The 56,489-nt window shown below is 71.7% G+C and carries 54 protein-coding genes (1 of these 54 running past the window's edge); 31 read left to right on the top strand and 23 right to left on the bottom strand.

Annotated features, from left to right (window positions below):
• Positions 1 to 457, bottom strand: partial view of a 1,4-dihydroxy-6-naphthoate synthase gene (locus ACGF3C_RS01935; protein WP_357221085.1) — the 5' portion only. Its footprint begins 392 nt before the window's first position; only the first 457 of its 849 coding nucleotides appear in the window; it begins with the start codon at positions 455 to 457; its stop codon lies off the left edge, out of view.
• A gap of 360 nt (positions 458 to 817) precedes the next feature.
• Between ACGF3C_RS01935 and ACGF3C_RS01930 the strand changes: the two genes are divergently transcribed.
• Positions 818 to 1,687 (top strand): helix-turn-helix transcriptional regulator, encoded by an 870-nt coding sequence (locus ACGF3C_RS01930; RefSeq protein ID WP_357221088.1) that lies wholly within the window; start codon positions 818 to 820, stop codon positions 1,685 to 1,687.
• Positions 1,688 to 1,731: 44 nt separating this feature from the next.
• Here ACGF3C_RS01930 and ACGF3C_RS01925 read toward each other — a convergent pair whose 3' ends face one another.
• Together ACGF3C_RS01925 and ACGF3C_RS01920 are read right to left on the bottom strand one after the other, a co-directional pair.
• Positions 1,732 to 2,382 (bottom strand): futalosine hydrolase, encoded by a 651-nt coding sequence (locus ACGF3C_RS01925; protein ID WP_357221091.1) that lies wholly within the window; start codon positions 2,380 to 2,382, stop codon positions 1,732 to 1,734.
• Positions 2,379 to 3,980, bottom strand: coding sequence for an MFS transporter (locus tag ACGF3C_RS01920; protein WP_357221094.1), 1,602 nt, complete (start codon positions 3,978 to 3,980; stop codon positions 2,379 to 2,381). The genes ACGF3C_RS01925 and ACGF3C_RS01920 overlap by 4 nt, the downstream gene beginning before the upstream one ends.
• Between ACGF3C_RS01920 and ACGF3C_RS01915 the strand changes: the two genes are divergently transcribed.
• On the top strand, positions 3,979 to 4,908 hold the full coding sequence (locus ACGF3C_RS01915; protein WP_393217828.1) for a DUF3027 domain-containing protein: 930 nt from the start codon (positions 3,979 to 3,981) through the stop codon (positions 4,906 to 4,908). The genes ACGF3C_RS01920 and ACGF3C_RS01915 overlap by 2 nt on opposite strands.
• 36 nt (positions 4,909 to 4,944) lie before the next feature.
• Here ACGF3C_RS01915 and ACGF3C_RS01910 read toward each other — a convergent pair whose 3' ends face one another.
• Positions 4,945 to 5,190, bottom strand: a complete 246-nt coding sequence (locus ACGF3C_RS01910; RefSeq protein ID WP_091395273.1) for a DUF2530 domain-containing protein — start codon at positions 5,188 to 5,190, stop codon at positions 4,945 to 4,947.
• Between the two features lie 88 nt (positions 5,191 to 5,278).
• Here ACGF3C_RS01910 and ACGF3C_RS01905 point away from each other — a divergent pair, with 88 nt between their 5' ends.
• The 4 genes from ACGF3C_RS01905 to ACGF3C_RS01890 all read left to right on the top strand — a co-directional run bounded on the left by ACGF3C_RS01905 (position 5,279) and on the right by ACGF3C_RS01890 (position 9,282).
• Positions 5,279 to 6,757 (top strand): NCS2 family permease, encoded by a 1,479-nt coding sequence (locus ACGF3C_RS01905; RefSeq protein WP_357221100.1) that lies wholly within the window; start codon positions 5,279 to 5,281, stop codon positions 6,755 to 6,757.
• Between the two features lie 114 nt (positions 6,758 to 6,871).
• The gene (locus ACGF3C_RS01900) at positions 6,872 to 7,321 is read left to right on the top strand and encodes a MarR family transcriptional regulator (protein WP_355004963.1); all 450 of its coding nucleotides are present in this window, start codon (positions 6,872 to 6,874) and stop codon (positions 7,319 to 7,321) included.
• A 71-nt stretch (positions 7,322 to 7,392) separates the two neighbouring features.
• Positions 7,393 to 8,676 carry an MFS transporter gene (locus tag ACGF3C_RS01895; protein ID WP_357206212.1) on the top strand — a complete coding sequence of 428 codons (1,284 nt, stop codon included), beginning with the start codon at positions 7,393 to 7,395 and terminating at the stop codon, positions 8,674 to 8,676.
• 96 nt (positions 8,677 to 8,772) lie between these two features.
• Positions 8,773 to 9,282: a hypothetical protein gene (locus ACGF3C_RS01890; protein WP_355004965.1), complete on the top strand. Its 510-nt coding sequence runs from the start codon at positions 8,773 to 8,775 to the stop codon at positions 9,280 to 9,282.
• A gap of 16 nt (positions 9,283 to 9,298) precedes the next feature.
• Here ACGF3C_RS01890 and ACGF3C_RS01885 read toward each other — a convergent pair whose 3' ends face one another.
• A complete protein-coding gene (locus tag ACGF3C_RS01885) occupies positions 9,299 to 10,048 on the bottom strand; it encodes a helix-turn-helix domain-containing protein (RefSeq protein ID WP_357221104.1) in 750 nt (249 codons plus the stop codon).
• A 236-nt stretch (positions 10,049 to 10,284) separates the two neighbouring features.
• On the opposite strand from ACGF3C_RS01885, the gene ACGF3C_RS01880 reads away from it, so the two are divergent.
• Both ACGF3C_RS01880 and ACGF3C_RS01875 read left to right on the top strand, forming a co-directional pair.
• A complete protein-coding gene (locus ACGF3C_RS01880) occupies positions 10,285 to 10,950 on the top strand; it encodes a DUF4097 family beta strand repeat-containing protein (RefSeq protein WP_393217822.1) in 666 nt (221 codons plus the stop codon).
• Between the two features lie 32 nt (positions 10,951 to 10,982).
• The gene (locus ACGF3C_RS01875) at positions 10,983 to 11,810 is read left to right on the top strand and encodes an alpha/beta fold hydrolase (protein ID WP_393217819.1); all 828 of its coding nucleotides are present in this window, start codon (positions 10,983 to 10,985) and stop codon (positions 11,808 to 11,810) included.
• 171 nt (positions 11,811 to 11,981) lie between these two features.
• On the opposite strand, the gene sepH is transcribed toward ACGF3C_RS01875, so the two are convergent.
• From sepH to ACGF3C_RS01860, 3 genes are all read right to left on the bottom strand, one after another.
• Positions 11,982 to 13,061 carry a septation protein SepH gene (sepH, locus tag ACGF3C_RS01870; protein ID WP_393217816.1) on the bottom strand — a complete coding sequence of 360 codons (1,080 nt, stop codon included), beginning with the start codon at positions 13,059 to 13,061 and terminating at the stop codon, positions 11,982 to 11,984.
• Positions 13,062 to 13,246: 185 nt separating this feature from the next.
• A complete protein-coding gene (gene serC / locus ACGF3C_RS01865; RefSeq protein WP_393217813.1) occupies positions 13,247 to 14,374 on the bottom strand; it encodes a phosphoserine transaminase in 1,128 nt (375 codons plus the stop codon).
• 228 nt (positions 14,375 to 14,602) lie between these two features.
• Positions 14,603 to 15,709, bottom strand: coding sequence for a citrate synthase 2 (locus ACGF3C_RS01860; RefSeq protein ID WP_091395245.1), 1,107 nt, complete (start codon positions 15,707 to 15,709; stop codon positions 14,603 to 14,605).
• Between the two features lie 279 nt (positions 15,710 to 15,988).
• Between ACGF3C_RS01860 and pdxH the strand changes: the two genes are divergently transcribed.
• The 7 genes from pdxH (at position 15,989) to ACGF3C_RS01825 (ending at position 22,109) form a co-directional block, all read left to right on the top strand.
• Positions 15,989 to 16,618 carry a pyridoxamine 5'-phosphate oxidase gene (pdxH, locus tag ACGF3C_RS01855; RefSeq protein WP_393219040.1) on the top strand — a complete coding sequence of 210 codons (630 nt, stop codon included), beginning with the start codon at positions 15,989 to 15,991 and terminating at the stop codon, positions 16,616 to 16,618.
• Positions 16,615 to 17,913, top strand: a complete 1,299-nt coding sequence (locus ACGF3C_RS01850; RefSeq protein ID WP_393217810.1) for an MFS transporter — start codon at positions 16,615 to 16,617, stop codon at positions 17,911 to 17,913. The genes pdxH and ACGF3C_RS01850 overlap by 4 nt, the downstream gene beginning before the upstream one ends.
• A gap of 18 nt (positions 17,914 to 17,931) precedes the next feature.
• The gene (locus ACGF3C_RS01845) at positions 17,932 to 18,861 is read left to right on the top strand and encodes an aldose 1-epimerase family protein (RefSeq protein WP_393217807.1); all 930 of its coding nucleotides are present in this window, start codon (positions 17,932 to 17,934) and stop codon (positions 18,859 to 18,861) included.
• A complete protein-coding gene (locus ACGF3C_RS01840) occupies positions 18,861 to 19,463 on the top strand; it encodes a nitroreductase family protein (protein WP_393217804.1) in 603 nt (200 codons plus the stop codon). The genes ACGF3C_RS01845 and ACGF3C_RS01840 overlap by 1 nt, the downstream gene beginning before the upstream one ends.
• A 187-nt stretch (positions 19,464 to 19,650) precedes the next feature.
• Positions 19,651 to 19,956, top strand: coding sequence for a type II toxin-antitoxin system VapB family antitoxin (locus ACGF3C_RS01835; protein ID WP_030329612.1), 306 nt, complete (start codon positions 19,651 to 19,653; stop codon positions 19,954 to 19,956).
• Between the two features lie 44 nt (positions 19,957 to 20,000).
• A complete protein-coding gene (locus tag ACGF3C_RS01830; RefSeq protein WP_393217801.1) occupies positions 20,001 to 21,164 on the top strand; it encodes an acyl-CoA dehydrogenase family protein in 1,164 nt (387 codons plus the stop codon).
• A 99-nt stretch (positions 21,165 to 21,263) separates the two neighbouring features.
• A complete protein-coding gene (locus ACGF3C_RS01825) occupies positions 21,264 to 22,109 on the top strand; it encodes a DUF4230 domain-containing protein (protein ID WP_357221129.1) in 846 nt (281 codons plus the stop codon).
• A 123-nt stretch (positions 22,110 to 22,232) separates the two neighbouring features.
• Here ACGF3C_RS01825 and ACGF3C_RS01820 read toward each other — a convergent pair whose 3' ends face one another.
• Positions 22,233 to 22,442, bottom strand: a complete 210-nt coding sequence (locus ACGF3C_RS01820) for a PspC domain-containing protein (protein WP_030486383.1) — start codon at positions 22,440 to 22,442, stop codon at positions 22,233 to 22,235.
• Positions 22,443 to 22,813: 371 nt separating this feature from the next.
• Here ACGF3C_RS01820 and ACGF3C_RS01815 point away from each other — a divergent pair, with 371 nt between their 5' ends.
• The 9 genes from ACGF3C_RS01815 (at position 22,814) to ACGF3C_RS01775 (ending at position 35,321) form a co-directional block, all read left to right on the top strand.
• A complete protein-coding gene (locus ACGF3C_RS01815; RefSeq protein ID WP_393217797.1) occupies positions 22,814 to 24,184 on the top strand; it encodes an L-serine ammonia-lyase in 1,371 nt (456 codons plus the stop codon).
• Between the two features lie 71 nt (positions 24,185 to 24,255).
• Positions 24,256 to 25,083 (top strand): ABC transporter permease, encoded by an 828-nt coding sequence (locus ACGF3C_RS01810; protein WP_112581809.1) that lies wholly within the window; start codon positions 24,256 to 24,258, stop codon positions 25,081 to 25,083.
• A 1-nt stretch (position 25,084) separates the two neighbouring features.
• Positions 25,085 to 25,831: an ABC transporter ATP-binding protein gene (locus ACGF3C_RS01805; protein WP_334507643.1), complete on the top strand. Its 747-nt coding sequence runs from the start codon at positions 25,085 to 25,087 to the stop codon at positions 25,829 to 25,831.
• Positions 25,828 to 27,903 (top strand): DUF5941 domain-containing protein, encoded by a 2,076-nt coding sequence (locus ACGF3C_RS01800; RefSeq protein ID WP_393217792.1) that lies wholly within the window; start codon positions 25,828 to 25,830, stop codon positions 27,901 to 27,903. Before ACGF3C_RS01805 ends, ACGF3C_RS01800 begins: the two co-directional genes overlap by 4 nt.
• A 14-nt stretch (positions 27,904 to 27,917) precedes the next feature.
• Positions 27,918 to 30,128, top strand: a complete 2,211-nt coding sequence (locus ACGF3C_RS01795; protein WP_393217789.1) for a CDP-glycerol glycerophosphotransferase family protein — start codon at positions 27,918 to 27,920, stop codon at positions 30,126 to 30,128.
• Positions 30,129 to 30,254: 126 nt separating this feature from the next.
• Entirely contained in the window at positions 30,255 to 31,553 is a 1,299-nt protein-coding gene (locus ACGF3C_RS01790; RefSeq protein ID WP_357232405.1) for an ABC transporter ATP-binding protein, read from the top strand.
• A 71-nt stretch (positions 31,554 to 31,624) separates the two neighbouring features.
• Entirely contained in the window at positions 31,625 to 32,089 is a 465-nt protein-coding gene (locus tag ACGF3C_RS01785) for a DUF4442 domain-containing protein (protein ID WP_357232408.1), read from the top strand.
• Between the two features lie 59 nt (positions 32,090 to 32,148).
• Positions 32,149 to 32,952, top strand: a complete 804-nt coding sequence (locus tag ACGF3C_RS01780) for an HAD family hydrolase (protein WP_393217785.1) — start codon at positions 32,149 to 32,151, stop codon at positions 32,950 to 32,952.
• On the top strand, positions 32,949 to 35,321 hold the full coding sequence (locus ACGF3C_RS01775; RefSeq protein ID WP_357232414.1) for a glycoside hydrolase family 65 protein: 2,373 nt from the start codon (positions 32,949 to 32,951) through the stop codon (positions 35,319 to 35,321). The genes ACGF3C_RS01780 and ACGF3C_RS01775 overlap by 4 nt, the downstream gene beginning before the upstream one ends.
• 326 nt (positions 35,322 to 35,647) lie before the next feature.
• On the opposite strand, the gene ACGF3C_RS01770 is transcribed toward ACGF3C_RS01775, so the two are convergent.
• Entirely contained in the window at positions 35,648 to 35,842 is a 195-nt protein-coding gene (locus ACGF3C_RS01770) for a hypothetical protein (protein WP_091395197.1), read from the bottom strand.
• Between the two features lie 191 nt (positions 35,843 to 36,033).
• On the opposite strand from ACGF3C_RS01770, the gene ACGF3C_RS01765 reads away from it, so the two are divergent.
• Positions 36,034 to 36,684 (top strand): dienelactone hydrolase family protein, encoded by a 651-nt coding sequence (locus ACGF3C_RS01765; RefSeq protein WP_393217781.1) that lies wholly within the window; start codon positions 36,034 to 36,036, stop codon positions 36,682 to 36,684.
• Between the two features lie 3 nt (positions 36,685 to 36,687).
• On the opposite strand, the gene ACGF3C_RS01760 is transcribed toward ACGF3C_RS01765, so the two are convergent.
• On the bottom strand, positions 36,688 to 37,788 hold the full coding sequence (locus tag ACGF3C_RS01760) for an AI-2E family transporter (RefSeq protein ID WP_357200046.1): 1,101 nt from the start codon (positions 37,786 to 37,788) through the stop codon (positions 36,688 to 36,690).
• Between the two features lie 201 nt (positions 37,789 to 37,989).
• Here ACGF3C_RS01760 and ACGF3C_RS01755 point away from each other — a divergent pair, with 201 nt between their 5' ends.
• Positions 37,990 to 38,172 carry an antitoxin gene (locus tag ACGF3C_RS01755; RefSeq protein WP_091395189.1) on the top strand — a complete coding sequence of 61 codons (183 nt, stop codon included), beginning with the start codon at positions 37,990 to 37,992 and terminating at the stop codon, positions 38,170 to 38,172.
• Positions 38,173 to 38,239: 67 nt separating this feature from the next.
• Here ACGF3C_RS01755 and ACGF3C_RS01750 read toward each other — a convergent pair whose 3' ends face one another.
• Positions 38,240 to 38,839, bottom strand: a complete 600-nt coding sequence (locus tag ACGF3C_RS01750) for a hemerythrin domain-containing protein (RefSeq protein WP_393217778.1) — start codon at positions 38,837 to 38,839, stop codon at positions 38,240 to 38,242.
• 97 nt (positions 38,840 to 38,936) lie between these two features.
• Here ACGF3C_RS01750 and ACGF3C_RS01745 point away from each other — a divergent pair, with 97 nt between their 5' ends.
• Positions 38,937 to 40,328 carry an aromatic acid exporter family protein gene (locus tag ACGF3C_RS01745; protein WP_393217776.1) on the top strand — a complete coding sequence of 464 codons (1,392 nt, stop codon included), beginning with the start codon at positions 38,937 to 38,939 and terminating at the stop codon, positions 40,326 to 40,328.
• Between the two features lie 11 nt (positions 40,329 to 40,339).
• Here ACGF3C_RS01745 and ACGF3C_RS01740 read toward each other — a convergent pair whose 3' ends face one another.
• From ACGF3C_RS01740 to eccB, 8 genes are all read right to left on the bottom strand, one after another.
• Entirely contained in the window at positions 40,340 to 40,984 is a 645-nt protein-coding gene (locus ACGF3C_RS01740; protein WP_393217774.1) for a C39 family peptidase, read from the bottom strand.
• A 224-nt stretch (positions 40,985 to 41,208) separates the two neighbouring features.
• Positions 41,209 to 41,616, bottom strand: a complete 408-nt coding sequence (locus ACGF3C_RS01735; protein ID WP_357227584.1) for a TIGR03618 family F420-dependent PPOX class oxidoreductase — start codon at positions 41,614 to 41,616, stop codon at positions 41,209 to 41,211.
• 31 nt (positions 41,617 to 41,647) lie between these two features.
• Positions 41,648 to 41,989, bottom strand: a complete 342-nt coding sequence (locus tag ACGF3C_RS01730; protein ID WP_357200030.1) for a YkvA family protein — start codon at positions 41,987 to 41,989, stop codon at positions 41,648 to 41,650.
• A gap of 33 nt (positions 41,990 to 42,022) precedes the next feature.
• Positions 42,023 to 42,841, bottom strand: a complete 819-nt coding sequence (locus tag ACGF3C_RS01725) for a hypothetical protein (RefSeq protein WP_393217771.1) — start codon at positions 42,839 to 42,841, stop codon at positions 42,023 to 42,025.
• Between the two features lie 157 nt (positions 42,842 to 42,998).
• Positions 42,999 to 43,298: a hypothetical protein gene (locus ACGF3C_RS01720; protein ID WP_393217769.1), complete on the bottom strand. Its 300-nt coding sequence runs from the start codon at positions 43,296 to 43,298 to the stop codon at positions 42,999 to 43,001.
• A 266-nt stretch (positions 43,299 to 43,564) separates the two neighbouring features.
• A complete protein-coding gene (locus ACGF3C_RS01715) occupies positions 43,565 to 44,860 on the bottom strand; it encodes a WXG100 family type VII secretion target (protein WP_393217767.1) in 1,296 nt (431 codons plus the stop codon).
• A complete protein-coding gene (locus ACGF3C_RS01710; RefSeq protein ID WP_355004994.1) occupies positions 44,853 to 45,263 on the bottom strand; it encodes a hypothetical protein in 411 nt (136 codons plus the stop codon). The genes ACGF3C_RS01715 and ACGF3C_RS01710 overlap by 8 nt, the downstream gene beginning before the upstream one ends.
• A gap of 46 nt (positions 45,264 to 45,309) precedes the next feature.
• Entirely contained in the window at positions 45,310 to 46,917 is a 1,608-nt protein-coding gene (gene eccB / locus ACGF3C_RS01705; RefSeq protein ID WP_393217765.1) for a type VII secretion protein EccB, read from the bottom strand.
• 163 nt (positions 46,918 to 47,080) lie between these two features.
• Here eccB and ACGF3C_RS01700 point away from each other — a divergent pair, with 163 nt between their 5' ends.
• Positions 47,081 to 48,268 (top strand): type VII secretion protein EccE, encoded by a 1,188-nt coding sequence (locus ACGF3C_RS01700; protein WP_393217763.1) that lies wholly within the window; start codon positions 47,081 to 47,083, stop codon positions 48,266 to 48,268.
• Positions 48,269 to 48,287: 19 nt separating this feature from the next.
• Here ACGF3C_RS01700 and eccD read toward each other — a convergent pair whose 3' ends face one another.
• Positions 48,288 to 49,685 carry a type VII secretion integral membrane protein EccD gene (eccD, locus tag ACGF3C_RS01695; protein ID WP_393217761.1) on the bottom strand — a complete coding sequence of 466 codons (1,398 nt, stop codon included), beginning with the start codon at positions 49,683 to 49,685 and terminating at the stop codon, positions 48,288 to 48,290.
• A gap of 166 nt (positions 49,686 to 49,851) precedes the next feature.
• On the opposite strand from eccD, the gene eccCa reads away from it, so the two are divergent.
• From eccCa to ACGF3C_RS01680, 3 genes are all read left to right on the top strand, one after another.
• Entirely contained in the window at positions 49,852 to 53,817 is a 3,966-nt protein-coding gene (gene eccCa / locus ACGF3C_RS01690; RefSeq protein WP_357224406.1) for a type VII secretion protein EccCa, read from the top strand.
• A 205-nt stretch (positions 53,818 to 54,022) separates the two neighbouring features.
• Positions 54,023 to 54,331: a WXG100 family type VII secretion target gene (locus tag ACGF3C_RS01685; RefSeq protein WP_030329557.1), complete on the top strand. Its 309-nt coding sequence runs from the start codon at positions 54,023 to 54,025 to the stop codon at positions 54,329 to 54,331.
• Between the two features lie 25 nt (positions 54,332 to 54,356).
• Complete coding sequence (locus ACGF3C_RS01680; protein WP_030329555.1) at positions 54,357 to 54,635, top strand: WXG100 family type VII secretion target; 279 nt, start codon at positions 54,357 to 54,359, stop codon at positions 54,633 to 54,635.
• Positions 54,636 to 54,731: 96 nt separating this feature from the next.
• Here the strand turns inward: ACGF3C_RS01680 and mycP are convergent, their stop codons facing one another.
• Positions 54,732 to 55,961, bottom strand: coding sequence for a type VII secretion-associated serine protease mycosin (gene mycP / locus ACGF3C_RS01675; RefSeq protein WP_393217757.1), 1,230 nt, complete (start codon positions 55,959 to 55,961; stop codon positions 54,732 to 54,734).
• 50 nt (positions 55,962 to 56,011) lie between these two features.
• Complete coding sequence (locus ACGF3C_RS01670) at positions 56,012 to 56,347, bottom strand: MarR family winged helix-turn-helix transcriptional regulator (protein ID WP_355005000.1); 336 nt, start codon at positions 56,345 to 56,347, stop codon at positions 56,012 to 56,014.
• Positions 56,348 to 56,489: the final 142 nt, after the last annotated feature.

Below are 56,489 nucleotides of genomic sequence, written 5' to 3'. Positions count from 1 at the left end.
GGATGACCAGCCCGGCGTCGTAGCGCCCAGCCGCCACGCCCGGCATGATCTCGTGGAACGGCACCACCTCGATCCGGGCCGGTGGCCGCCCGGCCGACCAGAGCCGGAACAGCAGGTACGCGGTGGTCCGGTCACCCGGCACCGCCACAGTGGCGCCGGTCAGGTCGGTGCGGTCCGGGCCGCCGTCGCGGTCGCCCCGGGTGAGCACCAGCGGACCACAACCGCGACCGAGAGCGCCGCCGCAGGGCAGCAGGTGGTAGTCGTCGAGCAGCCAGGGCAGCGCCGCGAAGCTCACCTTCACCAGGTCGAACGCGCCCCGCTCGGCCGCCGTGTTGGTGACGTCCACGTCGGCGTACGTCACCTCGACCGGCGGTGCGCCGGGCACCCGCCCGTGTACCAGCGCGTGGAAGACGAACGTGTCGTTGGGGCAGGGCGAGATCGCCAGGGAGAGCGCCACACCCTCACGGTAGTCCCGCCCTCCGCCCGGGGCCCGCGCCCACCCCACGACTGTGATCCGCGACCGTGCCGCCGGGTGGAACAACGCGTGCAACGACTGGTCGAGCAGGGTCGACCGCCCATCCCGGTCTCCCTTTGGAGCTGATGTCGTAAACGAATCGCCCAGAGTGGGTGACCGTGCTACGGAACTGGGCGTGGTGTGCACCTCGGCGGGACAGGAGGTCTGGTGATGACGCAAACGATTCAGCTCCAAAGGGATCGCGGGAGTAGTCATCCACCGGTCGGCGAGGTTGTCCACAGCCTTATCCACAGGTTGGCGCAGGGTGTTGATGGCTCGCCGACCGGCCGGGACCATCGGCCGGTGACCGAGGCGAGTGACCACACCGACGAGGCCGGCGGAGCCGACCTCGGGCAGGCGCTCCGCGCGCTGCGTCGGAGAGCCGATCTGAGTCAGCGGCAGTTGGCCGAGAAATCCGGGGTGCCGCAGCCGACGCTGGCCCGGATCGAGTCGGGGCGGGCGCTCGATCCCCGATTTCGGACAGTGGAACGCCTCGTCCAGGCGGCGGGTGGGACGTTGGCCGTTGGCGTCCCACCATCCGTCTCCGGCGTCACCGAACCCACGCCGGTTGCGCACGACGACATGCGGGACGAGGCGGGCCGCCGATACCCGGCTCACCTGGACGTCTGGCCGGTCCACGAGCCTCGGGACTGGCCCGGTGCCTGGTGGGCGGAGTGGTACCGGTTGCCGCCCGAGCGGTATCCGCTCCCGCTGCCACCGGCCGCGTACGAGCTGAACCGGCGCTATCGCGACAACCGGCGGTGGGCTGCCGAGGTCCGGCGGACTGCGCAGGTGCGTCGGGTGATCGGTGGCGACCTGCCGGCCACCTGCTGGCGATACGTCGCCGAGCTTCCCGACGGCACGCTGGTTGGTGAGCTGCGGGCCCATGAGCGGAGCCCATTCCTGGAGTACGGGGAGTGGCATCCGCACCTGCCGGAGCGGGAGATGGTGCTCGACGGCGTGCTTGTCGACGCCCGGTACCGGCGGCTGGGGCTGGGGCGACGGCTGGTCACCGCGCTGGTGACCGGGATGCGCGAGGCGGGTATCGACGACGCAGTCGCTATCGCCGAGGGATCCGGCACCGACCTGCTGCGGGCGTGCGGCTTCGAGATCGAGGCACGCCGCCCGGCCGCGCTGCGCCTGGCCAACCCAGGCAAACGCTGGTTCTCCTGAGCGGAGACCTGGTCAGCGCAATGCCGGGTCAGCGCAATGCCGGGTCAGCGCAGTGCCGGGGCTGCTGCGGTCAGGGCGGCCAGGGCTTCGCGCAGCCGCCAGGCGTCCCGGTCGCGGGGGCCGATCGGGTTGGAGATCGTGCGCAGTTCGGCGAAGGGCACCCCGGCCTGCGCCGCGGCGACCGCCACGCCGTACCCCTCCATGGCTTCGGCGACCGCTTCCGGATGCCTCCGGCGCAGCTCGTCGGTGCCGGCCGTGGTGCCGGTGACGGTGCTGACCGTGAGCACCGGGCCGGCCGTGGCCGTCGGGAGGGCGGCTCGCAGTGCCGCCAGCAGGCCCGGGTCCGCCGGCACCCTGCTGCCCGCACCGAGCAGCGCGAGCGGCATGCCCAGCTCGTCGACAGCGATGAAGCCGTCGGGCGACTCGGCACCCAGGTCGGCGGCGATGCTGGCGGTGCCGAGCACCGTGTCGCCGACCTCGGCCCGCCCGGTGAAGCCGCCGGCCACGCCGGCGCTGACCACCGCACGGTACGGACGACCGGCGGCCTCTGCCAGCGTCAGCAGCCGGGCGGTGGCGGCACCGGCGAGTGCCGGGCCCACACCGATCGGGGTGACGGTCACGCTGGGGTCGGTCAGCCCGGCGCGGACCGCGTCCGCCTCGGCGGGAACCGCCGTCACCACCAGCAGCCCGGTCACGAGAGCGAGCCGGGGGACTCGCGGCGGTTTTCGTCGTCGGCCCCGCCACCCGGGCCGCCAACGGCCGACGACGGGCGGTAGATGTGGTAGCCCGGCGGGGCGAGGCTCGGGTCGTCGTACTGCGGTGAGCTGGTCCGGGCCGGGGCCGGTGAGGTCGGTGTGGGGTCCCCGGGCTCGTCCGCCGGCTCGTCCTCGGTCAGCTCGTCGTCACCGAGCGGTCGGCCGGCCAGCTTCTCACCGCGCAGCCGGGCGGCGGCCAGCACACCCCGGATCGCCGCCAGTACGCCGACCCCGGCGGCCACGGCGATGCCCATCCGGCCGTCGAACGGCACCAGCCCGAGCCCACCGCCGGCGACGAAGGCGAGCATCAGCACCGTCTCGGAGTGGGCGAAGGAACTGGCCCGCAACCGTTCCGGGATGCGCTCCTGGATCGAGGCGTCCACCGCCAGCTTCGCTATCCCGCTGGCCAGCGCGGCGACAAGGCAGAGCAGGGCGACCATCAGCAGCGAGAACTGGATGACGGCGAGCACCGCCACCCCGGCCACGATGATCATGCTGCTGGACTGGATGGCTGTCGGCCGGTGGATGCGCAGCCGGGTGCCGATCGCGGTGGCCAGGAAGGTGCCGACCGCGAGCGCGCCGCCGACCACGCCCAACGCCCACTCGGCGCCCAGATCCCGGCCGAACACCACTGTGGTCAGGTCGCCCTTCTTGATCGCGAAGGCGAGGAAGAGCAGCAGGAAGCCGTAGAGCGCGCGTAGCGTCGCCGCGCCGATCAGGGTGGCGATCACCAGCCGGCCGGACGGTCGGCCCCGGCCCAGCGGCCGGTCGCCACGGCGGCGGCCCAGCGCGCGCAGTGGCCGGGGGACCCGCTCCGGTGGCTCCGAGTCGGCCTTCGGCGGCAGCCGCAGGGAGATCACCATGCCGACCAGGAAGATCACCGACGCGACCCGCAGCGGCCACTGCGGCCCGAACCAGAACGCGGCCAACCCGATCGGCGCCACCAGCGCACCCGCGACGGTGCCGTAGACGCTGGCCCGGGCACCCACCTGGGACAGACCGAGCCCCTCCGGCAGCAACCGGGGCACCGCCGCGGATCGGGCCACGCCGTACGCCCGGGAGAGCGCGAGCACCCCGAACGCGGCCGGATAGAGCCCGAAGCCGTGGATGTAGTCGGAGATCAACCAGGCCAGGAAGGCACGCCCGAGCATCGTCGCCGCCAGGGCGTACCGCCGGCCGTGCCGGAAGTGATCCAGCAGCGGGCCCACCACCGGGGCGAGCATCGCGAACGGCACCATGGTCACCAGCAGGTAGAGCGCGACCTTGCTGCGAGCCTCGCCGAGCGGCACGTTGAAGAAGATCGTGCCGGCCAGACCGATGGCGATCAGGGTGTCACCGGCGCAGGAGAGCGCGTGCAGGTCGAACAGGCGAACCATGCCGACCTCGCCGCCGGCACCCCGGGCGCGTGCCCGACCGGCCCGGCGGGTCACCCAGCGGCCGCTACCCACCGAACCACGCAACAGCAGACGGATGGCGCGAATGCCGGTGCCGACGGTCCGCCCGAGGACGGATCGCCCGGAGCGGGAGTACGACGGCATGTGCACCATCCTCGCCCATCTGATCCGGGTACGCCGCACCACCGCTGGGAAAGGTTCCCCGGGAGTCCCTGTCACCCCTGCGAGGCGCATGGGGAACAATGGTCGGGTGACCAGGCCCGTCTCCACCCGTGCCGCCCGTCTCGACCAGGTCTGCGCCGCCGCCGTCGAGGTGGCCCGCGCCGGCATCACCGAGGTGGGCTCCGACGATGTCGGCGACCACCTGCAGGTCGTCGCCGAGGGCGACCGGCTCGTCACCCACTATTTCGAATGTCGCCTCGCCGGCTACAACGGCTGGCGCTGGGCGGTCACCGTCACCCGGGTGCCGCGTAGCAAGACGGTGACCATCTGCGAGACGGTGTTGCTGCCCGGCCCGGACGCGCTGCTCGCGCCCGGCTGGCTGCCCTGGCAGGAGCGGCTCAAGCCGGGCGACCTGGGTCCGGGGGACCTGCTCCCGACCTCGCCCGACGACGATCGACTGGTCCCCGGTTACCTGCTCTCCGACGACCCGGCGGTCGAGGAGACGGCATGGGAGTTGGGCCTCGGCCGCGCCCGCGTGCTCTCCCGGGAGGGTCGCATCGACACGGCGCAGCGCTGGTACGAAGGTGACCACGGCCCCGCCGCAGCCATCTCGTCCGCCGCTCCGGCCGCCGCCCGCTGCGGCACCTGCGGCTTCTACCTGCCGCTGGCCGGTGCGATGCGGCAGGCATTCGGGGCGTGCGGCAACTTCTACGCTCCCGACGACGGCCGGGTGGTGAGCGCCGACCACGGTTGCGGCGCCCACTCCGAGACGTTGATCGAGGCGGCCGAGACCGCCGTCGACGAGCTGCCCACTGTTTACGACGACAGCGCTGTGGAGGCCATGTCGGTCAGCCGGGCTCCGGGCTCGGTGGAGGCCGCTGAGCCGGCGGAGCCGTACGGGCACTCCTGATCGTCCGCGCCGGAGTGCTCCGGCGCGGCGGCCAGCTCACCTCGCGCGGCGACGGCGTCGGTTGGCGTCGTGCCGCATCATCACGGCGAGGCCCGGGAAACCCCACAGGAAGCCGGCGAGGCAGGTCCAGAGCCAGTTCTGGTGACCGTGGTCGGTCAGCCAGCCCCGGAAGAAGATCAGCAGGACCAGCCCGGCCACGGCCCACGCGATCAACCCGGCGAGGGCGAACGGCACCATCGGCGGATCCAGTGGTGCGGGCCGCGGTGGCTGCTCGTTCGGCATTCGGCAAGCGTACGGGATCTACTTCCCCTGCCCACCGACGATCTGGGACGATGCGCGCGACAACTGGAAGATCACCTGCGAGGACCTGATGGCCGTAGCGCCGCCCGAGAACGGCACACCTTCCAAACTCGCCCCTCCGCGTAACGGTTTCGACCGGTTCTTCGAGATTTCCGCCCGTGGCTCGACGTTGAGCCGTGAGGTACGCGGTGGCCTGGCGACCTTCTTCACGATGGCGTACATCGTGGTGCTCAACCCGCTGATCCTGGGTGGCGCCGTCGACGGTGACGGCAAGAGCCTCCCGATTCCCGCGCTGGCTGCCGCGACCGCGCTGGTCGCCGGTCTGATGACCATCCTGATGGGTGTGGTCGGCCGGTTCCCGCTGGCGCTCGCCGCCGGTCTGGGTGTCAACGCGCTCGTGGCGTACGAGATCGCCCCCGAGATGACCTGGGCAGACGCGATGGGCCTGGTGGTGATCGAGGGTCTGATCATCGCGGTGCTGGTGCTGACCGGTCTGCGGACCGCTGTGTTCCGCTCGGTGCCGACCCAGATGAAGAGTGCGATCGGGGTCGGCATCGGTCTGTTCCTGACCATCATCGGCCTGGTGGACGCGGGCTTCGTCCGGCGCATCCCAGACGATGCCAACACCACCGTTCCGGTCGGCCTGGGCATCGGCGGCAAGCTGGTGAGCTGGCCGATGCTGGTCTTCGTGGTGGGCCTGCTGATCACGCTGGTGCTGGTGGTCCGTCGGGTCAAGGGCGCGATCCTGATCGGCATCCTCGCCTCGACGGTGCTCGCGGTGATCGTGGAGGCGATCGGCAACATCGGCCCGTCGTTCGTCAACGGTCAGCCCAACCCGAAGGGCTGGTCGCTGAACGTGCCGGAGTTGCCGAAGTCGGTGGTCGACCTGCCGGACCTGTCGCTGCTCGGCAAGTTCAACGTGTTGGACTCGTGGGGCCGGGCCGGTTGGCTGGTCGTGCTGATGTTCATCTTCACGCTGTTGATCACGGACTTCTTCGACACCATGGGCACGATGGTCGCGGTCGGCCAGGAGGGTGGCCTTCTCGACGAGCAGGGCACTCCGCCGAAGGCCAAGGAGATCCTGCTGGTCGACTCGATCGCGGCGGCGGCCGGCGGTGCGGCCAGCACCTCCAGCAACACGTCGTACATCGAGAGCGCCGCCGGTGTCGCGGAGGGTGCCCGGACCGGTGTGGCCAACCTGGTCACCGGCGTGCTCTTCCTGCTCGCGATGTTCCTGGCGCCGCTGGTCGTGATCGTGCCGTTCGAGGCGGCGTCGACGGCACTGGTGGTGGTCGGGTTCCTGATGATGACCGCGGTGCGGACGATCGACTGGTCCGACTACGAGATCGCCATTCCGGCCTTCCTCACCATCGTGTTGATGCCGTTCACCTACTCGATCTCCAACGGGATCGGCGCCGGTCTGATCACCTTCGTGGTGGTCAAGCTGGCGCGGGGCAAGGCCCGGGAGATTCACCCGTTGCTGTACGGGGTGGCCGTGCTCTTCGTGCTGTACTTCCTGCGTGGGCCGATCGAGTCCCTGGTGCTCTGAGGCACGTCCGGGCGGGGAATCGATCGGGATTCCCCGCCCGTACCATCTGAATCCCCTCGTGAGCCTGGTCATAACGGATGTCGTTAGCCATGCTCATTAGTTAAGCTAACTACTGTGACGGAGCGGACGGTGACGGCGGAACGCGTGCCACCGGCGCAGCTGGCTCCCCAGCTGCGTGATGCGATCACCCGACTCAACCGGCGGGTCCGACAGGCCCGACCGGTCGGCGACCTCACGGTCACTCAGGTCTCCGCGCTCACCAGCCTGCGGCTGGCGGGCGCGATGACACCCCGTGAGCTGGCCGACGTGGAACGGGTGCAGCCGCCGACGATGACCAAGATCGTCGGGAAGTTGGAGGACCGCGGCCTTGTGCAGCGGACACCCCATCCGACCGACGGGCGGCAGGTCATCCTCGCGGCGACCGAAGGAGCGCAGGCCGTGCTCGACCAGTTCGAGCGGGCCCGCGACGAATGGCTGGCCCACCGGCTGGCCGCGCTCGACGAGGACGAACGGGAGACCCTGCAGAGGGCCGCCCAGATTCTTCAGCAGCTCGCTCGCGCCTGAGCCGCGCCCGCGCCACCGGGTCCGTGCCGTCACCTGTCGATGACGCGTACGTCCGAGGAGGCGCACCAAGAGTGCAGGCCAAGCTGAGCACGATGTTCCAGTCCCTACAGGTCCGCAACTACCGGCTCTTCGCATCCGGGCAACTGATCAAACTGATCGGTGTCTGGATGATGTTCATCGCCCAGGACTGGCTCGTCCTCGACCTCTCCGACAACTCGGCGACCGCGCTCGGTGTGGTGACCGCGTGTCAGTTCACCCCGGTGCTCCTGCTCACCCTGTTCTCCGGCCGGCTCGCCGACCGGTACGACAAGCGGGTGCTGCTCTTCGTCGCCAACGCCTTCTGGAGTGTGCTGGCGCTCGGCATGGCGGTGCTGGTCCTCACCGACCTGGTGCAGCTCTGGCACGTCTTCGCCTTCGCCGCCCTGCTCGGCACGGCCAACGCCGTGGAGACCCCGGTCCGGCAGGCGTTCGTCTCGGAACTCGTCGGCACGCCGCTGCTGCCCAACGCGTTGTCGCTGAACGCCGCCGTGTTCAACTCGGCGCGGATCGTCGGCCCGGCCGTCGCCGGCCTGGCGATCGCCGCGTTCGACGTGGGCCCGGTCTTCCTGTTCACCGCCCTCAGCTCGGTCGCGCCCCTGGTCAACGTGGTCCGGATGCGGACGGCCGACCTGCATCGCGAGGCCCTGCTGCCGCGCGACGAGCGGGCGTCCGCACGGGTCATCGACGGGCTGCGGTACGTGTTCCGTCGCCCCGACCTGCTGCTACCGATGGCTGTCATGTCGGTGATCGGCATGTCGCTGTTCAACTTCCAGCTCACCCTCGCCGCGCTGGCGAAGACGGTCTTCCACACCGGTGCCGCCTCCTTCGGCCTGTTCAGCACGGCGCTGGCCGTGGGCGCGCTCGGCGGCGCGCTCAGCGGCACCGGTCGACGCAGCCGGCCGTCGGTCTGGCTGGTGCTCGGCGCGGCGATCGCCTGCGCCAGCTTCGGCACCCTGGTCGGTCTCGCCTCGACGTACTGGCTGGTCGTGGCCCTGCTGGTGCCGACCGGCTTCTTCATGGTCTTCTTCGCCCAGGCCGCCAACCAGCGGGTCCAGTTGGGCGTGGACGCGGCCTTCCGGGGTCGGGTGATGGCCCTGTGGGTGCTGGTGTTCCTGGGTACCAACCCGGTCGGCGCGCCGCTGATCGGCTGGGTCGCGGAGCACTACGGTGCCGGTGCCAGCATCTGGATGGGTGGGCTCATCTCGCTGGCCGCCGCGGTGATCGCCCTCACCTGGCAGCTCCGCCACTCCGGTGCCCGGCTGCGTTTCCGGGTGCTGCCGATGCCCCGCTTCTACGTCACCTCCACCGACTGCTGAGGTTTACCACCAGCTCCGGCCGCGTCCGGTTGCGCGGATTGCTCGGATGCGGCCAAATCGCTGGCGGGGTGGCACGGTGGGGCTTAGCGTCGATGCGTGGGAGTCGGACACGCGCTGATGCTGGCCCTGGCGTTCCTCGCCGTGGCCACGCTGCCGGCGGCGTTCGCCCTGCTCTTCTGCTACGACGAGATCCTCGACCGGGTGGTCTGCGGCTGGTCCGAGTGGCGTGACCGCCGACGGGAGAAGCGCACGATCGCCAGACTCGACCGTGCCATTGAGGCCGACGCGCTGACCCGGGACATCGACCTCAGCGAGTTCGACAGCGTTGACCGCCGGCCGCTGGAGCAGCTCGCCGCCGACCTGCGCCGTCTCGGCGGTCAGCGGGTCGGCGGTAGCGGTCGCTCGATGGTCTGGCACAGCGCGCTGCTCCAGGCGTACGACGACCGGCTTCGTCTCGCCTGCCGCGCCCTCGGCATCGCCGAGCACCTCGCCGAGCTGGAGGGCGTCGACCAGGAGATCGAGCGGGTCCGGGTGGAGGGCGTGCTGCACGCCGCCGGTCTGGCCCTTCCGGCGGCCCGCCCCGGGCAGCGGCAGCGGCACCGCTGACCCGCCCGCTCGTCGGTCACCGCCGATCCGGTTGCCCGGTGGCCTGGGCAGCGGGTTGGGTCCCGGTGTGAAGCACCGCGCGGCCCTGCTCGGCGGCGCGGACGACGCTCTCACTGATGAAGTCGAGGAAACGGGCGATGTTCTCCAGGCGGGCGGCGGCGGGGGTCTGCGGGCCGAGAATGGCGACGCCCTGGCGCGCGGTTGCGACGAGCTGGTCGTTGGCCCGGGCGCTGGCGATCGTCGCCTGGTAGAACAGCTCGTCGTCGACCACGTAGCGGTCGCGGCGGCGTTCGTCGCGTTCACGGCGGACGAGGCTCTGACTCTCCAGGAAGGTGATCGCCTTGGAGATGGACGCCGGGCTGACCTGGAGGCGCTGGGCGAGCTGTGACGCGGTGAGGCTGGCCGAGTCGGTGATGAACAGGTGGGTCAGGACCCGGGCCGCCATCTTGGGTAGGCCCGAAGCCATGAGGACCGTGGTGAACGTCTCCCCGTACTCCGCCACGGCCCCGGCGTCACGCCCATGCTCCTGAGGGAGCGCGGTGGCCCCCGGTGAGGTGACTGTCCTGCGCCGCTGGGCGCGACGTTCGGTGGCGCGATGGGCCAGCTCGGCGCGGTAGGCGGTGGGGCCGCCGTTGCGCATCACCTCGCGGGTGACTGTCGACGTGGGACGGTCGAGGCGCCGGGCGATCTCCGCGTAAGGGAGGCTGTCGATCAGCCCCAGCGCGATCTGCTGGCGCTCCTGCTGACTGAGTCTGCCTCCCGGCATCACGATCTCCCCGGTGATTCCCCGTCGCGTCCGCTGACTGCCCCACCATAGCGTTCACCCTCCGCCTGTTGCAACGGCTGCGGCTCCGTCGTTGCGTTATACCTTCAGTCGTTGCAACACTTTATAGGTCCTGAGCTGCATCTATGCAACTCCAACGCAACAGACTTGTTGCCTGTACCTGGAAAGCAACGTAGCGTTTCCTATATCAGAAAGAGCTGCCAACACAGGAGAACATGATGCAGACGTTCGACACCCCCGCCCCCATCTCGGCCGTCCTCGACATCCCCGCCGGACGGATCCAGTTGATCGCCGCGGACCGCGCCGACACCGTCGTCGAGGTTCTGCCCACCGACCCCTCGAAGAAGCGCGACACCAGGGCCGCCGAGCAGACCACTGTCGCCTACACCGACGGCGTCCTGCGGATCACGGCCTCGGCCCCCGGCAACCCGTTCGTCGGCCCGTCCGGGTCGCTGGAGGTGACCGTTCAGCTCCCCGCCGGCTCGACGATCAAGGCCAGGACCGCCAGCGCCGAACTTCGCGGCGTCGGGCGTCTCGGCGACATCGCCTTCGACGGGGCGTACCGCCAGATCAAGATTGACGAGGTCGCGAGCCTGCGGCTCACCGCGATCGACGGCGACGTCGAGGTCGGCCGGCTCAACGGCCCCGCGGAGATCAGCACCGCCCGGGGTGACATCCGGATCGCCGAGGCCGTGAGCGGCGCGGTCGTGCTCAGCACCCAGTCCGGCGACATCTCGGTCGGTGCCGCCGCCGGCGTCTCCGCCGCACTCGACGCCGGCACCGGCCACGGTCGGGTCAGCAACGCCCTCAAGAACGACGGCGCCACGACGCTCGACATCCGCGCCACCACCTCCCAGGGCGACATCACCGCCCGGAGCCTCTGAACCCCACCACGACCACGCGACAGGAGTACGACATGAACTTAGCTACCAACTCCCCGTGGACCGGCATGGTGTCGGTCGACGACACGGCCCTGGCCGTCACCGACACCGGTGGCCCCGGCATCCCGGTGGTCTACCTCAACGGCCAGTTCGCCACCCAGGGCTACTGGCGGCGGGTCATCGCCGAACTGGGCACCGGGTTCCGGCACATCACCTACGACGAGCGGGCTCGCGGCAGAAAGTCGGAGCGCTCAGCCGACTACTCGTTCGAAGCTGCCGTCCGGGATGTCGACGCCGTACTCGCCGCCCGGGGGGTGGCCCAGGCGGTGCTGGTGGGCTGGTCCTACGGAGCGGTGGTCGGGGCGCACTGGGCCAACCGGAACCCGGAGCGTGCCCTGGGCGCGGTCCTGGTCGACGGCGCGTTCCCGCACGACTGGCTCGACGATGCCATGGCGCAACGGATCCGCAGGATGTTCCGACGGATGAACCTGTTCATGCCGCTGCTCCGCCCGACCGGCCTGACCCCACGGATGAACGCCGACCAGATGGCGGACAGCAACATCGAACTGGGCGAACTCTCCCGCGAGCGCGAACTGGGCCCGGTGCTGGACGCCATCAGCGTTCCGGTGCGGTACGTCGTCGCCTCGGGAACGTCCCTCGGTAGTCGTGGGGACGAACAGGAGCAGATCCGCGCCAGCCTCGACGCGGTGACCGCCCGCAACCCGCACATCACCATCGCGGCGAAGGTCGCCAGCAACCACGGTGCGATCCTCAAAAAGGACTTCCGCGCCGTCGCCGAAGCGGTACGCGGAGTCGCCGCCCACAGCCGACCCGCACGAAGGACCCTCAACGAGGGTGCGTAGTCGGCCGCTACACCGCACCGATCTCGCAGCTTCGGTCGCCGAGATGGGCGGATTGCCCCCTGAGTCTGGGCAGAAAGTGCAAGATCGCCGGGCGGACCGTGTCGCTCGGGGAGCTGAGGTTCGAACGCGCGCGTTGACGGGTGACCCAGGGTCACCCGTCAACGCGAGGCGTCAGGAAGATTCGCGGGCGGCCGGGCCGCTGCCGAAGAGCACGTCGTCCCAGCTCGGCAGCCTCTTGCGCGGCTTGCCGTTGGCGTCGGTGGACTCGCCGCCGGTGGCTGCCGCGGCACCCGTGCGGCGAGGCCGCAGCACCGCCAGCGACGGCACGGCCGGCACCTCCTTGGGCGCGTCCGAATCGTCGTCGAAGGCCGAGCCCTGGCCACCGCCGAGCAGCGCGGCGGCACCCCCACCGACCGGCCGCTGCCGGGGCGCGTCCGACCCGGCCAGGGCAGCCGGGGTACGCGGTTCCAGCCCGCGACCCGACGAACCGCCGAGCGGACGGTCCAGGGAGGCGAGCAGGGCGTCACGGCCGGCCCGGATCGGATCACGGCCAGGGCGCGGGTGCTCGGACGCCGCCGGCAGACCGTGCCCGCCACGACTCGGCTCGCCGCGCGACGGACCCGGCAGGCCGTGCCCGCCGCGCTCCGGTGCCGGCTCCTGGCCGAGGATCGGCGTGGGCCGCTCGGCGCACAGGTACTGCGCCATGTCGTCGTGCGGCGTGACCACCTGTCGGGCCTTGTCCATGTCCCAGATGGCCTGCGCGGTGGCCTTGCCCGACGGCCAGGTGGCGATGATCCGCCAGGTGCCGTCGTCGCGCCGGTACGCGTCCCAGGAGATCTTCTCGGTGTCGATGCCGTGCTGGCTCAGCCGGCCGTTGACCACCTCGGCGAGCGGGGTGGGCTTCTCCGCGCCCTTGAGTCGGGTGCGCCGGGCGTGCTGGGCGAGCATCGCCCGCTCCTGCAACACCGGGCCGGCGTAGCGCAGCACGCGGTCGACCGGCACCCCGGCGATCCGGGCGACGTCCTCCGCGGACTCACCGGAGCGGATGCGGGCCTGGATGTCCCGGGGGGACAGTGAGGGAACCGGGTCGACGGTGCTCGGTGCCACCGCGAGCGGCGGGGCACCCGGCTCGGGGTGCATCACACCGGCGATGCGTTCGTCGATGGGCAGGGCCAGGAGGCGCCCAACCTCGTCGGCGAGCACCAGTGCCTGGCCGTCCTCGGAGAGGGCGACGAAGCGTACTGGGCGCATAACGTTGCCTCCGTCCCGCTTCGCTGGCCGCACACCACGAGTCGGCCACCCAGGCGTCTCGGACCACCGTACGCGCATCTGTCTCGGGGTGGGGGAAGCGACACCCCGCATGTCGTGACTGAGCTGCGGCGATGATCACGGTCGGTGTCCGTGGAGGCTCCAACGGACACCGACCGTGACGAACGTCAGAGTCGCTCGACCACGTAGTCGATGGACGCGGTGAGCGCCTCGACATCGGCCGGCTCGACGGCCGGGAACAGCGCCACCCGCAGCTGGTTGCGACCGAGCTTGCGGTAGGGCTCAGTGTCCACGATGCCGTCGGCGCGCAGCGCCTTGGCGATCGCCGTGGCATCCACCCCGTCGGCGAAGTCGATGGTGGCGACCACGTTGGAGCGCAGCGCCGGGTCGGTGACGAACGGGGTGGCCACGCTGGACCGCTCGGCCCAGCCGTAGACCGCTGCGGCGCTCTCGGCGGTGCGCTTCGCCGCCCAGGACAGGCCGCCCTGCGCGTTCATCCAGTCGGTCTGCTCGGCGGCCAGGAAGATCGTGGCCAGCGCCGGGGTGTTGTAGGTCTGCTCCAGCCGCGAGTTGTCGATAGCGGTGACCAGGTCGAGGAAGGCGGGGATGTAGCGCCCGGACGCCTTGATCTCGGCGGCCCGGTCCAGTGCGGCCGGGGACATCAGCGCCAGCCACAGACCACCGTCGGAGCCGAAGCACTTCTGCGGGGCGAAGTAGTAGACGTCGGTCTCGCCGACGTTGACCTCCAGGCCACCCGCGCCGGAGGTCGCGTCGACAAGCAGCAGCGCGCCCTCGTCGGCACCGGCCACCCGGCTGATCGGGACGGCCACACCGGTCGAGGTCTCGTTCTGCGGCGTCGCGTACGCGTCCACGCCCGACTCGGCGACCAGGGTCGGCGCGCTGCCCGCGTCGGACCTGCGGACGGTCGGCTCACCCAGGAACGGGGCGTCCTTGACCGACTTGGCGAACTTGGCGCCGAACTCGCCGAAGCTGGCGAACTGGGCCCGGTCGCGAATCAGGCCGAAGGTGGCGACCTCCCAGAACGCGGTGGTGCCGCCGTTGCCGATGACCACCTCGTAGCCCTCGGGCAGCGAGAAGAACTCGGCGATGCCGGAGCGCAGCCGGGCAACCTGGTCGCGGACCGTCTTCTGCCGGTGCGAGGTGCCGAGGTAGGTGGTCGCGACCTCGGCGAGGGCGGACACCGCCTCCGGGCGGACCTTGGACGGGCCGCAGCCGAAGCGTCCATCGGCGGGCTTGATCTCATCGGGAATCCGGATGATCGGTGCGTCAGCCACGGTCTTGAAGATCCTTCCGCAAGGGCGAGGGCGGGCCCGGCGACACTGCCGGCCCTCATCCTCGCACCCGGACCGAACGACGATGGGCGGGGTCCCGGCGCTCGGTCTGAGTCCTTCGCCACAGTCGGCTCCGGTAACAGACGACAACGACCACTCTTCGACGCGCGGCGTGGACAAGGGGCCCTTCCTCGACGTCCGGCGTCGAGGAAGGGCCCCTTGTCCACCAGCTCAGACGCCGTGCGGGATGGCTGCCCAGCCCTCGACGTCGGACGGCTTTCGGGTCTCCGGGCCCATGTAGCGGGCGGACGGGCGGACCAGCCGCTGCAGGCGCTTCTGCTCCAGGATGTGCGCGCTCCAGCCGCCCATCCGCGCGCAGGTGAACATCGAGGTGAACATGTGCGCCGGCACCTCGGCGAAGTCCAGCACCACGGCCGACCAGAACTCGACGTTGGTGGCCAGCACCCGGTCCGGGCGGCGGGCCTGAAGCTCGGCGAGGGCGGCCTTCTCCAGCGCCTCGGCGATCTCGAAGCGCGGCGCGCCCAACTCCTTGGCCGTGCGCCGGAGCACTCGGGCGCGCGGGTCCTCGGCACGGTAGACGCGGTGGCCGAAGCCCATCAACCGCTCACCGCGGTCGAGGACGCCCTTGACGTAGCCCTCCGCGTCGCCGCTGCGCTCCACCGCCTCCAGCATGCTGAGCACCCGCGACGGGGCGCCGCCGTGCAACGGGCCGGAGAGGGCGCCGATGCCCGACGAGATGCAGGCGGCCGCGTCCGCCCCGGTGGAGGCGACGATGCGAGCGGTGAAGGTGGACGCGTTGAGGCCGTGCTCGGCGGCCGAGATGAAGTACGCGTCGACAGCCTTGACGTGCCGCGGGTCCGGCTCGCCGCGCCAGCGCTTCATGAACCGCTCGACGATGGTCTGCGCCTTGTCGATCTCCTTCTGCGGCACCGCCGGCAGGCCGAGGCCGCGGGCGGACTGGGCGACGAAGGAGAGCGCGGTCACCGAGACCCGGGCGAGATCCTCACGGGCCTGCTCGTCGGAGATGTCCAGCAGTTGGTTGAGACCCCAGTACGGGGCCAGCATGGCGACCGCGGACTGCACGTCGACGCGGATGTCACCGGAGTGCACCGGCACCGGGAACGGCTCCGCCGGCGGCAGGCCCGGCCCGAACCGGCCGTCAACGAGCAGCGCCCAGACGTTGCCGAACGACACCTGGCCGATCAGATCCTCGATGTCGACTCCGCGATAGCGCAGCGCACCGCCCTCACGGTCAGGTTCGGCGATCTCGGTCTCGAAGGCGACAACGCCCTCCAGCCCGGGTTTGAAATCGGCCATGTCGCTCTCCTGGATCTGGTCGGTGCGCCCGATCGCTCATCCGGCCCGGATCGGCCGAGCGCCTTAGGCGACCCTCAGGGATGTGTTCGCAACATACTGCCTGCTGAGTAAGGGATACGCGACCCGCTGCGACTGTGCTGCACGCGACATCCCCGGGCGCGCATTCTCCGTCCGGCTCGGTGAGACTGGGCAGGGCGGGCTGGTCAGCGCGGGAGGGTGCTGGCGGGGCCCCGGAGAAGGAGTGGGTACGTGACGGGCGACACACCCGCCCCGGCCGCGATGCGTAACGAGTACGCCGCGGACCTGGGCCTGACCGAGGCTGACCTGGCCGCCGACTGGCACACCCAGTTCGACAGCTGGTTCGCCGACGCGGTGGCCTTCGGGCTACCCGAACCGAACGCCATGGTGGTGGGCACCGCCGACTCGGCCGGCCGGCCGAGCGGGCGGACGGTGCTGCTGAAGGGGTACGACCCGGAGGGCTTCGTCTTCTTCACCAACCACCTGTCGCGCAAGGGCGTCGAGGCGACCGCCAACCCGTACGCCAGCCTGGTCTTTCCGTGGTTTTCCATGCAGCGTCAGGTGGTGGTCGCCGGACGGGTCACGCCGGTCGACCGCGCCACGAGCGAGGCGTACTTCGCCAGCCGGCCGCGTGGCTCCCAACTGGGTGCCTGGGCCAGCCCGCAGTCGCAGGTGGTCTCGAATCGGGCGGCGTTGGAGCAGCGGTACCAGGAGGCGGTCGAGCGGTTCGCCGACCAGGCCGAGATCCCGACCCCGTCACACTGGGGAGGGCTGCGGGTCCAACCCGAGTCGGTGGAGTTCTGGCAGGGCCGGGCCGGCCGGTTGCACGACCGGCTCCGCTTCCGTCGCCTCGACGAGGGTGGCTGGATCGTCGAGCGGTTGGCGCCGTGACGGGTGTGCGGGAGACCCGGCCGCGCGCAGCGCGCCGCTGGGCGATCGACGTGCGTCCGCTGCGGGTTCCGGCGTACCGCCGGCTCTGGCTCGGCAACACGGTGGCGATGTTCGGCTTCCAGTTCACCGCCGTCGCGGTGCCGGTGGAGATGTACGCCCTGACCCGGGACTCGTTCTGGGTGGGCCTGCTGGGCGTGGCTGCCTTCGTACCGTTGCTGGTCTTCGGGCTCTGGGGCGGCGCGGTCGCCGACGCCCGTGACCGGCGTGCGGTGCTGCTCGGCGGCTCATTGTTGCTCTGGGCATCCACTCTCGGGTTGCTGCTCCAGGCGGTGCTGGACGTGGGCAGCCCGGTGCTGCTGCTGGCGTTGATGGCGTTGCAGTCGGTGGCCTTCGCGATCAGCTCGCCGGCCCGTAGCGCCATGCTGCCCCGGCTGGTGCCGGAGGACCTGGTGGCGTCCGCCACCACCCTGAACTACACGACCTTCACCGCCGCCTCGGTCGCCGGCCCGCTCGCCGCCGGTCTGATCCTCTCCGCTTCGCCGGACACCACTGTGGTCCTGCCGATCGCCTACGGGCTGGACGCGGTGCTGTTCACCGCGATGCTCTGGGCGGCGCTGCGGCTGCCCTCGCTCCCGCCCGAGCCCAGCGCCGACGGCCAGGCCCGGCGTGCCGGTCTGGCCAGCGTCGTCGACGGGTTCCGCTACCTGGCCACCACCCCGGTCCTGCTGCTGTCCTTCGGGGTGGACCTGATCGCGATGATCCTCGCCATGCCACGGGCCCTCTTTCCGGAGATCGCGCACGAGCGGTTCGGTGGCGGTGGCTCGGTCGGTCTGCTCTACAGCGCCATCGCGATCGGCTCGATGATCGGTGGGTTGACCTCCGGCTGGATCGGCCGGCTCCGCCGGCAGGGGCTCGGCCTGGTGCTGGCGGTGGTCGGCTGGGGCCTGGCGATCGCCGCGGCCGGGTTGGCCCACCAGCTCTGGCTGATGGTCGTGCTGCTCGCCGTGGCCGGCGCCGCCGACCTGATCAGCGCGGTGCTGCGTCAGTCGATGCTGCTGGTCTACGCACCGGACCGGATGCGCGGCCGACTCCAGGGCGTGAACACGGTGGTGGTGGCGGGTGGCCCACGCCTGGGTGATCTGCGCGCCGGCACCATGGCCGCCGGGTTCGGTGGCGGGGTGGCCTGGGTGGCCGGTGGGCTCGCCTCCGCGGTGCTCGTGGTGGTGCTCGCTGTCGCGTTCCCGGCGCTGCTGCGCTACCGGGCGGCGACGGCGTCGAGCGACAACCGGACCTGACCGGTTAGTGTCGCCGGCATGGAAAGCCCCGATCCGCGCCCGTTCTCCGGCGCCCAGTGGACCATCTCCGCCGCCGGCCACGAGGCCGTCATCGTGGAGGTCGGCGGTGGGCTCCGGACGTACCGGCACGACGGTGTCGACCTGCTCGACGGGTACCGGGCCGACGAGGTCTGCCCCGGCTGCACCGGGCAGGTGCTGGCACCGTGGCCGAACCGGATCCGCGATGGTCGCTACTCGTTCGACGGGCGGACGCACCAGCTTTCGCTGACCGAGCCGGAGCGGCACGTGGCCATCCACGGGCTGGTCAACTGGGTGCCGTGGCAGTTGCTGGAGCAGTCGGCGGACGCCGTGACGGTCGGATACGACCTGCCGCCACAGCCCGGCTACCCGTGGCCGCTGCGGCTGCGCAGCCGGTGGAGCGTCGACGCGGACGGGCTGCGCGCCGAGCACGAGGTGACGAACATCGGCGGGGAGCTTGCCCCGTTCGGCTTCTCCGTGCACCCGTACCTGCAACTGCCGGGCGTCGCGGTGGACGACCTGGTGATGCGGCTGCCCACCCGCAGCCGCGTGCTGGTGGACGGTCGACTGCTGCCGGTGGGGGTCACCCCGGTGGCCGGCACCGAGTACGACTGGACCAGCCCTCGCCGGATCGGCGCTGCCATGCTGGACTCCTGCTTCGGCGAGGTGGTCCGGGACGCCGACGGCGGTTCGTCGGTGAGCCTCGCCGCGCCGGACGGTTCGGCCGGGGTGAGCATCTGGGCGGACGCCGAGTTCGGCTGGTGGCAGGTGTTCACCGGGGACGCCCTCACCGGCGAGCGGCACCGCCGTTCGGTGGCAGTCGAGCCGATGACCTGCCCACCGGACGCGTTCCGGTCGGGCAAGGACCTGCTCACCCTCAAGTCCGGCGCGACCTGGCGAGGTGCCTGGGGCATCCGCCCCGGCGCCTGATGGAGTTCGCCGAGGTCGTCCGCCGACGGCGGATGGTGCGCAACTACGACCCGGACCGCCCGGTCCCGCCCGACGTGGTGGACCGGTTGCTCGACCACGCGGTCCGCGCGCCGTCGGCCGGCTTCGCCCAGGGCTGGGGTTTCCTGGTGTTGGAGGAGTTGGCCGATCGGGAGCGGTTCTGGGCGGCCACCACCCCCGATGGTGGTGGGCGGGAGCGTTGGCTCGCGGGCATGCGCCGGGCACCCCTGATCGTGGTGCCGCACGCCAACGAGTCGGCCTACCTGCGGCGGTACGCGGAGCCGGACAAGGGCTGGACGGATCAGTCCACGGACCGGTGGCCGGTGCCGTACTGGCACGTGGACGCCGGCTTCGCGGCGTTGCTGATGCTGCTCACCGCCGTGGACGAGGGGCTGGGGGCGTGCTTCTTCGGCATTCCACAGCAGCGGCTCGCCGCCTACCGGGACGCGTTCGGCGTGCCGGCGGAGTACCAACCCATCGGTGCCGTCACAATCGGTTACCGTGCGGCCGACCATCGGTCACCATCGTTGCGCCGTGGACGTCGTCCAATGGGCGAGGTGGTGCGGCGCGGTCGGTGGAACTGACACGGACGTCCCGTTAGTCCGGTTCAGGATCGGACGAGCGATAGCGAAACTGACATCAGGGAGCAGAACGTAGCGTGCGCTGGGCGGCTAGGCTGGCACGGTCATCGGTGCCGCGCCGCGCGGTGCCCGCCGCGGCCCGGCTCGGCGCCGTCGGTCGGCCCGGCCACGGGGAGGGGAGCGTGCCGTCGTGATCTTCAGAGCGGTCCGGGACGGGCGTCCCTATCCGGAGCACAATCTGACGCTCAAGCAGTGGGCGGAGATCCCGCCGAGGCCACTGCGCCTGGATCAGATGATCACCACCAAGCGCGAGCTGGCGCTGGACAAACTCCTCGCCGAGGATTCGACCTTCTACGGTGACCTCTTCCCGCACGTCGTGCAGTGGAACGGCGGGCTCTACCTGGAGGACGGGCTGCACCGGGCGCTGCGCGCAGCCCTCCAGCAGCGCAACCAGATCCACGCGCGGGTGCTGGTGCTCTCCGAGCCCATCGAGTGACGAGCCCTTCTTTCCCGCGCTGAGCCTTCGTTAGGGTGGCGTCCATGACCGCTGCGCTGGATCTGCTCGACCTGGACCCGTCGCTCAGCGAGGAGGAGCGGCAGATCCGCGACGTCGTCCGCCAACTCGTCGACGACCGGGTGCGACCCCACGTCGCCGACTGGTACGAGGACGGCCGGGTGCCCGCCCGGGACCTGGCCCGTGAGTTCGGCAAGCTCGGCCTGCTCGGCATGCACCTGACCGGCTACGGCTGCGCCGGCGCCTCCGCTGTCGCCTACGGTCTGGCCTGCCAGGAGTTGGAAGCCGGCGACTCCGGCCTCCGCTCCCTGGTCTCCGTGCAGGGATCGCTCGCCATGTACGCCATCTGGCGCTACGGCAGCGAGGAGCAGAAGCAACGGTGGCTGCCGTCGATGGCCACCGGTGAGGCGATCGGCTGCTTCGGCCTGACCGAGCCGGATCACGGCTCCGACCCCGCCTCGATGGCCACCCGGGCCCGCCGTGACGGCGACGACTGGGTGCTCACCGGCGGGAAGATGTGGATCACCAACGCCCCGATCGCGGACGTCGCGGTGATCTGGGCGCGCACCGACGAGGGCGTACGGGGTTTCGCCGTACCCATGGACACCCCCGGCGTCACGGCCCGCGAGATCCGCCGCAAGATGTCGCTGCGCGCGTCGGTGACCGGCGAGATCGTGCTCGACGACATCCGGCTCCCGGCCGACGCCCAACTACCCGAGGCGGTCGGGCTCAAGGCGCCGCTGAGCTGCCTCACCGAGGCCCGCTACGGCATCGTCTGGGGCGCGGTGGGCGCGGCCCGCGACTGCCTCGAAACCACACTGGCGTACGCGACCACCCGCACCCAGTTCGGTCGCCCCCTGGCCGGCTTCCAACTCACCCAGGCGAAGCTCGCCGACATGGCCGTCGAGTTGGTGAAGGGGCAACTGCTCGCGCTGCACCTGGGCCGGCTCGCCGACGCCCGGCGACTGCGGCCCGAGCAGGTCAGCGTGGGCAAGCTGAACAACGTGCGGGAGGCGCTGGCCATCGCCCGGCAGTGCCGCACCATCCTCGGCGCCAACGGTGTCTCGGGCGAGTACCCGGTGATGCGGCACGCCAACAACCTGGAGAGCGTGCTGACCTACGAGGGCACCTCCGAGATCCACCAACTGGTCATCGGGCAGCGGCTGACCGGGCTCTCCGCGTTCGCCTGACCTGCTCGTTTGTCACTTCCTGGCGCTCGCCGCGCGACTGTCGTATCGGGGCCGTACCGTCATTGACAGACGACGTGTCTGACGAGGACGGTGAGCGTGATGGCCCGCGACGCTGGCAGCAACGAGCCCACGAGAGAGTTCCCCGGTTACCCGACCGGTGACGATCTCAAGGCGCGGTCGACCGCGACACCCGGGTGGACCACGGATACGCCGGGTGACCCCGGCGAGCCGGCCGGTCCCGGTGGGCCTGGAGGTCCCGGTGGCCCGACGAGCGGTGGCGATGGCCCCGGCGGTGGCGGTGGCGGTGGGGCGGCCCGCGGTCTGCTCCTGCTGCTCGGCGCCGCCGCGCTGGCCGTGGTCGTGCTGCTCGGCATCCAGGCGACCGGCATTCTGCCGGAGTTCCGCAACCCGTTCGCCAAGGAGCAGACCGACCGCAGTCAGCCACCGCTGCTGAAGTCGATCCAGGACCTCAGCCGCTACGTGGCCGCGGAGGGCAACTTCCAGGTCGTGGTCGACACGCAGAACGACAGGCGCAACGTTCCGGACTTCCTGCTCAACGAGCGCACCCTGTTCGTCGGGGCCGGCAGTGTCGAGGCGTACGTCGACTTCACGAAGATCGGTGAGGGCGCCGTCGTCCAGTCCGCCGACGGCAAGTCCGTCGAGATCAAACTGCCCGCGCCGCAACTCGGTGAGACCAACCTCGACATGGAGAAGAGCTACGTCTTCGCCGAGCAGCGCGGTCTGCTCAACCGACTCGGTGACCTGGTCGGCAACGACCCCAACCGGCAGCAGCAGGTCTACAAGCTCGCCGAGGACCGGATCACCGCCGCCGCCCGGGACAGCGGGCTCTCGGCCCGGGCCGAGGAGAACACCCGCAAGATGCTGGAGGGGCTGCTCCGCTCCCTCGGCTACCAGCAGATCACTGTCACCTACATCGCCCCCTGACCTGCCCTCCGTACGCAGAAGCGCCCGCCCCGACCTCCGTCGGAGCGGGCGCTTCTGCGTGGTGTCCCCCTGGCTCACGGCCCGGGAGGGCTGGCGGCCGATCCCGTGGGGGTGCCGGGCGGATCAGTGTCCGGTGGACGCGAGGTAGCGGTCCTCGTTCGGCATCAGCACCCACAGGATCAGGTAGACGATCACCTGCGTGCCGGGCAGCAGCAGCGACAGCAGGAACAGCAGCCGGACCATTCCGGCCGACATACCGAACCGCCGCCCGAGACCAGCGCAGACACCAGCGATCATGCGCCCCTCGCGGGGCCGAACCAGTTTGCGACTCATCGTCGTACTCCCACTCTGCGGCGGTGCGCCGCGTCTGCAATCCACGGTAGAAAGGGATGGCCACCTCGCCCTCGGTCCCGAGGAGGAGCGGCGACCCGTGGACCCGTAGGTGCTTTACCCGGGCAACCCCTCGCTGACGCCTCCCCGAGCCGCCCGCCGCGGCCAGGCGCGGCGGGGCGGGAGACGGTGGTCGGGTGTTCACGTCCCGGACCGGGTGGCGGGTGAGCTGGGCAGGTAGGCTGGCTGATCGGCCTTCCACACCCCGGGAGGCCGGCACCCATACCCCGGACGGTCACGAGCGGGGCCGCCAGACCGGCGGTCACGACCCGGCCGGGTCCCGTACGCCGGGACGACGGCGAGGAAGCGCAGCCATGATCAGTGTTTTCGACCTCTTCAGCGTCGGTATCGGGCCGTCCAGCTCACACACCGTGGGGCCGATGCGGGCCGCGCGGACGTTCGTCGGAGGGCTGAAGGCCGACGGACTGCTCAGCGACACGGCGCGGGTGCAGGCCGAGCTGTTCGGCTCGCTGGGTGCCACCGGGCACGGCCACGGCAGCGGTCCTGCGGTGCTGCTCGGGTTGGCCGGCGAGTCGCCGGAGACCGTCGACACGGACACCGTCGGTCCTCGGGTGGAGCGGATCCGGGCCGAGCGGCGGATCAACATCCTCGACGCGCACGAGATCGACTTCGACCCGGATCGGGATCTGACGCTGCACCGCCGCCGGTCGTTGCCGTACCACCCGAACGGCATGACCTTCGCGGCGTACGACCGGGCCGGCGCCGAGCTGCGCAGCCGCACCTACTACTCGGTGGGTGGCGGGTTCGTGGTGGACGAGGCGGCTGCCGGGGCGGACCGGATCAAGCCGGACAGCACCGTGGTGCGGTACCCCTTCCTGACCGGGGCGCAACTCCTCGACGTCACCACCCGCACCGGGCTGTCGATCAGCGAGGTGATGCTCGCCAACGAGCGTTCCTGGCGTAGCGAGGCGGACATCCGGGCCGGTCTGCTGGAGATCTGGCGGGTGATGCAGGAGTGCGTGCGCAGCGGCTGCGAACGCGACGGCGTACTCCCTGGGGGGTTGAAGGTCCGGCGGCGCGCGGCGGAGCTGCGGCGTGGCCTGGAGGCGGAGGCCGGGTCGGCCGACCCGCTGCACGTGATGGACTGGGTGACCCTGTTCGCGCTGGCGGTCAACGAGGAGAACGCCGCTGGTGGCCGGGTGGTCACCGCGCCGACCAACGGCGCGGCCGGGATCATTCCGGCGGTGCTGCACTACTACACCCGGTTCGTGCCGGACGCCGATGACGAGGGTGTGGTGCGGTTCCTGCTGACGGCGGGCGCGATCGGTGTGCTGTTCAAGGAGAACGCCTCGATCTCGGGCGCCGAGGTGGGCTGTCAGGGTGAGGTCGGTTCGGCGTGCTCGATGGCGGCGGCGGGGCTGGCCGAGGCGCTCGGTGGCACCCCGGAGCAGGTGGAGAACGCGGCCGAGATCGGGATGGAGCACAACCTCGGGTTGACCTGTGACCCGGTGGGTGGCCTGGTGCAGATCCCCTGCATCGAGCGGAACGCGGTGGCTAGCATCAAGGCGATCACGGCCGCCCGGTTGGCGTTGCGCGGCGACGGGGTGCACAAGGTGTCGCTGGACAAGGTCATCAAGACCATGCGGGAGACCGGCGCCGACATGAAGGTCAAGTACAAGGAGACGGCGCGTGGCGGTTTGGCCGTCAACGTGATCGAGTGCTGAGTCCGGTCGATTCGGGGCAATCGTTCACCGACTGCTAACCTGTCGTCCGTTTCAGGAGGCGGGAGGCTGCGGTGACCTCTGGCGTCGCGGCGTTGTGGTCGCACCGCAACTCGCTGCGCATCCTGGTCAGGCGGGATCTCGCGGTCAAGTACCAGCAGTCGGTGCTGGGCTACTTCTGGTCGTTGATCGAGCCGCTCGGCATGGGCGCCATCTACTGGTTCGTCTTCGGGGTGCTCTACTCCCGGGACACCGGTCGGCACCTCGGTGAGGCGGCCGGGTCGTACCCGTTGTTCCTTATCACCGGCATCTTCGCCTGGATGTGGACCAGTTCGGCGCTGAGTGAGGCGACGAACGCGCTGACCGGCCAGTCCCGGCTGATCACCACGATGAACGTGCCGCGTCAGGTGTTTCCGATCGGCCGGGTAACCGGCCGGTTCGCCGAGTACGCGGCCGGCCTGCCGATCCTGATCGCCATCGCGGTGATCTACGCGGTGCACGGCCGGATCCACCCGGGTTGGTCGCTGCTCTCCCTGCCGCTGGCGGTAGCCGTCCAGGCCGTCCTGCTGACCGGGCTCGCCCTGCTCCTGTCCGCGTGGAACGTGCTGATGCGCGACGTGGAACGGCTGATGCGGCTGATCATCCGGGTGCTCTTCTACGCCACGCCGATCATCTATCCGCTCAGCCTGGTCCGGGAGTCCGGGCTGCCCGGCTGGCTGAAGGTGGTGTACGAGCTGAACCCGCTGGTCGGGATCTTCCAGCTGCACCACGCGATCTGGTACCCGGACGAGTTCCCGGACGCCCGGCTGCTCGCCACCACGATCGTCGGAAGCCTTCTGGTGCTGGCCGCCGGTTGGTGGTCGTTCCGCCGGTTGGAGCCCGCCGTGCTCAAGGAGCTCTGAGGTGGCCGCGCCGATCATCGAGGCCGACGGTCTGGGCATCCGGTTCGTCCGCAACCGTCGCCGTCAGCTCCGCCTGCGGGAGTTGTTCATCCACCGGGGCGCCCGAGGCGCGCTGCCCGGCCAGTTCTGGCCGTTGCGGGACGTGTCGTTCACAGTGCAGCCCGGCGAGACCGTCGGGGTGATCGGGCGCAACGGCACCGGCAAGAGCACCCTGCTGCGGCTGATCGCCGGGGTGCTCATCCCGGACGAGGGCGACATCCGGGTGCACGGCGCGGTGGCGCCGTTGCTGGAGTTGTCCGCCGGCTTCTCCAACGACCTGACCGGGCGGGAGAACCTGCACCTGGTCGGTGGGCTGCACGGACTGTCGACGAGCTACCTGAAGCGGCACTTCGACGAGATCGTCGAGTTCGCCGGTGAGCAGGTGGAACGGGCCATCGACACGTCGGTGCGGCACTACTCGTCGGGGATGAAGGTGCGGCTGGGCTTCGCGATCATCTCGCACCTGCCGCACCCGATCCTGCTGATGGACGAGGTGACCGCGGTCGGGGACGCGGAGTTTCGCAAGAAGTGTTACGCGACGATTGATCGTCTGCTCGGGGAGGGGCGCACGCTGGTGCTGGTGTCACACAACGAAAAGGACCTGACCCGGTTCTGCCGTCGGGGGTTGTACCTCGACGCGGGCCGGTTGACGCTCGACGGCACCATCGCCGAGGCGCTCGACGCGTACCACGCAGCGGTTCCGCGGTGACGCTCGCGATCGTGCTCGCCGCCGGAACGTCCGCGGCGGGCCTCACCACGGCGGGCCTCACCACGGCGACAGGTGAGCCGCTGGCCGACCGGCTGGCCGCCCAGTTGCGCCTGGCCGGGGCGGACCAGGTGCGCTTCGCCGCCACCCTCGACGAGTTGTCCGACCTGGTCAGCACCGCGACCGCCCCGGTGCTGATCACCGGCACCGACCTGGTCGCGCACACCGCCGTACTGCGGCACCTGGCCACCAGCCCGGTGGGCCCCACCGTGGCGCTGGTGCTCGGCGACCCGCCGGTGCCCGGTCGGACCGCGGTGCGGGAGGAGCGCGGCCAGGTGGTCGACGCCGGCGCGTTGGACGCCCTCGACGGGGCCGCCACCGGCGTGTTCGGCGGCGCGCTGCGGGTCGGCGTGGACGACCTGCCGACCCTCGCGGCCGCCGCCCGGGCCGCCGCGTCCGGGATGCTTCCCGTCGCCGCCCCGATCGGCCCGGCCGGAGACGTGGCGCCGATGCCGGCGACCGGCGGGGCCGGGGCCCGCGGGTCCGTGGCTGCCGGTGGCCCCGGGTCCGCCGTGGACCGGCTCTTCGCGGGCCTCACGGCGCTCGGCACCCTGGTCTTCGCCCAGCGGGTACGCCTGCTCGTCGCCCACCGGGTCGAGGACCCGGCCGGGCTGACCGCTGCCGAGGCGGCGGTGACCGCTGTCGACGAGGACCGGGCCGAGTTGCGGCTGTCGGTGAAGGAGAAGGACGACTTCTTCTCCACCTACTTCGTCAGCACCTGGTCGCCGTACCTGGTCCGGCTCTCGGCCCGGCTCCGGCTCACCCCGACCGGGGTGACGGTGATCTCGGTCCTCTTCGCGCTTGGCGCGGCGGTGCTGTTCGGGGTCGGTGGGCGGCCCGCGCTGGTCGGTGGCGCGGTGCTGCTCTACCTCGGCTTCGTGCTCGACTGCGTGGACGGCCAACTGGCCCGCTACACCCGGCACTTCAGCGCCTGGGGTGGCTGGCTGGACACCATGGCGGACCGGGCCAAGGAGTACCTGGTCTACGCCGGGTTGGGCTTCGGTGTGAGCCACGCCGGGCTTGGCAACGGGTGGGCGCTCGCTATCGCCGCGATGACGTTGCAGACCGTTCGGCACATGACCGACACCTGGTACGGGGTGCTGCACGACGAGGCGGCCCGCCGCCCGCGTACGGCCACGAACGCCAGCGGCGGGATCGGCGACCGGCTCAACGCCGCGTCGACCCGGGTGCAGGCGGACACCGGGTCGGTGTCGTACTGGTTGAAGCGGACTGTGGTCTTCCCGATCGGTGAGCGGTGGGCGCTGATCGCGCTGACCGTGGCGCTGTTCAACCCACTGGTCAGCCTGATCGCGGTGCTGGTCTGGGGGGTGCTGGCGTTCGCGTACACCGGGGCGCTGCGGACCCTGCGGGCCCGGTGGATGTGGGTGCCGGTGCTGGACACGGTCGACGCCACCCTGCACCGTGACGACGGCCCGTTGGTCCGCTGGCTGCCGGTGGTCCGCCCGATGGGACCACTGACCCTGGCGGTCATCGCCGCGCTCGGCCCGGCGGTGCTTCTGGTAGCGGCGCTGCTGAGCGACGCCCCGGACGGGCTGCGCTGGGCGGTGCCGGTGGCACTGCTGGTGCTGCTCATCGGTGGCCTCGGGGCCGGGGCGGCGCACAACGGCCCGCTGGACTGGCTGGTGCCCGCGGCGTTGCGGGCCGCCGAGTACCTGTTCGCCATCGCGGTCGGGGTGGTCGGTGCGGCACCCGGCTGGCTGATCTTCGGGTACGTCTTCGTGCTCACCGTGCACCACTACGACCTGACCGCCCGGCTGGAGAAGCGGCAGGCGGCACCGCCCCTGCACGCGGCGACGCTGGGCTGGGAGGGGCGTTCGGTGCTGCTGGCCCTCGCGGCGATCGCCGGTATTGCGGGTATCGGACTGGCTACACTCGGTGCGTACCTTCTCGTGGTTTTCGTGGTGAGCGTCGTCCTGGCCTGGTTCGTGCGACCGGCCCGTAGCGCGCGGGCGTCGGTGGCGCCGGCGGGCGCTGGAGGTGCCGCGCCGCGCTGACGGAGGGCGGCCGGATGACTCTGATCAGCTTCGTGGTGCCGGCCTTCCGGGTGCAGGGATACCTGCGGGAGTGCCTGGACTCCATCCTCGGTCAGCCGGAGACCGACATCGAGGTGATCGCCGTCGACGACTGCTCGCCGGACGCCAGCGGCGACATCATCGACGAGTACGCGGCCCGCGACCAGCGGGTCCACTCGGTCCGGCTGCCGGAGAACGTCGGCCTCGGTCCGGCCCGGAACATCGGGCTGGACCGGGCCGTCGGCGAGTACGTGTGGTTCCTCGACGGCGACGACTGGCTGGCTCCGGAGTGCCTGACCGAGGTCGCCGAGCGGTTGCGGGTGACCCGCCCGGACGTCCTGCTGGTCGACCACGTCCGCACCCACTGGAACGACACCGCCACCCGCAGCGCGATGGCCGAGGTTTTTCCGGAGTCCCCGGGGCCGGGCACCTTCCGGTTGCGGGACCGGCCGCAGGCGATGCACCTGCTGCACACCGCGTGGAACCGGCTGGTCCGGCGGGAGTTCCTCACCGACCTGGGGTTGCGTTTCGCGCCCGGCTGGTACGAGGACGTCTCCTTCAGCTACCCGGTGCTGATGGCCGCGCACCGGATCGGCGTACTCGATCGGGTCTGCGTCAACTACCGCCAGCGCCGCGCCGGCGCGATCACCCGGACCCGGGGTGACCGGCACTTCGAGGTGTTCCCGCAGTGGCACCGGGTCTTCCACCTGATGGATTCGTGGGGGCCGGCGACGGAGGCCCTGCGGCCGGCGGTCTTCGAACGGATGATCTGGCACTACCTGACCGTGCTGGGCAACGGTCAGCGGATCGCCCCGGAGCTGCGGGAGGCGTTCTTCGCCCAGATCACCGCGGACTACGAGCGCTGGCTGCCGCCCGGCGGTTATCCGGTGCCGGACGGGGTCGAGGGGATCAAGCACAAACTTGTCGCCGCCGGCCGGTGGCGCACCTTCAGCGCGTTGCGGGCCGCCAGCCGGGCCCGCGACGCCGCCCGTCGGCGGGCCCGCACCGCGCGGCGCAAGGTCGGCCCGGTCGCCCGGCGCGGTGCCCGGCTGACCCGGGACGGGCTGCTGCGTGAGTACTACCGGGCCGAGTTGCGGCGGCCGGTCGACCCGACGCTCGCGGTGTACGCGGCGTACTGGTACCGGGGCTACTCCTGCAACCCGGCGGCCATCTACGAGGTCGCCCGCCGGTTGGCGCCGGGGGTGCGCGGGGTGTGGGTGGTGCGCCGGGACCGGGTGGAGGCCGTGCCGGCCGGGGTGGAGTACGTGGTGGCCGGCACGCCGGCGTACTACCGGGTGCTCGCTCGCGCCCGGTGGCTGGTCAACAACGTCAACTTTCCGGACTTCGTCCGCAAGCGACCGGAACAGGTGCACGTGCAGACCCACCACGGCACGCCGGTCAAGGTGATGGGGCTTGATCAGCAGCGCCACCCGATCGGCGCGGGCCGGATGGACTTCGCCGGGCTGCTGCGCCGGGTGGACCGCTGGGACTACAGCGTCAGCGCCAACAGCTTCTCCACCCAGATGTGGGACCGGGCGTACCCGGCCACGTACACCACGCTCGAGGTGGGGTACCCGCGCAACGACCGCCTGGTCACCGCGGGCCCGGACGAGGTGCGCCGACTCCGCGCGGAGTTCGGCCTCGACCCCGACGAGCAGGTCGTCCTGTACGCCCCGACGCACCGCGAGCACCTGCCCGGCTACCGGCCACCGTTCGACCCGGACCGGTTCGTCCAGGCGCTGGGTGACTCGGGCCGGTTGCTGATGCGCAGTCACTACTTCCACGACCGTGATCGACGCCCCGGCCAGCCGAGGGACTGGGAGCGGGTTCGGGACGTCAGCGGCCATCAACGGGTGGAGGATCTGTACCTGGTGGCGGATGTGCTGGTCACCGACTACTCGTCGGCCATGTTCGACTATGCGGTGTTGGACCGGCCGATCGTGCTCTACACCCCGGACTGGGAGGCGTACCGGCTGGCCCGGGGGGTCTACTTCGACGTCACCGCCGAACCGCCGGGCGCGGTGGCCTCCACTTTCGCCGATCTGCTCGATGTGTTCCGTACCGACGGGGTGCGCTCGGACGCGGCGACCAAGGCCCGCGAGCATTTCCGGGCCCGGTTCTGCACGTTGGACGACGGGCGGGCGGCGGAGCGCGTGGTGCGGCGGGTGTTCCTCGGGGAGCCGGACGAGCGGTCCACGCGCTGCTGATCGCGGTTTCTGTCGTGTAATAGCAGTGTCATCGATCGAACATGAGACGTTTACCCGATGTCACAAACCCATGATCCTGGTCACAGTCTTGGGGGGTTCGGCCTACGCGCGCTGGGGGGGAAGACGGTGAGCACCGTCACGCTCAAGGATGTGACCAAGGTTTTCCGAGATGGCACGCTGGCCGTCGACAGCATCAACCTCGATGTGACCGACGGCGAATTCCTGGTGCTGCTCGGGCCTTCCGGGTGCGGTAAGTCGACAGTGCTGCGAATGATCGCCGGGCTGGAGGAGCCGACCACCGGTGCGGTGATGCTCGACGGGGAGTTGGCGAACGACCTCCCCCCTCGCGACCGTCGGATCGCCATGGTCTTTCAGGACTTCGCCCTCTACCCGCACATGACCGTCGGCGACAACATCGCCTTTCCGCTGCGACTGGCCGGGGTCGAGCCAGAGCCGCGGGGGGAGCGGGTCAGCGACGTGGCGAGCGCGCTGGGCATTGGTGACGTGCTGGCCCGCAAGCCCGGTCAACTCTCCGGCGGGCAGCGGCAGCGGGTGGCGATGGGCCGTGCGATCGTCCGCCGGCCCGGCCTGTTCCTGATGGACGAGCCGCTGTCCAACCTGGACAGCGGCCTGCGCGCCGAGTTGCGCGCGGAGATCTCCGGCCTGACCCGCGAGCTGGGCGTCACCACTGTCTACGTCACGCACGACCAGGCCGAGGCGCTCACCATGGCCGACCGGGTGGCGATCATGCGCCGCGGCGTGCTCCAGGACGTGGGCACACCGACCCAGGTGTACGGCCGGCCGGCGACGCTCTACGTCGCGGCGTTCCTGGGCAGCCCACGGATGAACCTGCTGGAGGCGTCGGTCTACGTCCATCTCGACCGGTACGTCACGCTCAACCTCGGTGACCAGTCGCTCTACCTGCCCTGGAACGACATCCGCAGTCGGGCGGTGGCGCACTACCACGGTGAGCGGATCGTGGTCGGCATGCGGGCCGAGGCGCTCACCCCGGTCGCACCCGACAGCCCCGGCGACGTGCTGCGCGGGCGGATCCGCTACCTGGAGCACCACGGGCACGAGTCCCTGGCGTTCCTCGACATCGGCGCGACCGCGATCGTGGTCGACGAGATGGGTGCCCCGCTCGACCCGCCGCCGGTCGGCCAACGCGGCCTACGCCGCTTCGGCTCGGTGATGCAGCGGCTCACCGGCAAGCCGGTGGACGCGCAGGAGGCTCCGGCCAGTGGCGTCCAGACCAGCGTGCTCCCCGATCCGGGCCGGCACCACCGCCGCCCGGCGGAGCTGGCGGTGCGGCTGGCGCCGTACCCGGCGGTCAGCGCCGGTCACCCGCTCGCCGTCTCGGTACGGATGGACGCGCTGCACTTCTTCGACGAGCGTGGCGACCGGATCGACGTGGGTTGGCGCTGACGACGTCTGACCGTGCCCTGGCGGCGAAATCGCTGGTTGCCGGCCTGGTTACCGGTTAGTAACGTCAGGCCATGACTATCGACTCCCGCCAGGTGGCAGCCGGCATGCTGGAAGCGGTGCCGTTCGCTCGCACGCTCGGTATCGAGTTCGTCGAGGTGGCACCCGAGGCGGAGGGCGGCGTGCGGGCAGTCGTCCGGCTGCCCGACTCGGCGGCCACCCACAACCACATCGGCGGACCGCACGCCGGCGCCATGTTCACCCTCGGCGAGACGGCCTCCGGCGCGGTCGTGCTGGCAGCCTTCGGTCAACTGCTCGACCGGGCCGTGCCACTGGCCGTCCGGGCCGAGATCGCCTACCGGAAACTCGCCATGGGTCCGGTGCTGGCCACCGCGCGACTCGGCCGGCCGGCGGCCGAGGTGACCGAGGAGTTGGCCGCCGGTCGACGACCGGAATTCCCCGTCGCGGTCCAGATCACCACCGAGGACGGCAAACCGACCTCGGAGATGACAGTGATCTGGACGTTGCGACCGAACTGAAACGCCTCAGGGCGGCCGAAGCGGGTTTGCGCGCCCAGCAGGGTGGATAGATTCGTACCGTGCTGGGCCTACCTGCTCACGTGACCGCCTGTCTCTTCGACCTGGACGGTGTGCTGACGCAGACCGCCCGCGTACACAACGCCGCCTGGACGCAGACGTTCGACGAGTTCCTCCGCCAGCGCGCCACGACCTCCGGCGAACCGTTCCAACCGTTCGACCCGGGCCCGGACTACAACCGCTACGTCGACGGCCGCCCCCGGGCCGACGGCGTGCGGTCGTTCCTCGCCTCCCGAGGGATCGTGCTGCCCGAGGGCAGCCCGGACGACCCGCCGGAGGCGGAGACCGTCAACGGCCTGGGCAACCGCAAGAACGTCCTGCTGCTGCACCGTCTGCGTACCGCAGGCGTCGAGGTCTACCCGGGCTCGGTGCGGTATCTGAAGGCGGCGACCGCCGCCGGGCTCCGCCGAGCCGTGGTCACCGCCAGCGCGAACGGGGGCGAGGTGGTCGCCGCCGCCGGGCTGGAGCCGCTGCTGGAGGCCCGGGTGGACGGGATCGTCGCCCGCACGCAGGGGCTGCGCGGCAAACCACACCCCGACTCGTTCCTCGCCGGAGCCAGGCTGCTCGGCGTCGACCCGCCGCAGGCCGCCGTCTTCGAGGACGCGCTCTCCGGGGTGGCCGCCGGCCGCGCCGGTGGCTTCGGTTACGTGGTCGGCGTCGACCGGGTCGGGCAGGCCGACGAGCTGCTGGCCCACGGGGCCGACATCGTGGTGACCGACCTCGCCGACCTGCTCGACAGCGCGAACCCGCCGGCGCCGGACCGCACCGCCACCGACCCGCTCGCCGCCGAACGAGGCTCCGGATGATTCGGGAGCGCGCCTACCCGGTCGAGCCGTGGCACGTCCGGGAGACCCGGCTGGACATGGACGTGCTGGCCCAGTCGGAGTCGGTCTTCGCGCTCTCCAACGGGCACGTCGGCCTGCGGGGCAACCTCGACGAGGGCGAACCGCACGGCCTGCCCGGCACCTACCTCAACTCGTTCTACGAGCTGCGTCCACTGCCGTACGCGGAGGCGGGCTACGGCTTCCCCGAGTCCGGGCAGACCATCGTCAACGTCACCAACGGCAAACTGATCCGGCTGCTGGTCGACGACGAACCGCTCGACGTGCGTTACGGCGAGCTGATCGCCCACGAGCGGATCCTCGACCTGAGGGCCGGCACGCTGCACCGGGAGCTGCACTGGCGCTCGCCCGCCGGCCGGGAGGTCAAGGTCCGCAGCACCCGTCTCGTCTCCTTCACCCAGCGGTCCGTGGCCGCCATCAGCTACGAGGTGGAGGCCGTCGACGGCCCGCTGCGGCTGATCGTGCAGTCCGAGTTGGTGGCGAACGAATCGCTGCCCGCGCAGAGCAAGGACCCCCGGGTCGCGGCGGTGCTGGAGTCGCCGCTCCAGGCCGAGGAGGAGCTGACCACCCCCGACGGCGGCCAGCTGATCCACCGCACGAAGGTCTCCGGTCTGCGGGTCGCCGCCGCCATGGAGCACGAGGTGCACGGCCCGGACCACACCACCATCGAGTCCGAGGGTTACCAGGACTGGGTCCGGACAACCATCGCCTGCGTGCTCCAGCCCGGCGAGAAGCTGCGGGTGATCAAGTATCTGACGTACAGCTGGTCGAGTCGCCGCTCCCTGCCGGCGTTGCGCGACCAGGTCGGCGCGGCACTGGCCGGTGCCCGACTCGACGGATGGGACGGGCTGCACCGGGAGCAGCGCAACTACCTCGACGCGTTCTGGGACGCCTCCGACGTGCTGGTCGAGGGCGACCCGGAGGTGCAGCAGGCGGTCCGCTTCGGGCTCTTCCACGTGTTGCAGGCCGGCGCGCGGGCCGAGCAGCGGCCGATCTCGGCGAAGGGGCTGACCGGCCCCGGTTACGACGGACACGCCTTCTGGGACACCGAGATGTTCGTCCTTCCGGTGCTCACGTACACCCAGCCGAGCGCGGTGCGCAGCGCGTTGCAGTGGCGACACAGCACGCTGGATTCGGCGCGGGAGCGCGCCGAGACGCTCAACCTCAAGGGTGCCGCCTTCCCCTGGCGCACCATCGCCGGCCCGGAATCATCCGGGTACTGGCCGGCCGGAACGGCGGCCTTCCACATCGCCGCCGACATCGCCGACGCCGTGCGCCGCTACGTGATGGTCACCGGGGACACCCAGCTGGAACGGGAGATCGGGCTGGAGCTGCTGGTGGAGACCGCCCGGCTGTGGCGCTCGATCGGCCACCACGACCGGCACGGGCAGTTCCACATCGATGGCGTCACCGGCCCGGACGAGTACACCGCAGTGAAGAACGACAACGTCTACACCAACCTGATGGCGCAGCGGAACCTGCTCGCCGCCGCCGACGTGGTCATGCGCCACCGGGACGAGGCGTTCCACCTCGGGGTCACCGACGAGGAGGCCGCGAGCTGGCGCGACGCCGCCACCTCCATGCACGTCCCTTACGACGATGAGCTCGAGGTCCACCAGCAGGTGGAGGGCTTCACCCGACTTCAGGAATGGGACTTCACGCACACACCGGCGGAGAAGTACCCGTTGCTGCTGCACTACCCGTACTTCGAGCTGTACCGCAAGCAGGTGGTGAAGCAGGCCGACCTGGTCCTCGCCATGCACTGGCGGGGAGACGCCTTCACACCCGAGGAGAAGGTGCGCAACTTCCTCTACTACGAGCGCCGCACCGTACGCGACTCGTCGTTGTCGGCGTGCACCCAGTCGGTGCTCGCCGCCGAGGTGGGCCACCCCGAACTCGCGCACACCTACCTGCGTGAGGCCGCGTTGATGGACCTGCACGACCTCAACGAGAACACCCGCGACGGCGTCCACATGGCGTCGTTGGCCGGCGCGTGGCTCGCCCTGGTCAGCGGGTTCGGCGGTCTACGCGACCACGACGGCGAGCTGTCCTTCGCCCCCCGGCTCTCCAGCCGACTCAGCCGGCTGGAGTTCTCGCTCCAGTGGCGGGGGCTGTCGCTGCGGGTGGATGTCCGGCCGCACCAGACGACGTACTCGCTGCGACACGGCGGCCCGGACGACGTGGTGGAGCTGCGCCACCACGACCAGGTGCTGCGGGTGACCTGCGACGAGCCGGTGACGGTACCGGTGCCGCCGGCCGAGCCGTCCGGCCCGCCACCCGAGCAGCCACCGGGCCGGTCCCCGCTGCTGCGGTTGCCAGAACGCGACCAGTGACGGGCGGGGCGGGAGTGTTTGCCCCCCCCCCCCCCCCCCGGGTGGTGGGAACGCGGCGCCCCGGCCCGGGTTTCACACACCCGGGGCCGGGGGCCGGGTGCAAACCCGGGGTGGCGGCGCCGGCCGCGCCGCCCGGCCCGCCACCCGAGCAGCCCCGGGGCGGGCCCCGGCTGCGGGGTTGGCCACAACGCGACCTGTGCGGGGGGGGGGGGGTGTGTCCCCCCCCCCCCCGCCCGCGCTGTTGGTCGAACCGGCTCGCCGGCCCAGGTTGATCAGACCGGCGTGCCGGTCGAAGTTGATCAGACCGGTGTGCCGGCCCAGGTCGATCAGACCGGCTCGCCGGTCGACGGACGCCCGATCGCGTCCCGGGGCGCCGCCGCCTTCGGGTCGTCGGGCAGCCGGGCCGAAGCGGCCTGGTCGCCGAAATCCTGGTCCCCGACGTCCTGGTTGCGCTCGGCGTCCTGTTCACGCTGGGTTCGCTCGGTCAGCTGCTGCTGCCGGGAAATCTGCTGCTTGGCCATGGCGATCCTCGCGATCCGTCGGGGCGCGGCTGCGCCGACACGGTCTGCGGTCGCTCGTCGCGTACCCGGCGACCCAGCCGACAAACGCGGCCCGGCGGCGGGCGCACGGCCCCGGGTTAACGCCGTCGCGGCGTGCGTGCCCGGCGGCGGGCGGGGTACCCGGGACACCGTCGAGTACGCGGAGGTGGGGCATGGATGAGCAGCGCAGCGTGACCATTCCGGTCGGGGACGCTCAACTCCCCGCGGACCTGACGCTGCCCGCCCAGCCGGTCGGCGTGGTGCTGTTCGCGCATGGCAGCGGCAGTTCCCGGCACAGCCCGCGCAATGTGGCGGTGGCCCGGACGCTGAACGACCGTGGGCTCGGTACGGTGCTGGCGGACCTGCTCACCCCGGCCGAGGACGAGGTGGACGCGCGAACGGCCGAACTGCGCTTCGACATCGGGCTGCTGGCCAGCCGGCTGGCCGGGATCGTCGACTGGCTGGCCGTCGAGCGTCCTGCCGGCGATGCGCCGATCGGCCTGTTCGGGGCCAGCACAGGTGCTGCCGCTGCCCTGGTCGCGGCGTCGTCCCGCGCCGATCGGGTGGCCGCAGTGGTCAGCCGGGGTGGTCGGCCGGACCTGGCCGGTAACGCGCTGGCCCAGGTGCGTACCCCGACGTTGCTCCTGGTTGGCGGGCTGGACGAAGAGGTGATCACGCTCAACGAGCGGGCGCTGGCCGAGTTGGGGGAGGTCGGCGAGTTGCGGGTGATCCCCGGCGCCACCCATCTCTTCGAGGAGCCCGGCACCCTTGAGCAGGTCGCCGATCAGGCTGGCACCTGGTTCACCACGCACCTCGTTCGGTGATGATCACTCCGAGGGCAGGAGAGCCGAGGTCGAGCGGCGCTGTTGGACGGTGTCGATGACGCGCCAGAGGACGGCGGTGATCGGGACGCTGACGAAGGCCCCAGCGATGCCCGCGATCAGCGTGCCGGCGGTGACCGCCACCAGGATCACCGCCGGATGCAGTCGGACCTGTCGCTTCATGACCAGCGGCTCCAGCAGGTTGCCCTCGATCTGCTGCACGGCGATCACCGCCGCGAGGGTGAGCAGCGCTGTGGTCGGCCCGTTGGCTGCCAGCGCCACCAGCACCGCCACCGCGCCGGCCACCGTCGCCCCGATGATCGGCACGAAACCGCCGAGGAACGTGATCAACGCCAGCGGCAGGGCGAGGGGCACCCGCAGCACCACGAGAGCCAGCCCGATGCCCAGCGCGTCGATCGCGGCGATGAACATGGTGCCCCGGCTGTACGCGCCCAACGTCTGCCAACCGTTGCGGCCGGCCTCGGCCAGCACGGGTTGGTTCGGGCCGGACGCCCGGGACAGCACCCAGTGCCACATGGACCGGCCGTCCTTGAGCAGGAAGAAGAGCAGCACCAGAGCCAGCAGCGCGGAGCCGAACACCTCGGTGGCGGTCCGGGCGCCGGCCACCGGGTCGGGTGAGCTGCCGCTGAGCCCCTCCCGGGCCTGGTCGACCAGCCGGTCCAGCTGTGCCTCGCTGACCGGCAGGGTGGACGTCACGAAGTCCCGGCTGCGTTCGACCCCCTGCGTCAACTCCTGGCTGAGCTGATCGAACTGGCTGGCGGTCAGGTTCCACACCAGCGCGCCGACGCCGACCAGGATGCCGAGCAGCAGCAGTACGGTGCAGAGCGCGGCCAGCGCCGCCGGCAGGCGCAACCGGCGCAGCAGCAGCAGGACCGGATCCAGCAGCGCGGTGAGGAAGATGGTGGCGGCCAGCGCGATGGCCAGCGGCGCCAACAGGACGGCGATCCGGCCGAGCAGGTACAGCCCCGCGGCGATCACCACCAGGCAGGCGCTCCACAACACAGCGGTCCGGACCAGCCACGGCAGCGCCGCCCAGGTCTGGCGCGGCCCGGGGCCGCCTGTCGGTCCGGGTACCTCTGCGGCCATGTCGGTCCTCCTCGATGTCGACGAGGTCGGTACCCGGTCGGTCGTGCCCCGACACCCGAATCGCTGGCCGTTGCCCGCGCGGATCGTACGTCGGCCGGAGTGACGCCGGTGGGTGTTCGCCGATCACGTCCGGAGCCGCGGCGTTTGCGTGGTCCGGCCAAGGGAACGCGAAGGGGACGGACCGGATTGAGGAGGAACGCCATGGGTGACTTCATGGACAAGGCCAAGGACTTCGCGGACAAGCATGACAAGCAGGTCGACCAGGGTGCGGAGAAGGCCGGCGACATGGCCGACAAGCGCACCGGCGGCAAGTACGGCGATCAGATCGACAAGGGCGTCGACCAGGCCCAGGCGCGCACCGGCGAGGGCGATCAGGTCCGCTGACCCGCCGCGCTTCTCCCGGGTCGCCGAGCCTCGGCGACCCGGGAGTGCCGGGTCCGGACGATACGGGTCAGCGCTTGTCGCGTAGCTCGTCCATCGTGGTCGGCCGGCCGCTCAACGCGTCACGCAACCGGTCGACCAGGCCGATGCCGGGGGCGAGCAGCTTGTTCGCCGGTGGGTGCTCTGGGCTCCCCGGGTGCGGCCGGGTCGGCCCGATCTCCTTGATCACCGTCACCCGGGCGGCGATCTCGACCAGCTCCTCCCGGGCCGTCGCCGCGCGCAGCCGCGGAAAGAGCTCCTTCTCCTCTTCCGCCACGTGGTGTCGGACGGTGCTGGTCAGGTGGGCGAGCAGTTCGTCGAAGCGGGGGTCGGACGGGTCGGTTGACTCCAGCTCCTTCATGGTCCGCTCGGCGTCGGCGTGCTCAGCGATCTCCCGGTCGGCGATCTCGTTGCCGTCGGGCAGCACCTTTCGGGCGATCGGATACACGTAGGCCTCCTCGGCCACCGAGTGGCGGACGAGTTCGGCGATCACCACGTCGGCGAGGTGTCGGCGGTGCTCGGCAGTGCCCTGCCGGGTCGCCAACTCGACGAGGACCGCCTCGATCGCACGATGATCGGAGACCAGGATGTCGACAGCGTCGTGGTCGTCGGTGTTCGGTGGATTGGTCATTGTCACGGCCCCTTACCGGTTGCGGATCGGTGGGAGGTGTGTGGCTCTGGTACCCCCACGGGGCTGCACAAACCCACGGTTGACGATGCGTACGACGGTGTCCGTGGTACCTCCGGTGGCGGTGGTGCCCGGCCGTCACGATTGCCGTGCCGCCGCCGGGGTAACCGCCGCCATGGCCGACGACCGCCCACCCGCCGACCGCGATCAGTCGCGGCTCGATGAGACCGCCCAGCGGACGGTCCGGCGGGTGCGGCACCGGGGCGGGCAGGCCGGCCGGATCCGGGCCCGGCAGTGGGAGGTCACTCTGGTGATCTCCATCCAGGCCGGGCTGGCCGCGGCCATCGCCGCCCTGCTCGCCAAGAATCTGCTCGGCCAGGGATCGCACGTCTTCGCCCCGGCCGCCGCCGTCGGTACGATCGCCACCGCCATCGGGCAGCGGGCACGGCGCACCTTCGAGCTGTTGGGCGGCGTGGCCCTGGGCATCATCATCGGCGACACGCTGCGATTCCTGCTCGGCTCGGGCCCGTGGCAGACCGGCGTGGTGGTCGCGCTTGCCATCGCCAGCGCGTTGCTGGTGGCTGGCAAGGGCGGTCCGCTCGTCGGCCAGGCCGGCGGTACCGCCGTGCTGATCGCCACGCTGGCCCCGATGCAACGCGGCCTGGAGGTGCCCCGCATCTTCGACGCGCTCGTCGGTGGGGCGGTCGGCCTGGTGGTGGTCGCGCTGTTGTTGCCGATCAACCCGATGCGGGTGTTGGACCGGGCCGCGGCACCGATTTTCGCGATCCTCTGCGAGCAACTCGGCGAGCTGGCGCAGGCCATGCGCGAGCGCGACGTCGCCCGGACCATGGGCGTTCTCGACCGGCTTCGCAGCACCGAGGACGACCTGGGCCGGTTGCACGATGCGCTCAGCGGCGCCGAAGAGGTGGTGACGATCGCCCCGGTGCGCTGGCACCGCCGGCAGCAGTACCACCGTTACGCTCGCAGCGCGGGCCACCTGGAGCGGTTGCTGCTGGACACTCGCGCCATGGCCCGCTGGTCGACCACCGCGTTGCAGTACGACGAGCCGATCCCACCGGAGCTGCCGGACGCGATGGGCCGACTGGGTCAGGCAGTGGCGGCGATGCGTGCGGAGTGCAAGGTCGGCGAGGACACCCAGCGCACCCGTCGACTGGTCGAGCAGTGCGCCGAGTTGGCCGGGCGGGCATCGGCGACCGGGGTCAGGTCGTTCGGAGAATCCCTCGTCACCGGGCTGCGTACCGCGGCCAGCGATCTGCTCCGGGCAGCGGGTTCCGAACCGGAGGACGCCAACCGGATCGTGCGCCGAGCGGCCGGAGCCGGCGAGGCGGAGATCCACCCGCCACTCCGCCGAGAACTGCACCGGGCCCCACCGACGCGAGCCGCCCGAGCCCGCCGCCGCGCGCACCTCGCCAACCGCACCCGTGACAACGGCCGGGCCGGCCTCCCCGCACGGGAGAGGCCGGCCCGGTGAAGCGTTCCGGATCAGGAGGAGTAGCCGCGCTCGGCGATCCAGTTGGCGACCTTCGGCAGGCTCATCCAGTACTCGCCCAACGCCGGGTCGGCCGGGTCGGCGACCCGGATCGTGTCACCACCGTCGCGGTAGCCGACGAGGGTCAGGTAGTGGCCACCCTCGTACGAGTGCGGGTTGCCGTCGGTGTCCACCGTCGTGCCCTTGATGTTGGCCACCACCGGGCGGCCGGCGTCCACCGCGGTCAGCACGTCACGGCGCAGCTGCTCGACCTGGTCGGGGCGGGCCACCGAATCACGGATCTCGGTGGTCCGGTACTTGCCGCCGGTCAGTTCGTTGAGCACCCGGGTGGTGTCCAGGGCCGAGGGGGTGCCCGCCTCGGTGGTGCCGAGCAGCCGGGCCACCTCGTCTTGCGAGAGCGCCTTGCCCTGGGCGGACAACGCGATCCTGGTCGCGGCCGGGCCGCAGTAGTAGAAGTTCGGCTGGGCCTGGTAGTCGACGCCGAGGACCCGCTCGGCGTGCCTGTCGGTCTGGCTCGACGAAGCCGGAGCGGCGGGTGCCGGCGCGGCCTGCGCGGCCACCGCCGGGCCGAGGGCGCAGCCGCCGGCGACGAGCAGGCCGACGACGGACAGGCCGCTCTTCTGGACGATCGGGTTCATGGTCGAGTCTCCGTTCGGGGGTTGTCGGCTCCGACAAGCGGAGGACGGCAGCACCGGGAATGGCGCTCGGCGCAACACGGGGGCCGACCATCTGTGGTCTCGGCCCTGGGCGTACCGAGGGCGTAACGGCTCTGCTCCACGGAGAATTCCGCCGGCTGAGGGCACCGGGACCCGCACGGCGTCCCTGCCCGACCCGAACCGGTCATCGGGGACAGACGGTCAGCTCAGAGGCTGCCCAACAACCTGGTCACGGTGATCTCGATGACCACCCGCTCCGGATTCGGGCGTGGTGTCCGATACCGCTCGGCGTACCGCCGCTCCGCCTCCGCCACGGCGGCCGGATCCGACCGCAGCACCGCGCGGCCCTCGATGGTCAACCAGCGGCGGCCATCCACGTGGCATACGGCCACCGCCGTGCCCGCCGCCCCGGCAGACGCCACCTGACGGGCTTTGCGGGAGGCGCCGGAGGTGATGACCCGGGCCAGGCCGGCCGCCGGGTCGAGCGTCACCCCGACCGGTACGACGTGCGGGGTACCGTCCGCCCGCAGGGTGGTCAGCGTCGCCAGGTGTCGTTCGGCGCAGAAGGCGACAACCCGCTCATCGTGCACGTCCAACCGATGATCGCCCGCCATGCCCGTCCCCTGTCCGCCGAACCGACCCCGATCATGGCACGCGGCGGCGCACCTGGCCCCGATCCGGCGGGGCGTCCGGCTGACCGGGCAGCTGGCGACCTGCCGCCCGACGTTGGTGCACCAGCCGGGTCAGGTAGATCAGCGCGGCGGCCAGGACCCCCATGTCATCCAGGTAGATCGGGTCCGGCAGCACGTCGACCGGGAAGACCGTGTAGATCAGTGCCCCGTAGAAGGCGACCTTGCCGCCCGCGCCCAGCCCGGTCAGCATCCGCCGGGTACGCACCACCCGCACCGCCAGCACCACGGCACCGACCAGTGTGGCGAGCGCCAGGATGCTGGCGATCACCACGAGGACCCACGCCTGTCGGGACATGCCGTCACGCTAACCCACCCGAGCCCGCGCGGCTCAGAACGCGGGCACCGTCGCACGGCCGCGAGCGGTCACCTTGTTCTCCCGGGTCTGCTCGACGTTCTCCCGGGGCTGCGCGCCCACCGGTCGGGCAACCTCGCTCAGGGGCAGCACCGACGCGGACTCGGCGACCCGTCGCCCGCTCGCGGCGTGCGCCTCCTCGCGCAAACTGCGAGCCGCGGCAACCGCCATTTCCGCCGCCCGCCACGCGCTCTGCTCCCGCTCGCGGGCTGCGGCGTGCCGGGCCGCCAGGTTGTCCCGGATCGCCCGCTGGAGCACCAGCTCCTGCTCGACCGGGTGCAGTCGCGGGTCCCAGCCGTCGCGGTGCGCGAAGACGTCGCTGAGCTGCTCCACCGACAGGTCCCGCCGCCAGTACGCGTCCAGCGCCGCCCGGTGCAGGTAGCGCTCGCGGTCCGCGTACTCGGCGGGGGTCCGTGCGGTGTGCGGCAGCGGCATGGCGGCCGCCGCGTCGAACCGCCGTACGCCAGCCTCGGCCGCCTCGTACGCCAGCCAGGCCGCTTCGACCGCCTCCTGCGCGGCAACCCACTCCGTGCGGCGGCGCTGCACCGTGGTGGTCGCCCGCTCGGCGGCCACCGCGACCTCCTGCGCGTAGCGGCTCTGCTCCCGCTCCTCCTGGGCCTGCTCAAGTTGGCTCGGCATTGCGGCGCGCCGGATCCGGGAACCCGGGTCGAAGCGGAGTCGACCGGGTCGCAGCAGGAGAGCGGAGACAGCGACGGCTACCACCCCGAGCAGGCTCAGCCAGATGACGGCGGCCCGGGAGAGGTCGGGCAGGACGGCGGAGAGGATGATTTGCATGTAACAGCACCTCGCGGTCGAAGGCGGGTATCGACGGGCGGCAGGAAGGCGCGGCAGCACCGGTCGGCCCGGTGGCGGGATGATCCGTGGACGGCGAACTCGGGTGCCGTGCGGGAGGATCAGCCGGGATCGGGCCCCGGGGATCGCCGGGCCTGGCTCAGCGGGCGGGTGGGCCGCGTCGTGCGGGGGAGCCACGGCCGGGATCGGCGGCCGGGACGTGCACCGGGCCCGCCGCGACCGGACCGGTCGCCGTGGCGGTGTCGAGCGTGCCAGCCGACGGGGCTTCAGCGGGCTGGCCGGTTCGCTCGTCGGCCGGGCCGGCGTCAGGGCTGACACTCGCCACCCGGCTGCTCACGGCGCTGGGCCGCAGCTGCGTGGGGGTGGGCGGTGGGGTCGCGGCGAGAGCGGCACCGAGGCCGACCGCGAGGACCAGCGCGGTGACCGCCAGGCGGGTCATTTCCCGCAGTGACCGCAGCACAGCCCACCTGGCTGGGCGGACGGACGCTGCGGACGACACCCGACCAACCTATCGCCCGTTCCGGCCAACCGCAGCACGGCGATGGGCGGCGCGGGCGTGACCGCCACCACCATGCGCACTGTGGACACCGCCGATCAGGGCCCGGGAACGGCAACGCCCCCGACCGGATCGGGTCCGATCGGGGGCACCGTCAATCGTCGGGGGCGCACCGCCGGTGGTGCGTGCCGGCCGACGGTGGGCCGTGGTCAGTCGCCGGTGCCGAGCACCGGGGGCGCGGCCTTCTCGTCGCCCTGCCACACCATCTCGTCCTCGGTCAGCCAGGTCAGCCGCTCGTCGGAGTCGTCGTCCTGCGCACGCCCCTGCCCGCCGAGCACGCCGGGACGACCGCCGCCGGACCCCGGCCGGGCGTTGCCACCGGTCATGGCCGGACGGCCGCCGCTGCCACCACGCTGGCCGTCGATGCTGCGCCCGACCCCGTTGGCGGCGCGGGTCTCCGCCGGGGCCGCGCCACCGCCGGTCGGTCGAGCCGAGGTGGGGGCCGCGCTGCCCGAGCCGGCGAGCGCGCCGCTGCGCAACACCCCGCCGGCCGGTGCCCCGCCCTGCGCCCCGTAGAGCAGGCCGGGACCGGTGCTCGCCGCGGTGGGCGCGCCGGCCGGCCCGGACAGCCCGACCAGCCCGGCGGCACCCCCGCCGAGCAGCGCGCCGCCGAGAAGCGGGTCGGCTCCGGCGAGGGACGTGCCGGCGCCTGGGAGGTCGCTGCCAGCGCCGGTCGGAACGGTGACGACAGCCGCCCCGCCGCCGGTGACCGCGCCGACCTCGCCCGGCGTCGAACCGTCGCCCGGCAGTTGGGCGACATGGTCGGGCGTCGAGATGGTCGCGTCACCCTTGCGCCCGGTGTCGGCGCCGGTGTGGGGGCCGCCGCTCACCCGGGCGATCGCCGAGACGCTCTGCGGCGTCGTCGGGTCCTTCCGGGCGGTGGTCGGCGTGTCCGGATCCGGTGGGGGCGGTTCGACCACCCGGTCGTAGGCGGAGATTTCGTAACTGTTGGCCAGGCCGGCGACCAGGTTCACCATCCGCTGGTGGGCCTTCTCCTGCTCGGCCTTGTCCTGCTGGTGACCCGCGATGCCCCCGACGATCAGACCGGTCAGACCGAAGACCGCGCCACCCTTGATCGCACCGCCGATCGCCTTGTCGTTGTCGTCGGTCTCCTCCGGGCTCTCAGCCTGCTTGTGGGCGTCGCGCAGATGGTCGGCCATCATGGTCAACCCCTGCCTGATGCCGGCCATCCCCTCGCCCAGCGCGTCAGTGTGGGCGACGATGAAGCTGAGTCGCCGGTGGAACTCCTGACCCGCCGAACCCGTCCAGGTGTTGGCGAGCTTGTCGAGGTCGCCGCTCAGCTCCCGGCCGAGACCGTCGAGGATGCCCTTGAGCTCGGCCCACTGGGTGGCCACGCCCTCGATCTGCTCCGGCTTGCCCGCCATCAGGCCGTCGTACAGCTGCTGGTGGCTGTTGCCCTGGTAGCGCTGGGTGTAGTCAGACACGCCCGTCCTCCTTCGGCTGCAACGCCCGGTCGACCGGGGTCAGCGCGGCGGTGACATCGTCGGCGTTCGCCGCGTTACGTGCCTCGGCGGTGCGGTAGTTGTTCAAGATCGTGCTCGTCGCCTGCTGTGCCGCCAGCACCGCCTGCCGGATCCGTTCGGCCTGGTCGACATAGGACTGGTGGACCTCGCTGTAGCGACGCGCCTTGTCGGTGGCATCGAAGAACGAGCCCAGGGCCGGAGGACGGCACTGCATCTCGGTGTTGAGCTTGCGCAGCACCGACTCGGCCTGGCTCAACCGCGACGCCAGGTGCTCGTGGAAGTCCTCAAGGGACAACAGGTCGACTTCCGTACGCCCGGCCATGGCAACATCCCCGTCGTTCTGGTTGACAACCGTCAGCGGCATCCAGGTTAGTCCACCAGTGCGACTCCGGGCGACCCGTCGAAGCTGCTCAGCCGTCGGCGTCGGTCGATTCCGTGGACCCCCCGCCGGTCCCACCGCTCGACGGGGTGCCACCGGCTGGACTCGACGATGTCGACCCCGACGGTGGCGCGGCGGACGGCGTACCCGACGGCGGTGCCGCTGACGGCGAGCCCGACCTCGGCGCGGTCGACGGCGGCGCGGTCGACGGCGGTGCGGTCGGTGCCGGGCCGTCGGCAGCGAAGACGGCGAACGCGTCCTCGCGGTCCAGCGTCGGCCCGGTCGGGATCAGTGCGAGCAGGGAGCCGGGCACCGCCAGCGGGGTGATCCCGCCGTAACCGAGCACGTCGAGGGTCTCCGCCGAAGCGAGCGGATACCGGATGCCCTGCGGGCTGATCAGGTAGATCGTCGACCCGGCGGCACCGGAACCGCTGGTCCCGGAACCGGGCGAGGCCTGCGCGATGACACCCTTGCCGCCGGGCAGCAGCACCGCCTCAGCGGTGCGTACCGCGTCGCGCCTGGTCTGGCGCACCGGCACCAGGCCCGGATCGCTGTCGGTCAACTCGGTCGGCACCCGGTCGAAGACCTCCAGGGTGGTGGTCGGCGGGCCGCCCGCGCTGCCCTTGCGGTACGTCGCGCACAGCGTGGTCTGACCGGGCTGGGCCGGGTAGAGGGCGGGCATCGTCGCCGGCACCCCCTCCTCCTCGATCCGCCGCTCCTCGAACGCCTCGCTGGCCTGGTTCGGGGTGATGTCGGTGATCCGACCGCCGTTGCTGACGAGCAGCAGAGCGGTGATCTCACTGATCGAGACGAGAGCGTCCCGGGTCAGCACGTAGTGCCGCCCGGCGGCCTTGAACACCGAACCGACGTCGTACGTCTGCCCTGCCACAGTGCGACTGCTGGGCTGACCCTCGCCGGGCAGTGACGGCCGGCGCAGCGGTGGCCCGGCCGGCACGGCGTTGAGCAGCTGCTGTCCGACCTGGAGTCGCTCGGTGCCGGCCATCCGCAGCGCCGTGATCGTGCGGGACGGATCGAGCAGCTGGAGTCGGGTGTTGTTGGTGACCAGGTACCGCTGGTCGTTCACCGAGACCAGCACCGCCCGGTCACCCAGCGGCGTGCCGCCGGGCAGCGCCCGGTCGATCACCAGCCGGGTGCTGGAGCGCTGCCGGTCGACCGGGTCAGGCACGTCGCAGACCGACCAGGGCAGGCCGGTCAGCGACTTGCGGTCCGGCAGGGCGTCCGGCGCCCCGACGATGCCGACGGTGACGCCGCGGGGCCGGTCCCGCAGCGACGCCTGGGACATCGTCCGCACCTGGGCACTCGCATCGTTCACGATGAGCCGTGCCGAGGTGTAGTTCAGCGTCGGGTGCAGCTTGCCCTCGATGAACACGTACGTCGCGCCGGTTTCCCGTTCGATGACCAGGGTCTGGTCGTCCAGCGGTGCCGCGCCACCGGTCAACTGGCCGTAGGCCCCGACCCCGCCCAGCACGATGGCCGCGGTGAGGACACTGCCGAAGACGGCCATGCCGAGACGTCGCATCGGCAGGTTGGTGGTCTCCGGATCGCCCGACAGCAAGGCGGAGACGATGCGGCGGGTGACGAAGCGGTACGCCTGCACCTGATCGCGGCGGGTCCGCATGACTTACCTCCGGCGGGGTGGATCCGCGACGATCAGGGTCGGGGTGCCGTCGCGGGCTTCCCTACGATAAGGGGCCGACTGTGGTTCCTTGGGACCACCGCTCGTGGCCGGCACCGGAGAAGACCCGGCGCAGAGTCGTACCGTGCAGGAGGGACAGTCAGCGATGACGCAGGTTCAGGCGCCACCCGTCCGAGCGGTCACGGACCCTGTCGACGTTCCGACCCGGCCGGCGCCCCCGGCCGAGCGGCCCGGCCGTGGGCGGGTCGGCCCCGTGCTGGTCGGGCAGCTCGTCGTGCTGGAGCTTTGCGTGGTCGGCGTCTGGGCCGCCACGGCCGGACCCAGCTGGGTGCTCGCCGCGGCGGGTGTCGCTTCGCTGCTGGTCCTCCTGGCCGCCTTCGCCCGCCGGGGTGGCCGCTGGTGGTTCGAGGACCTGCTGCTGCGCCGGCGTCTGCGGCGACGTGGTGAGCGGGCGTCGGCAGCGCTGGCCAGCGGCACGGCGACCGACCCGAGGTTGGCTGCGCTCGCTCCCGAGCTGAGCGTCATCGAGTTGACCGACCGAGGCACCCGGCTCGGCATCGGGCGCGACGACCAGGGCTGGTTCGCCGCCGTCGCCCTGCAGTCCGCCACCGGTGCGGCGGTCGGCTCGGTCGACGCCGCCGCCGTGGACCGCGCGCTGCGGGTGCTCGCGGACTTCAGCGCCCCGGTCTCCCGGGCCCAGGTCGTCGCGCACACGTTGGTCTGGTACCCGGCACCCGGCGCGCCGCCGGCTGCTCACCGGACCGTCTGGGTGGCGGTGCGGCTCACCGTCCGGGACGCCCGGGTCGAGGCGGTGAGCCGGGGCGGCGGGTTGACCGGCGTACACCGGACGGTGGCGGCCGGCATCGGCCGGCTCGGCAAGGCGCTGACCTCGGCGGGGCTGGCACATCGCCCACTGGGCCGGGAGGAGCTACGTGCGGCCATCGTCTCGGCCGCCGGCCTCGACCTGGTGCCCGAGGCGCCGGCCGAGAGTTGGCGTGGGTTGCGCGGCGGCGGCTGGACGCACCGTTGCATGGCTCTGCCGGGCCGCTTCGACGCGCCGCTCGGTCCGCTGGTGGACGCGATCACCGCGACCTCGGCGCCGTCGCACACGGTGGCCGTGACCGTCTCGTCGGACGGTCGGGTGGCGGCACCGCTGCTGCGGGTCGCGGCGATGGACAACCACGTCGAGGCCCTGGTCAAGGTGGTTCGCGACGTCGCCGGCCGGGTGGGCGCGTCCACCCGGCCGATGGACGGTCAGCACGGCCCGGGGGTCTACGCCACCGCTCCGGTCGCGTCGGCGCTGGGCGTCGCCACCGATCTGCGGTCGCGCTGACTGGTGCGGGGGCGAGCGGTCAGGGGCGGAGGTTGACGATCCAGCCGTAGAGGCCGCAGACCCAGAAGGCGAGCGGCACCAGCGAGACGATGAGCAGGATCTCGGCGATGTCGAGCAGGCGGCCCCAGACCGGCGAGATGCGCTTGCCGGCGACGGTCAGACCGTAGATCAGGCTGATCACCGCGGCGAGTACCAGACCGCCCAGGATCACGCCGAGCCGGACCGGCAGCGACCCACCGGCGAAGGTGGTCGCGGCGGCCAGGCCCAGACCCACGGTGCCGGCCAGCAGCACCGGGGTGCGCTGCGCCCGGCCCAGGAGGGGGCGGGCCCGCAGCAGTGCCAGCAGGGCCAGCACCAGGCAGAGCAGCACCGCGGGCAGGCGCCCGTCCAGGGCCAGCACGAGTTGCGCGCCCAGCACCAGCAGCGACACCGTCCACAGCAGGCCGGTCAGGAACGCGTCGGCGCGCTCACTCTGCTGGAGCACCTGCCGGCCGTCCACCGACTCGCTGTCGGTCTTCAGGTCCTCCGGACCGGTCGGGATCGACGGCACCGGCAGCCGGGCCAGCCGGTAGGCCATCATCGGCAGCGCCGGCACCACGCCGAACGCGACCGCGGCGACCACCGCGGCGGAGGCCGCCGCGTCGAGGTCGAGGGCCAGGCAGAGCACGGCGCCCAGGCCGGTCGCGGCCGCGACCCCGATCGCGGCGAAGAAGAGAGGGTACCGGTCGCCGACCGCCAGCACCGCCACCGCGCCGGCCACCACCGCGGCGGTCGCCGCGAGCAGGACATGCGGACTGGCCAGGTCGGTCAGTGCCCGATCACCGGCCAGCAGCAGCAGGCCACCGGTGGCCGCGTGCACCAGGCCGACCAGGGCCAGCACCGCGCCGATGCCGCTGTCACCGGCGGCCCTGGACAGCACCGCCGCGCCCACCAGCAGCGCCACCCCGACCAGCAGCGCGGCCAGCGCGCCAGGCAGGTGCGGCGGACCGGCGAAGAGGGCGGCGAGCGCGCCGGCGCCGAGCGCCGCCGCCGCGAAGACCACGGCGAAGGAGCGGGTCGCGCTGACCTGCCAGGCGCCTGGGCGCTGGTTGGTCGCGGTGGCGACCGCGTCCACCACGTCGTCGAAGACGATCTCCGGCGCGGCGTCGGACCGGGGATTGAAGTAGAGCACCTCACCGTCCCGGACGCTGAGCTGCGCCGCGGTACGACCACCGTCGAGGGGCGCGCCGCCCAACCGGGACAGTGCCCAGCCGCCGTGCCGCGCGCCCTCGTCGGCCATGTCCTCACCGGCGTAGCGCAGCAGCGTGGGAAGCAGGTCGGCCAACGGCACGTCCGACGGCAGCGCCAGGTCCATCCGGGTACGCGGGGCCACGATGGTGATCCGGCTGAGACCGCCGGTCGCCGTCTTCGTCGCCACAGTGGCCTCCAGGTGTGCGTCTGTGATCGGCTGGCTGGGATGCCGCGGTCCGGGTCCACCGCGCACACGGCAGATTACCTACGATGACGGCACGTACGATGCCCACCCGCGGGCGGTGTTCCGCGGGCCGCACGACATCAGGGCCGCTTCTGGGGAGGAGACAGCCGTGAGCACTGTGGTGTTCCGCCGGCTCCCGCGTCAGCCGGGGCCGGCCCTGCCGCGCGGGGAGGTGCTGCTGGAGTCGCCTCCTGAGCTGCCCGAGCCGACACCCCGCGGGATGGGGCAGCTGCTCATGATCCTGCCGATGTTCTGCGGTGTCGGCGCCATGGCGTTCCTCTACGCCGGCAAGGGCGGCGGCATGATGACCTATGTCGCCGGTGGTCTGTTCGGTGTCTCGATGCTCGGCATGGCGATCGGCTCGTTGGCCAACAGCGGCGGCAAGGACAAGGCGGAGCTGAACGCCGATCGCCGTGACTACATGCGCTACCTGGCGCAGATGCGCAAGCGCACCCGGCGTGCCGCCGAGCAGCAGCGGGCCGCGATGGCCTGGCGGCACCCGGAGCCCGACGCGCTCTGGTCGATCGCCGCGTCCCGGCGACTCTGGGAGCGGCGGATCACCGAGGACGACTTCGGTGAGACCCGGATCGCCCTCGGCCCGCAGCGGCTCGCCGTGGAGATCGTCCCACCGGAGACGAAGCCGGTGGAGGACCTGGAGCCGATGAGCGCCATCGCGCTCCGCCGGTTCGTCCGGGCACACTCCACGGTGCCCGAACTGCCGACGGCACTGTCGGTGCGCGCGTTCAGCCGGGTGGTGCTGCGCGGCGACCGCGAGCCGGTGCTCGACCTGACCCGGGCGGCGCTGGGGCAGCTGACCACCTTCCACGCACCGGACGACCTGGTGGTCGCTGTGGTCGCCGCACCCGACCGGCAGTCGTCCTGGGACTGGGTGAAGTGGCTGCCACACGCCCACCACAGCGGCCGGACGGACGCCGCGGGCGCGCGCCGGCTGGTCTTCGCCAGCCTGGCCGAGGCCGAAGCCTCGCTCGCCGCCGAGCTGGCCGGGCGGCCCCGGTTCGCGCCGGAGGCCAAGCCGCTGACCACCGCCCCGCACCTGGTCGTGGTGATCGACGGCGGGGAGATCTCGCCGACCTGCCAGCTGGTCGGCCCGGGTCTGCTCGGGACCACCGTGATCGACCTCTCCGGGACGGTGCCGCGCGACGCCGGCCGCTGGCTGCTCTGCCTCGACGTGAACGACGGAGGCTCACTCGACCTGGTCCGGGGCACTTCGTCGTCGACGCTGGGTCGTCCCGACCGACTCAGCGCGGAGGCCGCCGAGGGGTTGGCCCGACAGATCGCCCCCTTCCGGCTCTCCCAGCAGCAGACCGGCGGCGACGAGCCGCTGGCCCGCAGCACCGAGCTGCCGGACCTGCTCGGCGTCGGTGACGCCGCGGCGGTGGACGTGCAGAACACCTGGCGCCCGCGTGGGCACCGCGACCGGCTGCGCATCCCGCTCGGTGTCGGCCCGGACGGCAACGTGGTCGAGCTCGACTTCAAGGAGTCGGCGCACGAGGGCATGGGCCCGCACGGTCTGGTGATCGGTGCGACCGGCTCCGGCAAGAGCGAGCTGCTGCGTACGGTGGTGGCCGCGTTGGCGGTGACCCACTCGTCGGAGGAACTGAACTTCGTCCTGGTGGACTTCAAGGGCGGCGCGACCTTCGCCTCGCTGGAGGCGCTGCCGCACACCAGCGCGGTGATCACCAACCTGGCCGACGAGCTGCCGCTCGTCGACCGGATGCGCGACGCGCTCGCCGGTGAGATGGTGCGCCGCCAGGAGTTGCTGCGGGCCGCCGGCAACTACGTCTCCCGCTTCGAGTACGAGAAGGCGCGCTCGGCCGGTGAACCGCTGGCGCCGATGCCCAGCTTGTTGATCATCTGTGACGAGTTCAGTGAACTGCTCGCCGCCAAACCGGACTTCATCGACCTGTTCGTGATGATCGGCCGGCTGGGTCGGTCCCTCGGCGTGCACCTGCTGCTGGCCAGCCAGCGCCTCGAAGAGGGCAAGCTGCGGGGCCTCGACACGCACCTGTCGTACCGGATCGGTCTGCGGACCTTCTCCGCTGTGGAGAGCCGGATCGTGCTCGGCGTCCCGGACGCCTACGAGCTGCCGAACGCGCCGGGCCACGGCTACCTGAAGACGGACACCAGCACCATGCTGCGGTTCCGGGCCGCGTACGTGTCCGGGGCGTACCGGGCGCCGGGGCAGCAGGCCTCCGCCTCGCAGGCGCTGGTGCAGCGCCGGATCGTGCCCTACGGTCTCGACTTCGTGCCAGTGCAGGTCCCGCAGGTGCCGGTGACCACCGCTCCGGAGGCGGAGCAGCCGGCCGACGGCAAGGCCGTGGCGATGCTCGACGTGCTGATCGACCAGCTCAAGGGGCGGGGCCGCCCGGCGCACCAGGTGTGGTTGCCGCCGTTGGCCGACCCGCCGGGTCTGGGCGAGCTGCTCGGTCCGCTGGCGGTGGACCCGACCTACGGGTTGTGCACCGCCTCCTGGCCCGGGCGCGGGCGACTGACAGTGCCTGTCGGCGTGGTGGACCGCCCTTACGAGCAGCGTCGGGATCCGATGATGGTCGAGCTGGCCGGGGCCGGCGGCAACGTGGTCATCGTCGGTCGGTCGCTGAGTGGCAAGAGCACGATGCTGCGTACGCTGCTGGCCTCGTTGGCGCTCACGCACACGCCGCGGGAGGTGCAGTTCTTCTGCCTGGACTTCGGTGGGGGTGCGCTGCGCAGCATGGAGCGGCTGCCGCACGTGGCCGGGGTGGCGGGTCGGCGCGACGTCGAGGCGGTCCGCCGGACGGTGGCCGAGGTGGTCGCCGTCCTGGACGATCGGGAGGGTCGTTTCGCCCAGCACGGCATCGACTCGGTGGCGAGTTACCGCCGTCGTCGTGCCGCCGGCGAGTTCGCCGACGACCCGTTCGGCGACGTGTTCCTGGTGGTGGACGGGTGGAACACCCTGCGTCAGGAGTACGAGGAGCTGGAGCAGACCATCACCACGTTGGCCAACCGGGGCCTCGGCTTCGGTGTGCACGTGGTGCTCACCGCCGTGCGGTGGGCGGAGATCCGGATCAACATGCGGGATCTGCTCGGCACCAAGTTGGAGCTGCGCCTCGGTGACGCGTCGGAGTCCGAGATCGACCGTCGGGCGGCGAACAACGTGCCGGAGAAGTCGCCCGGTCGTGGCCTGACCCGGGACAAGCTGCATTTCCTCACCGCGATCTCGCGGATCGACGGCCGTCGCGACATCGATGATCTGAGCGAGGCCTCACTGTCCCTGGCCGGGCACGTGGCGGCGAACTGGCCGGGGCGTCCGGCGCCGAAGGTGCGGTTGCTGCCGCGCCGGCTGCCGGTGACGGAGCTGGCCCGGATCATCGACCGCTCGGCGCCCGGTCTCCCGATCGGCGTCAACGAGTCGGCACTCGCGCCGGTCTACCTGGACCTGACCAACGAGCCGCACCTGACGGTCTTCGGCGACGCGGAGTGCGGCAAGACCAACCTGCTGCGCCTGATCGCCCGGGGGATCACCGAGCGGTATACGCCGGCGCAGGCCCGGCTGGTGATCGCCGACTACCGGCGTGGCCTGCTGGGGGCGGTTGAGGGTGACCACCTGCTCGACTACGCCCCGTCGAACCAGGCGTTCGCCCAGGGGCTGGGGTCGATCCGCAGCGCGCTGTCCAACCGGCTGCCCGGCCCGGACGTGACCACCGCCCAGCTGCGTGATCGGAGCTGGTGGAAGGGTCCGGATCTCTACATCCTGGTGGACGACTACGACCTGGTGGCATCGGGCGGCAGCAACCCACTGAGCGCCCTCCAGGAGTTGTTGCCGCAGGCCCGCGACATCGGTCTGCACCTGATCGTCACGCGCCGCGTCGGTGGTGTGTCCAGGGCGCTGTACGAGCCGGTGCTGCAACGGCTGCGCGAGTTGGACTCGCCGGGCCTGCTGATGTCCGGCAACCGGGAGGAGGGCGCGGTCTTCGGCACGTTGCGGCCGAGCCCGCAACCGGCTGGTCGGGGCACCCTGGTTCGCCGTCGCGACGGCCAGCAGCTGATTCAGACGGCCTGGTCTGAGCCGGTCTGAGCGCTGTCGTTCGTTCGGTAGGGGCTGGTGGGCCGTTCCGGTCCGATTCACCACCATCCATCGAACGTCGCCGGTCAGGGCTGCGAGGGCTGGACACGTTCCGCTACGGTCTTCACTGGAGTGTCCGTCGGTGGGGTGTTGCTGCCTTGCCGCGGGGGAGGGGTGCGGCGAAGCCGCCACCACAACAGACGGAAGGGTGTGAAGCATGGCGTTCGAGGTCGAAGCTGCGACTCTGCATACCGCCGCGAGTGACGTGCGGTCCACGCGCAGCGAGGTCGACGGCGAGCTGAAGAAGCTGTGGAACGTGGTCGACGACCTGGCCATCGCGTGGAAGGGTCAGGCGTCCACGGGCTTCCAGTCGCTGATGACGCGCTGGAACGAGGACACCGTCAAACTGCTGACGGCGATGGACAGCATCGCTGACCTGCTCGACAAGTCGGGTACGACGCACCAGGTCAACGACGAAGAGCAGCAGCAGATGCTGGACAAGTTCCACTCTGCTCTCAACCCGTGATCCGTAGCCGGCAGAGGAGGAAATCGTGACGATCAAAGTTGACTATGCGGTCCTCGAGAGCAGCAACCAGCAGATGCAGGCCATCTCGAAGACCCTCGAGGAAAAGCTCGACACGCTGCGGTCGATGTTGACCAAGCTGCACTGGGACGGCGAGGACCGGGTTGCCTACGAGCAGCACCAGGCGAAGTGGGACGCGGCGGTCCGGGACATCAACCGGATCCTGAACGAGATCGGCGGTGCCGTGGGCATCGCCCGCGAAAACTACCTCACCACGGAGATGAGCAACTCCAAGGTGTGGAGCTGAGGCATTCGCACAAGCGGCTCCGGTCCGGTTCGCCCGGCCCGGAGCCGCTTTGTGTCTGGCGTTGGCGGGCGTCGGCGTCGGGCTGCGGTGCCCAGCTCAGCCGGCGCTTGGTGCGTCGTTGCGTCGGCCGGGGCGCCAGTCGCGCCGGCGGCCCAGGGTCATGATCGGTCGCGCGAGCAGCAGCAGCCCGGCGAGTAGCCCGCCGATGACCGCAGCCCAGATCGCTGTGGGGCGCTGCCAGCTCAGCGGGTCGTCCCGCACGGCGGGCGCCGGGAGCGCGCCGGCCGGCGGGTTCGCCCGGGTGCCGAGCAGGCTCGACACCGCCCGGTACGGGTTGACCATCCCGTGCCCGATGTCGGCGTTCTGACCCTCGGGTGGGTTGTCCGCGGTGCGCTTCAGCCGATCCGCTACCTGCTGCGGGTCGAGACCGGGGTAGGCGGCCCGGACCAGCGCGGCCGCTCCCGACACGTACGCGGCGGCGTAGCTGGTGCCGCCCTCCGGCACGGTGCGGTAGCCGCTGTTTCCGGGTGCCGGCCCGACGATGTTCATCCCGGGAGCGGCGATGTCGACGTAGTCGCCGCTGATTGAGGTGCCGACGTGGCCGCCCTGCTCGTCCACCCCGCCGACCGCTATCACCCCGGGGTAGGCGGCCGGGTAACCCGGCAAATTCTGCGAATCTTCCGACCGGTTGCCCGCGGCGGCGACCAGCACCACCCCTTTGGCCAGCGCGCGCTCGACGGCCGCCGTCAGTTCGGGGCGGGGAACCGTGGTCAGGGACAGGTTGATCACGTCGGCGCCCTGCTGGACCGCCCAGTCGATGGCCGCGGCGATCTGCGCGGGGAGTTGCGGGTTGTTGACCGCGCCGAGTTGCGGCAGCACCCGGATCGGCAGGATGCGGGCGGCCGGGGCGATGCCGCTGAAGGGGACGACGGTGCCCTCCCGGCCAGCGATGATGCCCGCGATCAGCGTGCCGTGCCCGGCCTCGTCGCACTGGCCCTGGCGGGCCGGCAGGCCGTTGAAGTCGCGACCCTCGAGCACCTGCCCCTTGAGGAGCGGGTGGGCGGCGGAGACTCCGGAGTCGATCACGGCCACCGTGATCCCGGCGCCCCGGGACAGCGGCCACGCCGAGGACGGCTCCAGCCGGCGGAGCGCCCACGGCATCTGGGTCAGGCTGTCGGTGCCGGTGGGACCGCAGAGGGGCGGCGCGGCGCTCGCGGGGGAGGGTGCCACCAGGCCGGCGCCGAGCAGGACCGCCAGCGTTCCACTGAGGACGCCGCGGAGGGCACGGCGGGACGGGGTCGCGCTCAACGACGGGCATTCGCGCACCCGCAAAGGTTACCGCCGTGACCGTTGGTCAGCGGCCCCGGTGACCGGGGTCAGGCCCGGGGCTCCGCCTTCGCTGTGGACGCGTCGGCGAACAGCGCGAGCAGGTCGCCGACCTGCCGGTCGGCCTCGGCTGGGTGGCGGAACCGGCCGGCCGGGTTGAGGGTGTATTCGTTGCGTCGTCCGACCCGGGTGCGGTGCAGGTAACCGTCCGCCTCCAGGTCGGCGACGATCGCCTGCGCGGCCCGTTCGGTCACCCCGACCTCGGCTGCGACGTCACGCAGCCGGGCGGTCGGATCGCGGGCGATGGCCAGCAGGACGTGCCCGTGATTGGTGAGGAACGTCCAGTTCCGCCCACTGCCGGTGTCGCCTGTCACCGTGCTCGCCATCGTGTGACCGCCCTTTCGGATGTCCGTCTGCCCTCGCGAGAGTCTGGTCCGGCGCCCCCCCCCCCCCCCCCGGGGGGGGCCGGGGGGGGGGGGGGGCGGGGGCGGGGGGGGGGGAGAGCGCGGGCGAGAGGCGCGGAGGTGA

Origin of the sequence: Micromonospora sp. NPDC047762, from assembly GCF_043204655.1 — a bacterium.
Lineage (GTDB): Bacteria > Actinomycetota > Actinomycetes > Mycobacteriales > Micromonosporaceae > Micromonospora.
The sequence above is the reverse complement of the archived record's forward strand: the minus strand, read 5'-3'. Positions and strand labels throughout refer to the sequence as shown.

Coding starts and splice junctions, on each gene's coding strand:
- ACGF3C_RS01730 (WP_357200030.1), bottom strand. CDS start 41,989: ATGTCCCGACAGGCGTGGGTCCTCGTGGTGATCGCCAGCATCCTGGCG.
- ACGF3C_RS01685 (WP_030329557.1), top strand. CDS start 54,023: ATGGCGTTCGAGGTCGAAGCTGCGACTCTGCATACCGCCGCGAGTGAC.
- ACGF3C_RS01920 (WP_357221094.1), bottom strand. CDS start 3,980: ATGCCGTCGTACTCCCGCTCCGGGCGATCCGTCCTCGGGCGGACCGTC.
- ACGF3C_RS01760 (WP_357200046.1), bottom strand. CDS start 37,788: ATGGCCGCAGAGGTACCCGGACCGACAGGCGGCCCCGGGCCGCGCCAG.
- eccB (WP_393217765.1), bottom strand. CDS start 46,917: ATGCGGACCCGCCGCGATCAGGTGCAGGCGTACCGCTTCGTCACCCGC.
- ACGF3C_RS01910 (WP_091395273.1), bottom strand. CDS start 5,190: ATGCCGAACGAGCAGCCACCGCGGCCCGCACCACTGGATCCGCCGATG.
- ACGF3C_RS01775 (WP_357232414.1), top strand. CDS start 32,949: ATGATTCGGGAGCGCGCCTACCCGGTCGAGCCGTGGCACGTCCGGGAG.
- ACGF3C_RS01840 (WP_393217804.1), top strand. CDS start 18,861: ATGGAGTTCGCCGAGGTCGTCCGCCGACGGCGGATGGTGCGCAACTAC.
- ACGF3C_RS01765 (WP_393217781.1), top strand. CDS start 36,034: ATGGATGAGCAGCGCAGCGTGACCATTCCGGTCGGGGACGCTCAACTC.
- ACGF3C_RS01720 (WP_393217769.1), bottom strand. CDS start 43,298: ATGACCCGCCTGGCGGTCACCGCGCTGGTCCTCGCGGTCGGCCTCGGT.
- ACGF3C_RS01740 (WP_393217774.1), bottom strand. CDS start 40,984: ATGAACCCGATCGTCCAGAAGAGCGGCCTGTCCGTCGTCGGCCTGCTC.
- ACGF3C_RS01770 (WP_091395197.1), bottom strand. CDS start 35,842: ATGGCCAAGCAGCAGATTTCCCGGCAGCAGCAGCTGACCGAGCGAACC.
- ACGF3C_RS01845 (WP_393217807.1), top strand. CDS start 17,932: ATGGAAAGCCCCGATCCGCGCCCGTTCTCCGGCGCCCAGTGGACCATC.
- ACGF3C_RS01885 (WP_357221104.1), bottom strand. CDS start 10,048: ATGCCGGGAGGCAGACTCAGTCAGCAGGAGCGCCAGCAGATCGCGCTG.
- ACGF3C_RS01875 (WP_393217819.1), top strand. CDS start 10,983: ATGAACTTAGCTACCAACTCCCCGTGGACCGGCATGGTGTCGGTCGAC.
- ACGF3C_RS01820 (WP_030486383.1), bottom strand. CDS start 22,442: ATGAGTCGCAAACTGGTTCGGCCCCGCGAGGGGCGCATGATCGCTGGT.
- ACGF3C_RS01815 (WP_393217797.1), top strand. CDS start 22,814: ATGATCAGTGTTTTCGACCTCTTCAGCGTCGGTATCGGGCCGTCCAGC.
- ACGF3C_RS01880 (WP_393217822.1), top strand. CDS start 10,285: ATGCAGACGTTCGACACCCCCGCCCCCATCTCGGCCGTCCTCGACATC.
- ACGF3C_RS01755 (WP_091395189.1), top strand. CDS start 37,990: ATGGGTGACTTCATGGACAAGGCCAAGGACTTCGCGGACAAGCATGAC.
- ACGF3C_RS01860 (WP_091395245.1), bottom strand. CDS start 15,709: ATGGCCGATTTCAAACCCGGGCTGGAGGGCGTTGTCGCCTTCGAGACC.
- ACGF3C_RS01795 (WP_393217789.1), top strand. CDS start 27,918: ATGACTCTGATCAGCTTCGTGGTGCCGGCCTTCCGGGTGCAGGGATAC.
- ACGF3C_RS01670 (WP_355005000.1), bottom strand. CDS start 56,347: ATGGCGAGCACGGTGACAGGCGACACCGGCAGTGGGCGGAACTGGACG.
- ACGF3C_RS01700 (WP_393217763.1), top strand. CDS start 47,081: ATGACGCAGGTTCAGGCGCCACCCGTCCGAGCGGTCACGGACCCTGTC.
- ACGF3C_RS01785 (WP_357232408.1), top strand. CDS start 31,625: ATGACTATCGACTCCCGCCAGGTGGCAGCCGGCATGCTGGAAGCGGTG.
- ACGF3C_RS01725 (WP_393217771.1), bottom strand. CDS start 42,841: ATGCAAATCATCCTCTCCGCCGTCCTGCCCGACCTCTCCCGGGCCGCC.
- pdxH (WP_393219040.1), top strand. CDS start 15,989: ATGCGTAACGAGTACGCCGCGGACCTGGGCCTGACCGAGGCTGACCTG.
- ACGF3C_RS01825 (WP_357221129.1), top strand. CDS start 21,264: ATGGCCCGCGACGCTGGCAGCAACGAGCCCACGAGAGAGTTCCCCGGT.
- ACGF3C_RS01915 (WP_393217828.1), top strand. CDS start 3,979: ATGTGCACCATCCTCGCCCATCTGATCCGGGTACGCCGCACCACCGCT.
- sepH (WP_393217816.1), bottom strand. CDS start 13,061: ATGCGCCCAGTACGCTTCGTCGCCCTCTCCGAGGACGGCCAGGCACTG.
- ACGF3C_RS01710 (WP_355004994.1), bottom strand. CDS start 45,263: ATGCCGCTGACGGTTGTCAACCAGAACGACGGGGATGTTGCCATGGCC.
- ACGF3C_RS01905 (WP_357221100.1), top strand. CDS start 5,279: ATGGCCGTAGCGCCGCCCGAGAACGGCACACCTTCCAAACTCGCCCCT.
- ACGF3C_RS01735 (WP_357227584.1), bottom strand. CDS start 41,616: ATGGCGGGCGATCATCGGTTGGACGTGCACGATGAGCGGGTTGTCGCC.
- ACGF3C_RS01750 (WP_393217778.1), bottom strand. CDS start 38,839: ATGACCAATCCACCGAACACCGACGACCACGACGCTGTCGACATCCTG.
- ACGF3C_RS01830 (WP_393217801.1), top strand. CDS start 20,001: ATGACCGCTGCGCTGGATCTGCTCGACCTGGACCCGTCGCTCAGCGAG.